General features: G+C 70.5%; 41 protein-coding genes. 21 read left to right on the top strand and 20 right to left on the bottom strand.

Features of this window, described 5'->3' with window-relative positions:
* A partial coding sequence (locus tag ABT367_RS19370) for a PQQ-binding-like beta-propeller repeat protein (RefSeq protein ID WP_352254308.1) occupies window positions 1–1,281 on the top strand: 1,281 nt, incomplete at its 5' end.
* A gap of 5 nt (window positions 1,282–1,286) precedes the next feature.
* Here the strand turns inward: ABT367_RS19370 and ABT367_RS19365 are convergent.
* A complete protein-coding gene (locus tag ABT367_RS19365; protein ID WP_352254307.1) occupies window positions 1,287–1,952 on the bottom strand; it encodes a hypothetical protein in 666 nt (221 codons plus the stop codon).
* A gap of 162 nt (window positions 1,953–2,114) precedes the next feature.
* On the opposite strand from ABT367_RS19365, the gene ABT367_RS19360 reads away from it, so the two are divergent.
* A complete protein-coding gene (locus tag ABT367_RS19360) occupies window positions 2,115–2,687 on the top strand; it encodes a hypothetical protein (protein ID WP_352254306.1) in 573 nt (190 codons plus the stop codon).
* A gap of 18 nt (window positions 2,688–2,705) precedes the next feature.
* Here the strand turns inward: ABT367_RS19360 and ABT367_RS19355 are convergent, their stop codons facing one another.
* From ABT367_RS19355 to ABT367_RS19345, 3 genes are read right to left on the bottom strand one after another with little or no spacing between them, the layout of a single operon-like run.
* Entirely contained in the window at window positions 2,706–3,476 is a 771-nt protein-coding gene (locus ABT367_RS19355) for an enoyl-CoA hydratase/isomerase family protein (protein WP_352254305.1), read from the bottom strand.
* On the bottom strand, window positions 3,476–3,919 hold the full coding sequence (locus ABT367_RS19350; protein WP_352254304.1) for a Zn-ribbon domain-containing OB-fold protein: 444 nt from the start codon (window positions 3,917–3,919) through the stop codon (window positions 3,476–3,478). Before ABT367_RS19350 ends, ABT367_RS19355 begins: the two co-directional genes overlap by 1 nt.
* A gap of 6 nt (window positions 3,920–3,925) precedes the next feature.
* Window positions 3,926–5,080, bottom strand: a complete 1,155-nt coding sequence (locus ABT367_RS19345) for a lipid-transfer protein (RefSeq protein WP_352254310.1) — start codon at window positions 5,078–5,080, stop codon at window positions 3,926–3,928.
* A 119-nt stretch (window positions 5,081–5,199) separates the two neighbouring features.
* On the opposite strand from ABT367_RS19345, the gene ABT367_RS19340 reads away from it, so the two are divergent.
* Entirely contained in the window at window positions 5,200–6,801 is a 1,602-nt protein-coding gene (locus ABT367_RS19340) for a FadD3 family acyl-CoA ligase (RefSeq protein ID WP_352254303.1), read from the top strand.
* An 82-nt stretch (window positions 6,802–6,883) separates the two neighbouring features.
* Here ABT367_RS19340 and ABT367_RS19335 read toward each other — a convergent pair whose 3' ends face one another.
* From ABT367_RS19335 to ABT367_RS19325, 3 genes are all read right to left on the bottom strand, one after another.
* On the bottom strand, window positions 6,884–7,273 hold the full coding sequence (locus ABT367_RS19335; protein WP_352254302.1) for a VOC family protein: 390 nt from the start codon (window positions 7,271–7,273) through the stop codon (window positions 6,884–6,886).
* Between the two features lie 571 nt (window positions 7,274–7,844).
* The gene (locus ABT367_RS19330; protein WP_352254301.1) at window positions 7,845–7,997 is read right to left on the bottom strand and encodes a hypothetical protein; all 153 of its coding nucleotides are present in this window, start codon (window positions 7,995–7,997) and stop codon (window positions 7,845–7,847) included.
* Window positions 7,998–8,326: 329 nt separating this feature from the next.
* Window positions 8,327–11,254: an AfsR/SARP family transcriptional regulator gene (locus ABT367_RS19325; RefSeq protein ID WP_352254300.1), complete on the bottom strand. Its 2,928-nt coding sequence runs from the start codon at window positions 11,252–11,254 to the stop codon at window positions 8,327–8,329.
* A gap of 291 nt (window positions 11,255–11,545) precedes the next feature.
* On the opposite strand from ABT367_RS19325, the gene ABT367_RS19320 reads away from it, so the two are divergent.
* The 8 genes from ABT367_RS19320 to ABT367_RS19285 all read left to right on the top strand — a co-directional run bounded on the left by ABT367_RS19320 (window position 11,546) and on the right by ABT367_RS19285 (window position 22,045).
* A complete protein-coding gene (locus tag ABT367_RS19320) occupies window positions 11,546–12,778 on the top strand; it encodes an amidohydrolase family protein (protein ID WP_352254299.1) in 1,233 nt (410 codons plus the stop codon).
* A 179-nt stretch (window positions 12,779–12,957) separates the two neighbouring features.
* Entirely contained in the window at window positions 12,958–13,371 is a 414-nt protein-coding gene (locus tag ABT367_RS19315) for a PaaI family thioesterase (RefSeq protein WP_352254298.1), read from the top strand.
* A 153-nt stretch (window positions 13,372–13,524) separates the two neighbouring features.
* Window positions 13,525–14,466 carry an LLM class F420-dependent oxidoreductase gene (locus tag ABT367_RS19310; protein WP_352254297.1) on the top strand — a complete coding sequence of 314 codons (942 nt, stop codon included), beginning with the start codon at window positions 13,525–13,527 and terminating at the stop codon, window positions 14,464–14,466.
* Window positions 14,467–14,672: 206 nt separating this feature from the next.
* The gene (locus ABT367_RS19305; RefSeq protein ID WP_352254296.1) at window positions 14,673–15,455 is read left to right on the top strand and encodes an SDR family NAD(P)-dependent oxidoreductase; all 783 of its coding nucleotides are present in this window, start codon (window positions 14,673–14,675) and stop codon (window positions 15,453–15,455) included.
* Between the two features lie 298 nt (window positions 15,456–15,753).
* Entirely contained in the window at window positions 15,754–16,875 is a 1,122-nt protein-coding gene (locus tag ABT367_RS19300; protein ID WP_199550917.1) for an LLM class flavin-dependent oxidoreductase, read from the top strand.
* Between the two features lie 252 nt (window positions 16,876–17,127).
* Window positions 17,128–18,867, top strand: a complete 1,740-nt coding sequence (locus ABT367_RS19295) for an N-acyl-D-amino-acid deacylase family protein (RefSeq protein ID WP_352254295.1) — start codon at window positions 17,128–17,130, stop codon at window positions 18,865–18,867.
* On the top strand, window positions 18,864–20,321 hold the full coding sequence (locus ABT367_RS19290; protein ID WP_352254294.1) for an aldehyde dehydrogenase family protein: 1,458 nt from the start codon (window positions 18,864–18,866) through the stop codon (window positions 20,319–20,321). Before ABT367_RS19295 ends, ABT367_RS19290 begins: the two co-directional genes overlap by 4 nt.
* Window positions 20,322–20,494: 173 nt before the next feature.
* Window positions 20,495–22,045, top strand: coding sequence for an APC family permease (locus ABT367_RS19285; RefSeq protein ID WP_352254293.1), 1,551 nt, complete (start codon window positions 20,495–20,497; stop codon window positions 22,043–22,045).
* A 50-nt stretch (window positions 22,046–22,095) separates the two neighbouring features.
* Here ABT367_RS19285 and ABT367_RS19280 read toward each other — a convergent pair whose 3' ends face one another.
* Window positions 22,096–23,046 carry a helix-turn-helix domain-containing protein gene (locus ABT367_RS19280; RefSeq protein ID WP_434975494.1) on the bottom strand — a complete coding sequence of 317 codons (951 nt, stop codon included), beginning with the start codon at window positions 23,044–23,046 and terminating at the stop codon, window positions 22,096–22,098.
* A 106-nt stretch (window positions 23,047–23,152) separates the two neighbouring features.
* Here ABT367_RS19280 and ABT367_RS19275 point away from each other — a divergent pair, with 106 nt between their 5' ends.
* Complete coding sequence (locus ABT367_RS19275) at window positions 23,153–24,397, top strand: MFS transporter (protein ID WP_352254291.1); 1,245 nt, start codon at window positions 23,153–23,155, stop codon at window positions 24,395–24,397.
* Between the two features lie 57 nt (window positions 24,398–24,454).
* A complete protein-coding gene (locus ABT367_RS19270; RefSeq protein WP_352254290.1) occupies window positions 24,455–25,612 on the top strand; it encodes a hypothetical protein in 1,158 nt (385 codons plus the stop codon).
* Between the two features lie 49 nt (window positions 25,613–25,661).
* Here ABT367_RS19270 and ABT367_RS19265 read toward each other — a convergent pair whose 3' ends face one another.
* Together ABT367_RS19265 and ABT367_RS19260 are read right to left on the bottom strand one after the other, a co-directional pair.
* Window positions 25,662–27,215 (bottom strand): CehA/McbA family metallohydrolase, encoded by a 1,554-nt coding sequence (locus ABT367_RS19265; protein WP_434975493.1) that lies wholly within the window; start codon window positions 27,213–27,215, stop codon window positions 25,662–25,664.
* A gap of 187 nt (window positions 27,216–27,402) precedes the next feature.
* Window positions 27,403–27,861, bottom strand: a complete 459-nt coding sequence (locus ABT367_RS19260) for a peptidase inhibitor family I36 protein (RefSeq protein ID WP_352254289.1) — start codon at window positions 27,859–27,861, stop codon at window positions 27,403–27,405.
* A 174-nt stretch (window positions 27,862–28,035) separates the two neighbouring features.
* Between ABT367_RS19260 and ABT367_RS19255 the strand changes: the two genes are divergently transcribed.
* Both ABT367_RS19255 and ABT367_RS19250 read left to right on the top strand, forming a co-directional pair.
* Window positions 28,036–28,893 carry an LLM class F420-dependent oxidoreductase gene (locus tag ABT367_RS19255; protein ID WP_352254288.1) on the top strand — a complete coding sequence of 286 codons (858 nt, stop codon included), beginning with the start codon at window positions 28,036–28,038 and terminating at the stop codon, window positions 28,891–28,893.
* Between the two features lie 84 nt (window positions 28,894–28,977).
* Window positions 28,978–31,572 (top strand): bifunctional FO biosynthesis protein CofGH, encoded by a 2,595-nt coding sequence (locus tag ABT367_RS19250; protein WP_352254287.1) that lies wholly within the window; start codon window positions 28,978–28,980, stop codon window positions 31,570–31,572.
* A 169-nt stretch (window positions 31,573–31,741) separates the two neighbouring features.
* Here ABT367_RS19250 and ABT367_RS19245 read toward each other — a convergent pair whose 3' ends face one another.
* Both ABT367_RS19245 and ABT367_RS19240 read right to left on the bottom strand, forming a co-directional pair.
* Window positions 31,742–33,130, bottom strand: a complete 1,389-nt coding sequence (locus tag ABT367_RS19245; protein ID WP_352254286.1) for a serine hydrolase domain-containing protein — start codon at window positions 33,128–33,130, stop codon at window positions 31,742–31,744.
* A gap of 94 nt (window positions 33,131–33,224) precedes the next feature.
* Complete coding sequence (locus ABT367_RS19240; protein ID WP_352254285.1) at window positions 33,225–33,785, bottom strand: nuclear transport factor 2 family protein; 561 nt, start codon at window positions 33,783–33,785, stop codon at window positions 33,225–33,227.
* A gap of 91 nt (window positions 33,786–33,876) precedes the next feature.
* Between ABT367_RS19240 and ABT367_RS19235 the strand changes: the two genes are divergently transcribed.
* Together ABT367_RS19235 and ABT367_RS19230 are read left to right on the top strand one after the other, a co-directional pair.
* Window positions 33,877–34,764, top strand: a complete 888-nt coding sequence (locus ABT367_RS19235; protein WP_352254284.1) for a LysR family transcriptional regulator — start codon at window positions 33,877–33,879, stop codon at window positions 34,762–34,764.
* Between the two features lie 280 nt (window positions 34,765–35,044).
* Window positions 35,045–37,012 (top strand): LamG domain-containing protein, encoded by a 1,968-nt coding sequence (locus ABT367_RS19230; RefSeq protein WP_352254283.1) that lies wholly within the window; start codon window positions 35,045–35,047, stop codon window positions 37,010–37,012.
* Window positions 37,013–37,067: 55 nt separating this feature from the next.
* Here the strand turns inward: ABT367_RS19230 and ABT367_RS19225 are convergent, their stop codons facing one another.
* On the bottom strand, window positions 37,068–38,120 hold the full coding sequence (locus ABT367_RS19225) for a tyrosine-protein phosphatase (protein ID WP_352254282.1): 1,053 nt from the start codon (window positions 38,118–38,120) through the stop codon (window positions 37,068–37,070).
* A 149-nt stretch (window positions 38,121–38,269) separates the two neighbouring features.
* On the opposite strand from ABT367_RS19225, the gene ABT367_RS19220 reads away from it, so the two are divergent.
* Window positions 38,270–39,382: an ADP-ribosylglycohydrolase family protein gene (locus ABT367_RS19220; protein WP_352254281.1), complete on the top strand. Its 1,113-nt coding sequence runs from the start codon at window positions 38,270–38,272 to the stop codon at window positions 39,380–39,382.
* A gap of 22 nt (window positions 39,383–39,404) precedes the next feature.
* Here ABT367_RS19220 and ABT367_RS19215 read toward each other — a convergent pair whose 3' ends face one another.
* The 3 genes from ABT367_RS19215 to ABT367_RS19205 all read right to left on the bottom strand — a co-directional run bounded on the left by ABT367_RS19215 (window position 39,405) and on the right by ABT367_RS19205 (window position 42,742).
* Window positions 39,405–39,977 carry a hypothetical protein gene (locus ABT367_RS19215; protein ID WP_352254280.1) on the bottom strand — a complete coding sequence of 191 codons (573 nt, stop codon included), beginning with the start codon at window positions 39,975–39,977 and terminating at the stop codon, window positions 39,405–39,407.
* Between the two features lie 132 nt (window positions 39,978–40,109).
* Entirely contained in the window at window positions 40,110–41,732 is a 1,623-nt protein-coding gene (locus tag ABT367_RS19210) for a sodium:solute symporter family protein (protein WP_352254279.1), read from the bottom strand.
* A gap of 227 nt (window positions 41,733–41,959) precedes the next feature.
* Window positions 41,960–42,742, bottom strand: coding sequence for an SDR family oxidoreductase (locus tag ABT367_RS19205; RefSeq protein WP_352254278.1), 783 nt, complete (start codon window positions 42,740–42,742; stop codon window positions 41,960–41,962).
* A gap of 83 nt (window positions 42,743–42,825) precedes the next feature.
* Here ABT367_RS19205 and ABT367_RS19200 point away from each other — a divergent pair, with 83 nt between their 5' ends.
* Window positions 42,826–43,668, top strand: a complete 843-nt coding sequence (locus tag ABT367_RS19200; protein ID WP_352254277.1) for a hypothetical protein — start codon at window positions 42,826–42,828, stop codon at window positions 43,666–43,668.
* A gap of 121 nt (window positions 43,669–43,789) precedes the next feature.
* Here the strand turns inward: ABT367_RS19200 and ABT367_RS19195 are convergent, their stop codons facing one another.
* From ABT367_RS19195 to ABT367_RS19185, 3 genes are all read right to left on the bottom strand, one after another.
* Complete coding sequence (locus ABT367_RS19195) at window positions 43,790–43,999, bottom strand: DUF397 domain-containing protein (RefSeq protein ID WP_165334870.1); 210 nt, start codon at window positions 43,997–43,999, stop codon at window positions 43,790–43,792.
* Window positions 44,000–44,274: 275 nt separating this feature from the next.
* Window positions 44,275–45,132 carry a helix-turn-helix domain-containing protein gene (locus ABT367_RS19190; protein ID WP_352254276.1) on the bottom strand — a complete coding sequence of 286 codons (858 nt, stop codon included), beginning with the start codon at window positions 45,130–45,132 and terminating at the stop codon, window positions 44,275–44,277.
* A 307-nt stretch (window positions 45,133–45,439) separates the two neighbouring features.
* The gene (locus ABT367_RS19185; RefSeq protein WP_352254275.1) at window positions 45,440–46,198 is read right to left on the bottom strand and encodes a GOLPH3/VPS74 family protein; all 759 of its coding nucleotides are present in this window, start codon (window positions 46,196–46,198) and stop codon (window positions 45,440–45,442) included.
* A 261-nt stretch (window positions 46,199–46,459) separates the two neighbouring features.
* On the opposite strand from ABT367_RS19185, the gene ABT367_RS19180 reads away from it, so the two are divergent.
* Window positions 46,460–49,102 (top strand): D-alanyl-D-alanine carboxypeptidase, encoded by a 2,643-nt coding sequence (locus tag ABT367_RS19180; protein ID WP_352254274.1) that lies wholly within the window; start codon window positions 46,460–46,462, stop codon window positions 49,100–49,102.
* A gap of 109 nt (window positions 49,103–49,211) precedes the next feature.
* On the opposite strand, the gene ABT367_RS19175 is transcribed toward ABT367_RS19180, so the two are convergent.
* On the bottom strand, window positions 49,212–50,150 hold the full coding sequence (locus tag ABT367_RS19175) for a MerR family transcriptional regulator (RefSeq protein ID WP_352254273.1): 939 nt from the start codon (window positions 50,148–50,150) through the stop codon (window positions 49,212–49,214).
* Between the two features lie 100 nt (window positions 50,151–50,250).
* Here ABT367_RS19175 and ABT367_RS19170 point away from each other — a divergent pair.
* On the top strand, window positions 50,251–50,538 hold a 288-nt coding region (locus ABT367_RS19170), incomplete at its 3' end, for a protein phosphatase (protein ID WP_352254272.1).

The raw sequence follows: 50,538 nt of genomic DNA, 5'->3' as shown, positions 1-50,538 counted from the left end.
CCGATCGGGCCCGGCCCCCGGGTCGCCGACGCACGGCGCGAGGCGGACAAGCGGGTGGGCGCACCGGAGGCGGCGCTCGCCGCGTCGTGGTCGCGTTCGGCGGGTGTCAACGGCGCGGAGCCCGTGCCCGTGGTGCCGGTGCCGTCCGCGGAACCGGCGGCCTGGCGGCCGTGGCGGTTCCGGATGTCCAACGACGTCTGGGGCACGCCGCATGTCGTCGGCGACCGGGTGTACGTCACGTCGTTCGAGGTGCACGCGCTCGATGTGGCCACCGGGCGGCGGCAGTTCAAGACCCGTGACGTGGCCTGGTCGATGGCGATCACCGACGGCCGGATCCACGCCTCCGACGGGCCCACCCTCTTCACGCTCGACGCGGCCGACGGCACCGATCTGTGGCGCTTCGCGACGGACGCCTGGGTGTACTCGCTCAAGGCCGACCGCGGCACGGTCGTCGCCGGGCTGCGCGGCGGTGCCGTATGCGGCTACGAGGCGGCGAACGGCGAGAAGCTCTGGGAGATCACCGGGGCGCAGACCGACTTCGAGACGCCGGAGGCCGGGCCCGTCATCCACGAGGGCACGGTGTTCCTGTGGAAGGACGCCAGGCTGCGCGCCGTCGAGGCCCGTACGGGCGTCGAGCGATGGTCGTATCCCATCGGTGACGCCGCCTCCTGCGGGGGCGTGCCGGTCCGGCTGACCCCGGCGTCGGACGGTGCGGTGTACGTGGCCGCAGGGACCCGCGTGCTCGCCATCGACATCACGTCGGGGCAGGTCCGCTGGCACTTCGAGGCACCCGCGGTGTTCCTGTCGCCGCCCGCGTACGCACCCGGCGCCGCGGTCACCGGCGGCGGGGTCTACCTCGCGGACTATCTGGGCACGGTGTACGCCCTGGACGCCAAGGACGGGCGGGACCGGTGGCGGATCGCCACGGAGTCGCGGTCGTCCATCGACCCGGTGCTCGTGGCCTCCGGGCATGTGCACGTGGGCGCCGGCAACGGGCTCTACACCCTCGACGCCGTCACCGGTACGCCCAAGTGGCGCTTCCAGGCGGGCGGCGAGGTCATCGGTTCACCGGTCGCGGCCGAGGGACGGCTGCACTTCGGCTCCGCCGACCACTGCCTGTACACCCTTGACGCGGTGGGCGGACAGCTCCGCTGGAAACTGGCGACGGGCGGCGAGATCACCGGGGCGCCGGTCGCCCAGGCGGGCGTCGTGTACGCGTGCAGCAAGGACCGCTGCGTGTACGCGCTGGACGCGGTGAAGGGGACGGGGACGGCGCGGTAACTGGATCAGCCGCCGGAGCCCGAGCCGGATGACGGCGGAGGCTTGTGCCAGGCCGGGGGAGGACCGTCCTGCTGCTCAGGGGGCGGCCCGTCCACAGGTGGCATCGGAGGCGGCGGGGACGCTGCCGGAGGCGGGGACGACGACGAGCGGTCGTCGAACGCGTCGAACGAGTCCGGGGCGTGGGGGTCCGGGCCGTCCAGGGTCGGCACCGTGGACGCCGGGGCCGCCGGCGCAGGAGCCGCCCTGCGGGGCCGGCCGGACATGATCAGCGCCGCGAGCAGGATCATCGCCCCGCCCACGAACGCGCTGCCCGCGCCGACATCGAGCCCGTTGCCGTCCGCGTCCACGGAGAGCGAACCCTCCGCCTGGCCCACGCGCACCATCCACAGGACCGCGAACCCCATCGCCACGATGCCCGCGAATGCGAGCAGCAGCCGCGAGCGCACGACCACGCCCACCAGCGTCACCATCGCGACGAACAGGAAGGGCAGGAACAGCGAGCCGAACAACTGCGCCTTGTCGTCCGTGACACCGTCCGCCGAGAACAGCTCGTCGATGCGGTAATCACGGCCGAGACGGCCGTCGTACCAGGCACGGAAGGGGCTCCAGACGACGGCCGCCGCTCCGGCGAGAGCGAGGACCGACCCGAGGACGTTGCGGACGCGGCTCATCGGTGACCTCCCATAAGGGCTCTCGTTCCCGACGCTACGCCGCACCCCCGCGTCTCACCACCGGGAACCGGCTCCGTTCGCTGCTGCTAAGGTGCCGCCGGTTCGATTCGTTGATCGGGGGAGGGGCCCGCAGTGCGGCTTCGTCGTGTCAGGTTCGCAGTCGTGCTGGTCGCCGTGGTGCTCGCGCTGACCGGCTTCCAGACGTCGTCCACATCCGGTGGGAAGAGCGGCAGCGGCAAGAGCAGGTCGGGGAGCGGCTCCGGAGGGGGCGGATGCTCCAGCAACAAGTCGAGCGGTTCCTCGACGGGCGGGTACCGCGACCACGACAACGACGACTATGACGACGACTCCGGGTACGAGGGCACCTCGTCCGGCGGCGCACAGGAGCCGACCGAGGAGCCGGAGCCCACGGTGGCCAGCGATGGGGCGTACGCGGTCGTGGTGAAGTGCCTCGGCGACGACTCCCGGTCCGCGAAGAAGAAGCGGCAGGGCGGCAAGCTCCGCAAGCCCGGCTACGACAAGGCCTCCGAGGTCGAGGTGCACGCGGTGAGCGGCGGCAGGTACCGGGTGGGCGTCGGGTTCGTGGACGTCATGGACGTGGGGCAGGACGCGAACGACACGACCCTGACGCTGAAGGCGGGCGAGACACGCAAGGTCCGGATCCCCATGAGCGACTCCTCGCAGGCACCGAAGGTGCAGGGCTGCGAGGTCTACGAGGTCACCCTGCTGGACTGACCGGCGCCGGCGGAAAGCTCAGCGCAGCCGGAACCCCGGCTGCCGCTTGCCGAAGAGCCCGGCCTGTTCGCCGGACGGCAGGTTGCCGAGGCCGATCAGCTGGGGGGCCTGGGCCGCCGCCTGCGCCCGGGCCGGAGCCGACGCCGCCCACACCGCACGCACCGTGCCCTCGACGGCCTCGGGCGGATACGAGGCGATGACCTCGGCCGAGGACACCGCGGCCGCCAACGCCTCGCCCGGCGCGGTGAGTTCGGAGACGAGCCCGACCTCGTACGCGCGCCGCGCCGAGACCCGCTCGGCCGTCCCCATCAGGGACATCCGCGCGACCTCCCCGAACGGCATGCGCTGCGCCATGTAGATGGCCTCGTACGCGCTCACCATCCCGTACGTCGTATGCGGATCGAAGAACGTCGCCCGTTCGTCCGCGACGATGAACTCGCTCTCGCCGAGGAGGTAGAAGGCCCCGCCGCAGGCCATCCCGTTCACCGCCGCGATCACCGGCTTCCACAGGTCGCAGGCCTTCGGCCCGATCGCGACCAGGGGATCGTCGATCGTGTACGGGGACGGCGGCTGCGGCACGTCCACGCCCCGGTCGATCCCGGTGCAGAAGGCCTTCTCACCCGCGCCGGTGATCACGACGGCCCGTACCGACGGATCGAATCTGAACTGCCGCCAGGCGGCGGTCAGTTCGGCGGCCGTCTCCAGATCGATCGCATTGTGCTTCTCGGGCCGGTCCAGGGTCAGGACCGCGACCCCGGTCTCCTTGTCGCACTCCACACGTAGGGACATCAGCGCTCCAGGACCCACTGCGGCATCGTGAACTCGCCGATCCGCGCGAACACCACCTGCACCCGCGCCCCGATCCTCAGCCGGGACGGATCCACGGAGTTCCAGGCGGCGCCCGCCTCCGTGACGAGGTTGCCGACGAGGCGGATGCGTGGGGCGTCGGCGAGTTCGACGACGATCGCGTTGTACGGGGCCATCTCCGCGTACGCCGGAAGGAGCGGCGGATGCGGGAAGACGTAGGACCAGATCCGGCCCTTGCCGCTCATCCGCCGCCACTCGCTGTCGAAGGACTGGCAGTGCGGGCAGCAGGGGCGCGGCGGGAAGCGGAGTTCGCCGCACTCCGGGTTCGCGCAGGCCTGGACGCGGAGTTCGTGCTGGGCGGTGTACTCCCAGAAGGGCGCGCCGTCGTCGTCGACGACCGGGGCCAGGAGGTCGGGAGAGGTCATCGGGGATCAGCTCCTCAGGAGTACGGCCGACGTGGGGACGCCCTCGCCCGCGGTCACCAGGCAGGTGGCCGCGTCGGGGACCTGGGCGGTGGAGGTGCCGCGCAGCTGCTTGACGCCCTCGGTGATCAGGTTGAAGCCGTGCACGTACGCCTCGGAGAGGCCGCCGCCGCTGGTGTTGATGGGCAGCCGGCCGCCGATCTCCAGGGCGCCGCCCTCGGTGAACGCGCCACCCTCGCCGCGTCCGCAGAAGCCGTAGCCCTCCAGGGAGAGCGGGATGAGCGGTGTGAACGCGTCGTAGATCTGCGCCACATCGATGTCCTCGGGCCCGAAGTCGGCCTGCTTCCACAGCTGTCGGGCGGCGGTCCACGCCGGACCGGACAGTGGGTCGTCGTTCCAGTAGTTGACCATGCCGTGGTGCTGTGCGGGCAGGCCCTGCGCGACCGAGTGCAGATAGACGGGCTTCTGACGGCAGTCGCGGGCGCGCTCGGCGGAGACGATGACGGCCGCCAACGCACCGTCCGTCTCCAGGCAGTTGTCGAAGAGGCAGAGCGGATCGCTGATCATGCGGGCCGTCATGTACGACTCGCGGGTCATCGGGCGCTCGTACATCTGCGCCGCCGGGTTCTGGTTGGCGCGGTTGCGGCAGGCGAGGGCGACGTTGAAGAGGTGGTCGCGGGTCGTGCCGTACTCGTGCATATGGCGCCGCGTCAGCATGCCGATCTCGTCGGCCGGCCGCAGCAGGCCGTACGGACGGGTCCACTGTCCTGGTGTGGGGAGTTGGACCTGGGTGTTGGTCCATGGGCGGCGCCCCGAACCGCGCTTGCGGGAGCGCCAGGCGACACCGACGCCGGCCTGCCCCGTCGCGACCGCCGAGGCGAGATGGGCGAGCGTGGCGCAGGAACCGCCGCCGCCGTAGCCGACCTTGGAGAAGAAGGTGACATCGCCCGCGCCGATCGCCTTCGCTATCTCGACCTCGTCGGTCTCCTCCATCGTGTACGAGGCGAAACCGTCGACCTCGGCGGGGGAGATGCCCGCGTCGTCGAGCGCCGCGAGGATGGCGCGGCAGGCCAACGCCTTCTCGGATTCCGGTAGTTGTTTCGCGAAGGGGGTCTGGCCGATCCCGACTATCGCTGTAGCGTCCTTCAATGCGCCCGCGGCCATGGCCACCTCCGAGATCACGCGCCTGCATCCCTGCTGACAGCGGAGGAGGCTACAGCTAATCTGACGGATAGTCAGCTACTGCGGTGGGAGGGCTTGCGATGCGCGGGGAAGAGCGAGTGATGCGCGGCGACCTTGAGTGGGGCAGCATTCCGGGCCTGGTACGTGCGGCGGCCCGGCGTTACAGTGCGCAGGAGGCGGTGGTCGAGGGCCGCACCCGGATCACGTACGCGGAACTCGGCAAGCGCGTCGAACGCGCGGCGGCGGCGTGCATCGCGAGCGGGGTCGAACCCGGGGACCGGGTGGCGGTGTGGGCGCCCAACACCCTCGACTGGATCGTCTCCTCGCTCGGAGCGGTGTCGGCGGGCGCGGTACTCGTCCCGCTCAACACCCGCTTCAAGGGCAGCGAAGCCGCGTATGTCCTCGGCCGCTCCCGCGCCAAACTGCTGTTCATCACGGGGACGTTCCTCGGAACCTCGTACGTGGCCTCGCTGCGGCGGGCGACCGCCGAGGGCGAGGGCTCCGGGCCGCTGCCGGCGCTCCCGCACCTGGAGCAGGTGGTGGTCCTGTCCGACGACGCCCCGGAGAACTTCCGTACGTGGAAAGACTTCCTGGCGGGCGGGGACGTGGTGCCGGCCGCGGAGGTCGAGGCGCGGGGAGCCGGCATCGACCCGGCCTCACCCTCGGACCTCGTCTTCACCTCGGGCACGACGGGCCGCCCCAAGGGCGCCGTCATCACCCACGCGCAGTCCCTGCGCTGCTACGACATCTGGAGCGAACTCGCGGGCCTGCGCGAAGGCGACCGCTATCTGATCGTCAACCCCTTCTTCCACACCTTCGGCTACAAGGCGGGCATCCTGGCCTGTCTGATGCGCGGCGCGACCATGGTGCCGCAGCCGGTCTTCAACGTGGACACGGTGCTCGCCAACATCGCCAGCGAACGCATCTCGGTGCTGCCGGGACCGCCCACCCTCCACCAGTCGCTCCTCGACCACCCCGCCCGCGCCAAGCACGATCTGTCGGCGCTGCGGCTCGTCGTCACGGGCGCTGCGGTGGTCCCGCTGCAACTGGTCGAGCGGCTGCGCACCGAGCTCGGGATCGCCACCGTCCTTACGGCATACGGCCTTTCGGAGGCCAGCGGGATCGTCACGATGTGCCGGCGCGGGGACGCGGCCCAGGTGATCGCGGAGACCTCGGGGCGGGCGATACCCGGCACGGAGGTCCGTGTCGTCTCCCCGGGGGGCGAGGCGCTCGCGGCGGGGAAGTCCGGTGAGGTGATGGTGCGCGGGCACAACGTGATGCAGGGGTACTTCGAGGACCCCCAGGAGACGAAGAAGACCATCACGCCGGACGGCTGGCTGCGCACCGGGGACGTCGGGGTGCTCGACGAGGAGGGCAACCTCCGGATCACCGACCGCATCAAGGACATGTTCATCGTCGGCGGCTTCAACGCGTATCCGGCGGAGATCGAGCAACTGCTCGGACTGCACCCGGACATCGCGGACGTCGCGGTGATCGGCGTGCCGGACGCGCGGCTCGGCGAGGTCGGCAAGGCGTACGCGGTACGGCGCGCGGGTTCGACCCTCACCTCGGACGATCTGATCGCCTGGTCCCGGCGCGAGATGGCCAACTACAAGGTGCCGCGGCAGGTCGAGTTCGTGAGTGAGCTGCCGCGGAACGCGAGCGGGAAGGTGCTGAAGACGGAGCTGCGGGGGCGGGGCTAGGGGCTCGGCGCCCGGCCGTGCGCCCAGTTCGGCGCCCGGCCCGGCGCCCGCCTCTGCGCCCAGTTCGGTGTCGAGCCCGATGCTAGCTCCGTGCCTGGAACGTGTCGATCTCGGCCTGGCTGGGCTCGACGCAGAACTCGTTGCCCTCGGGGTCGAGGAGCGTCTGCCAGCCCCTGCCGTTCGGGCGGCGCATATCGTTCTCGAGCGTCGCGCCGAGGGCGAGCAGCCGGTCGACCTCTTCGTCGCGGGTACGGTCCTGCGGCTGTACGTCGAGGTGGACACGGTTCTTGAGCGTCTTGCCCTCGGGCACGGTCACGAACAGGATCGTGTCCCCCGCGTGCTCGACGATCGCCTCGGGATCCCCGGGCTGATCCTCGTCGCTCATCTTCCCGCCGAGCACTTCGGCCCAGAACTGGGCCTGGGCGTAGGGGTTGTGGCTGTCGATGGTGATGTGCCGGATGTGTGAGGTCATCCGGGCATCCTGACTCGCGTGGACGTGTGGGGCAACGGAGTTGTTCCGGGGGCGTGGGTGGGCGCCGGTTGGTGGCGGGCCGGGTCCGGTGGGGGTGCGGGTGGGCGCTGGTTGGTGTGGGCCGGGTCCGGTGGGGGTGCGGGTGGGCGCCTGCGGCGGGTGGAGTTCCCCTACCCGCCCCTTCCCGAAACCGGGGGCTTCGCCCCCGGGCCCCCACCTGACGGAGGGTGTGTGCTCTTGAGGGCTCCGCCCTCAACGCTTCGGGCGAGGCTCGCCCCTGCGCCCCAGCGGGGGCGCGGCCCCTGCACCCTCGGTGCTTGGCCTCCGCCTTCATCCCGGTGCTTGGCCTCCACCTGTATCCCGTGCATGGCCTCCACCCGTAGCCCAGTGTTCGGCCCGGTCCGCCGCGGACCGCCCCCGGCGAGGCCCTGCCCCGCGTGGCCCCCACCCCGCGTGGCCCCCACCCCGTAAGGCCTCACCCCGCGAGACCCCCGCACGACATGCGTCGGCCGCGGCAGCGGGCTCCCCCTCCGCGCTGCCGCGGCCGATCCCCCGTCATGGAAGGAAGTCGTTACACCTCTTCCGAGCCCGCGTGGCTGTCCTCCGTGGTGGCGGGCTCGCTGCCCGCGTGGCTGTCGGTCGGCTTGACCGGCTCGCTGCCCGCGTGGCTGTCCTGCGTCGTGATCTCTTCGTCCGGAGCAGGCTTCTTGTCGGCGTCGCTCATCGTGTTCCCCTGTTTTGTTTGGGATCTGTGGTGGAGACGCCCGCTCGGCGACTCCCCCGAGGACCGCCGAGCGGGCGTGCTGGACCGTTCACCCTAGAGGGTGAACATCCCCGCGAGCCGTCTGCCCCCCGACGCGACGGGCCGCTGAGGAACACAGTGGCGTGCCGTCATAAACGATTGATGAACGGCCGCCTCGCAGAGCTCACTTACACCGCTCGCGCAGCTGCCTCACCTGCCCGGCACGCCCTCGCTCAGGAGCTCGCCGGCACGCCCTCGTTCAGGACCTGCCCGGCACGCCCTCGCTCAGGACCTCGTCGGCACGTCCTCGCTCACGCCGCGAGCGGAGTCAGCAGTGCCCGTACGTCGGCCGCTTCCGACGCGCCCGCCTGCTCGTGCAGCGCCAGCGCCTCCCGCCAGCAGGCGCGCGCCCGATCGGACTGGCCGAGCGAGTCGAGCGCCTTGCCCAGCGTCGTGAGGACATTGGCGCGGGCCCAGTCGCCGCCGATGCAGCCGAGTGCGAGGGCCTGTTCCGCGTGCTGGGCCGCGCGCGCGGGGCTGCGCCTGGCCAAGTGGGCCTGCGCGATCCGCAGATGCGCCGACCCCTCCCACAGGCGCTGCCGCATCTCGCCGAACACATCCAGTGCGTCGGTGAGTTGGGTCAGCGCCTCATCCGCGCGTCCGCCGTGCGTCAGCGCGATGCCGAGCGCCAGCCTGGCGTTGGCGAGCCGCAGGGTGAGCCCCAGCTCGTCGTAGATCTCGATGCCCTGCTCGGCGAGGCGGACGGCCTCGGACGTGCGGCCCATGGCCACCAGGATCCGGGACAGATTGCACAGCGCGCTCGCCGCACCCGGACCGTTGTCGTCGGCGCGGAAGGCGTCGATGGCCCGCTGCAGATACCGCTCCCCGTCCGCGTACTCCTGACGGTAGAGCGCCAGGATGCCGCGCTCGTTGGGGGCGTTGGCAGCCGTCCACGCGTCACCCGAGACGACTCCGAGTTCGGTGGCCCGCTCCGCCTCCTCGGCGGCCTGGGCGAACCGGCCGAGCCTGCTGTGCACCTGGCTCAGCGTCGTGCGCGCGCGTCCCTCGGCGACCGGTGAGCCGGCGGCCGTCTCGCACGCGGCCTGCGCGGCCGACTCGTACCGGCGTGAGGACGCCCCCGACTCGGCGAGGTCCTTGGCCACGAGCAGCAGGTCCACGGCTCGGTCCAGGTACGTGCCGTGCAGGTTCTGCTGCACGCACGCGAGGATGCAGTCGGCCTCCGCGTGCAACCAGTCAAGGGCAAGGGCCTTGTCGTCGAAGCGCAGCCCCGCATAGTGGGTGACCGCCAGATGCGCGGTGGTGCGATCTCCCGGCCGCTCGATCGCGTACACCTGCGCCGCCGTCGCCAGATAGAAGTCGAGGAGCCGCGACAGCGCGGCCCCCCGCTCGCTGGGCGGCTGCTCGTCGCGCTCGGCGCAGGAACGCGCGTAGAGGCGTACGAGGTCGTGGTAGCGGTAGCGGCCGGGCGCCGCGGATTCGAGGAGCGAGGCGTCCACGAGGGACTCGAGGAGGTCCTCGGCCTTCTCCTCGGGCAGGTCGAGGACGGCGGCGGCCGCCGCGAGGGAGATATCGGGGCCGTCCGCGAGGCCGAGGAGGCGGAAGGCGCGGGCCTGCGAGGGCTCCAACTGCCCGTAGCCGAGCTCGAAGGTGGCCTTGACCGCGAGGTCGCCCGCCTGGAGCTCGTCCAGGCGCCGGCGCTCGTCGGCGAGCTTCGCCGCGAGGACGGAGACCGTCCAGGTCCGGCGGGCGGCGAGCCGGGAGGCGGCGATACGGATGGCGAGCGGCAGGAAACCGCAGGCGGCCACCACGTCGAGCGCCGCCTCGCGCTCCGACGCCACTCGCTCATCGCCGACGATCCGGGTGAAGAGCTGAAGGGCCTCCTCGGGCGACATCACATCCAGGTCGACGAGGTGTGCACCCGCCAGATCCACCATGCGGTGGCGTGAGGTGACCAGGGCCGCGCAGCCCGCGGTGCCCGGCAGCAGCGGCCTGACCTGCGCGGCGTCGCGCGCGTTGTCGAGCAGGACGAGTACGCGCCGGCCGTCGAGCACCGAACGGAACAGCGCCGAACGCTCCTGAAGCGTCTCGGGAATCGCCGCGTCCGCGGTGCCGAGCGCCCGCAGGAACGCACCGAGCACCGCCTGCGGCTCGGCGACGCGGGGGCCGGATCCTTGCAGGTCGACGTACAACTGCCCGTCCGGGAAGTGCACACGAGCGGCATGCGCGACATGGACGGCGAGTGTGGTCTTGCCGACGCCGCCGATCCCGGCGACGGCGGAGACCGCCATCACCTGGCCCTCGGCGGAGGCGAGCACATCGCTGAGCTCGGACACGAAGGCGCCGCGCCCGGTGAAGTCGGAGACGGTGGCGGGCAGTTGGGCGGGATGGATCGGCGCGGCGGCGGGCTGGGCCAGCGGAGCCGCCGGCTCCGCGAGACCCGGGTCCGCGCGCAGGATGCGCTGGTGCAGATCCGCCAGGCCCTGGCGGGGGTCGACTCCCAGCTCTTCCGCGAGGAGACGGCGTGTGTCGTCGTACACCGCGAGGGCCTCCGCCTGGCGCCCGCTGCGGTACAGCGCGAGCATCAGGAGCTCGCGCAGCCGCTCCCGCAGCGGGTGCGCGGCCGTGAGCGCGGTCAGTTCGGAGACGGCCTCCGCGTGGCAGCCCTGCTCGAGATCCATGTCGAGACGGGTCTCGAGGATCTGCAGGCGCCACTCCACGATCCGGGTGCGCTGGGTGTCCGCGTACGGTCCCGGAACATGCGCGAGCGGTTCGCCGTCCCACAGGCCGAGCAGCTTGTTGATGAGCGCCCGCGCCTGGCAGAGATCCCCCACCGCGCGCGCCTTCTCGGCCTCCGTCCACAACTCCTCGGCCACGGCGAGGTCCAGCGCGTCGGCGGAGATCCGGATCGCATAGCCGCCGGCCTCGCTGACCAGCGAGTCCGGGTCGAGGATCTTGCGCAGTCTGGAGGCATACGTACGCAGCGCGGCCAGGGCCTGCGACGGCGGCTCCTCACCCCAGATGCCGTCGATCAGCTCGGCGGCCGTGGCCGTCCGCCCCTGCCGCAGCAGCAGCGCGGCGAGCAGCGCCCGCTGCTGCGGGGACCCGGTCGGCAGCGGGTCCCCGCCGCGCCAGGCCCGCACCGGTCCGAGCAGGCTGAACTGCAGCGGCGCCATTGTTTCCGGCCGCCGCTGGGCCGGCACGCGCGGTATACCGTCCATCGTGGTCGCCCCCCTGGCCCCCGTTATGCCCTGATTTGGGTAACTCCCGTCGGGTGTACGGGAATCACCGGGCCCAGTTTGCCTTGGCGGGGTGTGGGGGCGCAGCCCCCACGAGCACGAATCGGCTACAGCTCACAAACATCCACCCTTACTGCATATCTGCACGGGGGCCCGGGGGCGGAGCCCCCGATTCCTGACGCCAAGAGGAGGGGGACCGCCGAAGCCCCCCAGGAAAACCCCACCCCGCCCAGACAGCTGACGATCCGTCAGATAGAGGCTACCGTGGTGGACATGGAGACCTTCCCGAAGATCATCTCGGTGGACGACCACACGGTTGAGCCCCCCAACGTCTGGCGGGACCGGCTCCCGTCCAAGTACCAGGACATCGGCCCCCGGATCGTACGAGCGCCCCTGAAGGAAATGACCTTCCTCGGCGGCAAGTTCGCACCGGTGATGGGCGCACCCGGAGACGACGGGCCGATAGGCGACTGGTGGGTCTACGAGGACCTGCACCGCCCCCTCACGCGCCTCGACACGGCCGTCGGCTACTCCCGCGACGAGATCAAGCTCGAGGTCATCACGTACGAGCAGATGCGGCCGGGCTCGTTCTCCGTGCCCGAGCGCCTCGCGGACATGGACATCAACCACGTCCAGTCCGCCGTCTGCTTCCCGACCTTCCCGCGCTTTTGCGGACAGACCTTCACCGAGGCCAAGGACCACGAACTCGGCCTGCTCGGCGTGCGCGCGTACAACGACTGGATGGTCGAGGAGTGGTGCGGCCCCGACGCCGAGGGCCGCCTCATCCCGCTGACCCTGATCCCCCTGTGGGACGCGCGCCTCGCGGCCGAAGAGGTCCGCCGCAACGCCGCACGCGGGGTCCGGGCGGTCGCCTTCTCCGAGATACCCCCGCACCTCGGTCTGCCCTCGATCCACACGGACGAATGGGACCCGTTCCTCCAGGCGTGCGACGAGACGGGCACCGTCATCGCGATGCACATCGGCTCCTCCTCGAAGATGCCGTCGACCTCCGCGGACGCCCCGCCGGCCGTCGGCTCCACCATCACCTTCGCCAACTGCTGCTTCTCGATGGTCGACTGGCTGATGAGCGGCAAGTTCGAGCGCTTCCCCAACCTCAAGATCATGTACGCGGAGGGCCAGATCGGCTGGATCCCGTACATCCTGGAACGCGCCGACGTGGTCTGGGAGGAGAACCGCGCCTGGGGCGGCGTCGCCGACAAGGTGCACCGGCCGCCGTCGGAACTCTTCGCCGAGCATGTCTACGGCTGCTTCTTCGACGACGCGTTCGGCCTGAAGAACCTGGACGCGATCGGCGTGGACAACGTCCTGTACGAGACGGACTACCCGCACTCGGACTCGACCTGGCCCAAGTCCAAGGAGGTCGGCGAGGACCAGATGGGCCACCTGGCCCCTGACGTGGTCGACGCACTGGTGCGCGGCAACGCGATCAAGCTGCTCGGTCTTACGGAGGACGGGCTCTGGGGGCCGTCGGCGCCCAAGGCGTGAGTCGGGCCGCAAGGCGTGAGTGGGCGTCCAAGGCGTGGGTCGGCGCTCAAGGCGTGAGTGGGCGTTCAAGGCGTGGGTCGGCGCTCAAGGCGTGAGTGGGCGTCCAAGGCGTGAGTCGGCGCTCAAGGCGTAGGTCGACGCGGAGGTTCTCCCCGGTGGGTGCTGGGGAGAACCTCCGCATGACTCTCACTCCCGCCGAGGCCGAGAAGGTCCTCGCCGCCAACTTCGCTCCCTGGGTGCTCGATCTGGGCCTCACCGTCGTCGAGACCGGGGAGCTGCACGCGGTCTTGCGGCTGCCGTGGTCCGCGCGGCTCGCACGCGAAGGGGGCGGGCTGTCGGGGCAGGCGCTGATGGCCGCGGCCGACACTGCCACCGTGATCGCCGTGGCGGCGGCGCGCGACGGGTTCGTGCCGATGACCACAGTGCAACAGTCCACCAGCTTCCAGCGGGCCGTCCTCGACACCGATGTGCGCGTGGCGGCCCGGATCACCAAGCTCGGCCGCAGGATGGCCTTCGCCGACATCGCCATGACGGCGGTCGGCGCGACGGAGCCGGCAGCGCGGGCGAGCACGGTGTACGCGTTGCTGGGGTGAGCACGGTGTACGTGTTGCCGGGGTGAGCACGGTCTACGTGTTGTCGGGGGTGGCGCGCTCCGCTCCTGCCACGGCCCTTGTCTGATACACCGTCAGGTACCACGATGTCCCCGTACCTGGACGTGACGGTTCGTCAGATAAGGGGAGCCCGGCATGACGTACGAGCAGGGGCGGCTGGTGTACGGGATGCAGCTGCCCATCCAGTCGCAGAGCACCATCTTCGCCGAGGCCTGGGAGCCGGACGCGCGCGTCGAGGATCTCGTCGAGATCGCCCGCACCGCCGACCGCTCCGGATTCGCCTACATCGCCAACTGCGACCACGTCGCCATCCCGCGCCGCCTCGCCGGCGCGATGGGCACCACCTGGTACGACCCGGTCGCGACCCTCTCCTTCCTGGCCGGCGTGACCGAGCGCGTGCAGCTGCTCACCCATGTCGGCGTCGTCGGTCTGCGCCACCCGCTCGTCACGGCCAAGGCGTACGCGACCCTCGACCATCTCTCCGGCGGTCGCCTGGTCCTCGGGGTGGGCGCGGGCCACGTGGAGGAGGAATTCGACGCGATCGGCGTGGACTTCGCCGGCCGCGGCCGCGTACTGGACGAGACCGTCGACGCCCTGAAGGCCGCGCTCGGCCAGGAGGAGTTCCCCGAACACCACGGTGAGCGCTACCAGTTCAGCGGACTCGGACAGCGCCCGCGCCCGGCGCAGGAGCGGGTGCCGATCTGGGTGGGCGGATCCTCGCCGGCGGCGGTGCGCAGGGCCGCGACCAAGGGCGACGGCTGGCTGCCGCAGGGCGATCCGCGCACCGAACTCCCGGCTCAGATCGCCAAGTTGAAGCAGCTGCGGGAGGCGGCCGGGGTGGAGGAGCCGATCGTCATCGGCGCGATCGCCGAGCCGATGTACATCGGCGAGCCCGACTGGGACACCGGCAAGTGGACGCTCACCGGCAAGGCGGAGGCGCTCGCCGAGTCGCTCCGCGAGTTCAAGTCAATGGGCGTCCAGCAGATCCAGGTCCGCTTCCGCAACCGCAGCCGCACCGAACTGACCGATCAGATGGCGGCATTCGGAGCCGAAATCGCCCCTTTGCTCAACACCTGACCCACCCCGCCCCCCACCCACCCCGGACAGTCCCCGCCCACCCGGGGGCCGAAGCCCTTCTCAGGCTATCGCCCACCTCTGACAACCCGCCCCCATCCCCGCATTCCCCCCAATAGGGGGACCGTTTGTCTCGCCGGAATCGGGGTGAATCGGGCAGCTCGCTGAACAATTGGTCCCCCTATCCAACCCACCAAGGAGACCCCACCATGGGCAAGCTCGACGGACGTGTCGTACTCATCACCGGGGCCGCGCGCGGCCAGGGCGAGCAGGAGGCGCGGCTGTTCGCGGCCGAGGGCGCGCAGGTCGTGCTCGCCGACGTGCTCGACGAGCAGGGCGAGGCGGTCGCCAAGGAGATCGGTGACGGTGCGATATATGTGCACCTCGACGTGAGTCAGGAGGACCAGTGGCAGGCTGCCGTCGCGGCCGCCAAGGGAGCCTTCGGGAAGATCGACGGACTGATCAACAACGCCGGGATCCTGCGCTTCAACGCCATCGTCGACACTCCGCTCGAGGAGTTCATGACGGTCGTCCAGGTCAACCAGGTGGGCGCCTTCCTCGGGATCAAGACCGTCGCGCCGGTGATCGGGGAGGCGGGGGGCGGGACGATCGTGAACACCGCGTCCTACACCGGCCTGACCGGGATGGGCGCGGTCGGTACGTATGCCGCGACGAAGCACGCCATCGTCGGGCTCACCCGGGTTGCCGCCCTGGAGCTCGCCGGCATGAAGATCCGCGTCAACGCGGTCTGCCCGGGTTCGATCGACACCCCCATGGCCAACCCGTCCCAGCTCGACCCCGACGTCGACGCCGAGGAGATGAGCGCCGCCCTCGACGAGCTGTACGGGAAGCTCGTGCCCATGGGGCGGATCGGTAAGGCCAAGGAGGTGGCGGATCTCGCGCTGTTCCTGAGCGGGCCCGACTCCACGTACATCACCGGTCAGCCGTTCGTGATCGACGGGGGCTGGCTCGCGGGTGTGAGTGTGATCTGAGAGAGCGACCCGGCAGTGCGACCCGGCAGTGCGAACCGACAGTGCGGCCCGGCAGTACGACCCGACACTGCGGTCCGGCAGTACGACCCGACACTGCGCCCCCGCAGTACGAGCGTTCCTGACGGGCCGTCAGTATTGACGGCCCACTCAGGTGGTGGAACAGTTCGAAGCGTTCGATCTGACGGTGCGTCAGAAAGCGGGCCGCGTCGGAGAGCGCGACACGTCGGAAACGTGACACGTCAGAAAACGATGAGGGCCGACCGACACAGGACCGACCGACGAAGGACGGTGAACCTCCGTGGAATTCGGGATCTTCGTACAGGGCTACGTGCCCGACACCCGACGAGCCGTCGACCCGCAGGCCGAGCACCACGCCCTGATGGACGAGACCGAGTACGTCATCCAGGCGGACAAGTCCGGCTTCAAGTACGCCTGGGCCTCGGAGCACCACTTCCTCGAGCAGTACTCGCACCTCTCCGCCAACGAGGTCTTCCTCGGGTATCTCGCCCACGCCACCGAGCGCATCCATCTCGGCTCCGGCATCTTCAACCCGCTCGCGGCGGTCAACCACCCGGTGAAGGTCGCCGAGAAGGTGGCCATGCTGGATCACCTTTCCCGCGGGCGCTTCGAGTTCGGCACGGGGCGCGGGGCCGGCAGTCACGAGATCCTCGGCTTCCTGCCCGGCATCGACGACATGAACGCCACCAAGGAGATGTGGGAGGAGACCATCGCGGAGTTCCCCAAGATGTTCCTCCAGGAGGAGTACGAGGGGTTCCAGGGCAAGCACTGGTCGCTGCCGCCGCGCAAGGTCTTCCCCAAGCCGTACGGGAAGTCGCATCCGGCCATGTGGTACGCGGCCGGTTCGCCCACCTCGTACGCGATGGCGGCGAAGAAGGGGCTCGGGGTCCTGGGCTTCAGCGTGCAGCGCGTGCAGGACATGGAGTGGGTCCTCGAGCAGTACAAGGGCGCCATCACCGAGGCCGAGCCGGTCGGTGACTTCGTCAACGACAACGTGATGGTGACGACGACCGCGATCTGTGCCGAGACGCATGAGAAGGCGGTGCAGATCGCCATCAACGGCGGTCTGAACCGGCTGCAGTCGCTCGTCTTCTACTACCACGACACCTTCCCCAAGCCCGAAGGGCTGCCCGTCTGGCCGGAGATGCTGCCCGAGTTCAACGAGGAGATCGTCGAACTCCTCATCCAGGAGGAGCTGTTGGTCTGCGGTGATCCGGATGAAGTGCTCCGGCAGTGCAAGCGCTGGGAGCAGGCCGGTGCCGATCAGCTCAGCTTCGGCATTCCGGTCGGCGTGCCCAAGGAGGACGTGCTCACCACGCTCAAGCTCGTCGGCGAGCACGTCATCCCGAAGATCGACACCGATCCGGTGCACCGCACCACGAGGTTCCGGCAGGCGGCCTGAGGTCCGCCAGTAGTTCCGGCAGGCGGCCTGACACCTGCCGCAAGGCGAAGCTCCGGCAGGCGGCCTGAGACCTGCCGGCCGAGCGGGGTGGTGTGTCTTCCCGGACCGCACCGTCCCGTACGAACCCGGCCGGGTTCCCGCACGGTGGCGGCCACACCGGGCGGGCCCGGCCGGGACACAGTCACGATCCCGGCCACGCGCCAGACCCCACGTACGTATGGCAAGAACGCACCGCACCCGAAGGGAACCGTCATGCTCGACCACCTGATCAAGGGCGCGACCGTAGTCGACGGCACCGGCGCCCCCGCACGCGCGCTCGACGTGGGGATCCGGGACGGCCGGATCGCCGTGATCGCCGAGCCCGGGACGATCACCGAAGAGGCGCGGACCAGCGAGGACGCCACCGGCAAGATCCTCTCGCCCGGCTTCGTCGACCCGCACACCCACTACGACGCGCAGCTCTTCTGGGACCCGTACGCGACCCCGTCCCTCAACCACGGCGTCACCACGGTCGCCGGCGGCAACTGCGGCTTCACGCTCGCGCCGCTCAACCCCGCGCGCCCCGACGACGCGGACTACACCCGCCGGATGATGTCCAAGGTCGAGGGCATGTCCCTGGTCGCGCTCGAAGAGGGCGCCCCCTGGAACTGGTCCGGTTTCGGTGACTACTTGAACGCGCTCGACGGCCGCATAGCGGTCAACGCCGGTTTCATGGTGGGGCATTGCGCGATACGCCGGTACGTGATGGGCGAGGACGCGGTCGGCGGACAGCCCACCGAGGAGCAGATGCAGCAGATGCTCGACCTGCTGCACACCGCGATGGACGAGGGCGCCTGGGGCCTGTCCACCACGCAGTCCTCCACGCACTCCGACGGCAACGGGAAGCCGGTCGCCTCGCGGCACGCGAAGCGCGAGGAGCTGATCGCGCTGTCGCGGGCCGTCGGTGAGCACGAGGGCACCCAGCTCGAGGCGATCGTGGCGGGCTGTCTCGACCAGTTCAGCGATGAAGAGATCGATCTGTTCGTGGACATGACGGCGGCCGCGGGCCGGCCGCTCAACTGGAACGTCCTGACCATCGACGCCTCCGTCCCCGAGCGCGTCCCGCGCCAGCTGGTGCCCTCCGAGCGCGCCCGCAAGGCCGGCGGCCGGATCGTGGCGCTCACCATGCCGATCCTCGCGCCCATGAACATGTCGCTCGGCACCTTCTGCGCCCTCAACCTCATCCCCGGCTGGGGCGAGATCCTGGGCCTGCCGATCCCCGAGCGCATCGAGAAGCTGCGCGATCCGGACGTACGGGCCGAGATGCTGAAGCGGGCCGACTCCAAGGAGGCGGGCGTCTTCCGGCGGCTCGCCAACTTCGGGCGGTACGTCATCGGCGACACGTACTCCAAGGAGAACGAGGGCCTCACCGGCCGCATCGTCAACGACATCGCCGCCGAACGCGGCCAGGACGCCTTCCAGTGCCTGGTCGAGATCTGCGCCAACGACGAGATGCGTACGGTCCTCTGGCCGATGCCCACCGACAACGACCCGGACTCCTGGGAGCTGCGCAAGCAGGCCTGGGAGCACGAGGACATCATGCTCGGCGGCTCGGACGCCGGCGCACATCTGGACCGTATGTGCGGAGCCCCGTACACCACCCGTTTCATCGGTGACTGTCTGCGCGGCCGCAAGCTGACCAGCCTGGAGAAGGCGGTCAAGATGCTCACCGACGACCCGGCGCAGCTCTTCGGTCTGATCGACCGCGGCCGGATCCAGGAGGGCTACTTCGCGGATCTGGTCCTGTTCGACCCCGAGAAGATCGCCGCAGGGAAGGCCACTTTGGTCCACGACCTGCCCGGCGACAGCCCCCGCCTCGACTCCAAGGCCATCGGCATCAACGCCGTCTGGGTCAACGGTGTCGAGGCCATCCGTGAGGACGTGGTGACCGGGGCCGTTCCCGGCAAGGTGCTGCGTTCCGGCCAGGACACGAGGACGGTGTCGACCAAGTGAGCGATGCGCAGCGCCTGTTCATAGGCGGCGAGTGGGTGGAGCCCGAGGGCGGCCACTACGAAGTGATCAACCCGGCGACCGAGGAGGTCGTCGGGCTCGCCCCCGAGGCGTCACGGTCGCAGGTGTACGAGGCGGCCGCGAAGGCGCGTGAGGCCTTCGAGACGTGGTCGCGTACGTCGCCCGAGGAGCGGGCCGCCGTGCTGCAGAAGGCCGCGGACCACATCCAGGCGCATGCGGGGGAGTACGCCGAACTCGCCCGCGCCGAGACCGGTGCCACCACCGGGACCGCGCGCGGGATGCAGGTCGCCGTCGGTACGGCGCGCTTCAAGCGGTACGCGAAGGGAGCCCTCGAGCCGACCGAGCACGCGCTGCCGCCGCAGATCAACGAGGCGGGTCCGATGGGCAAGGCGGGCGCGTTCGGCGCGCTCGAAGTGCGCCAGCCCGTCGGCGTGGTCACCTGCATCACCTCGTACAACAATCCCTGGGCGAACCCGGCGGGCAAGGTGGCGCCGGCGCTCGCGATGGGCAACACGGTCGTCGTGAAGCCCGCTCCGCAGGATCCGCTGTCGGTCTACAAGATGGCCGAGGCGCTGGAGGCGGCGGGCGCTCCCGCGGGTGTCGTGAACGTCGTCTCGGGCACGGCGGTGGAGGTCGGGCAGGCGGCCGTGGACTCCCCGGACGTGGACATGGTCAGCTTCACCGGGTCCACGGGGGTCGGTCAGGCGATCGGCGAGGTCTGCGGCCGCACCATGAAGCGCCAGCTCATGGAGCTCGGCGGCAAGGGCGCCGCGATCGTGTTCGAGGACGCGGACCTGGACGCGGCGATGATGGGCATCGGCACCACGTACGCCTTCTACAGCGGGCAGATCTGCACGGCTCCGACCCGTGTGCTGGCCCATCGCTCGATCTACGAGCAGCTGCTCGAGAAGCTCACGCAGTACATCGGCTTCATGAAGGTCGGCGACCCGGCGGTGCAGGGCACGGTCGTGGGACCGGTGATCTCCGCCGCGCACCGCGACCGCGTGGAGTCCTTCATCGAGCTGGGCAGGAAGGAAGGCGCACGGGTCGTGGCGGGCGGTGAGCGGCCGGCCATGGACCGCGGCTTCTACGTGGCCCCGACGCTCTTCGCGGACTGCACCAACGACATGCGGATCGTGCGCGAGGAGATCTTCGGCCCTGTCGTCGTGGTCGTCCCCTTCGACGACGAGGAGGAGGCCGTCCGGCTCGCGAACGACAGCGACTACGGGCTTCTTTCGTACGTGTGGTCCGGCGACGTGGCCCGCGCCTTCCGCGTCGGCCGCCGGCTCAGGTCCGGTGGCGTCGGCATCAACACCATCGGCCGCAACATGGAGGCGCCGTTCGGCGGCTTCAAGCAGTCCGGTGTGGGCCGGGACTGCGGGTCGTACGCGCTGGCGGCGTACAGCGAGCTGCAGTCGGTGGTGTGGACGACCTAGCCGTACGACGGCTCGAGGAACAGACGGCACAGGAAAATTCTGAACCCGAACAAAACGGGCAGCCCTGCGGTTTCCGCACCCCGGAAACCCCCGGAATTCAGCCTTCCGCAAGCTTGTGACCTGCACTCCACGGGCCCGGGGGCATGGAAACCGCAGGGCTTAACGTCCTGGTCATGACCCAGGTGGATGCCCGGCCCCAGGCCGGAGACACGGCCGCCCCCTCGCAGGGCGGCGTACGAGGCAAGGGCCTCGGCGGTAACTCGGTCGGCCTGGTCGGCGGAGCCGTCATCGGCGTCTCGACCGTCGCGCCCGTCTACTGCCTGACGGCCACCCTCGGCCCGACCGTCGGCGAGGTCGGTGTGCAGATGCCCGCGATCTTCCTCGCCGGGTTCCTGCCGATGCTGCTCGTCGCGTTCGCCTACCGCGAGCTGAACCGCGCGGTCCCTGACTGCGGCACCTCGTTCACCTGGTCCGTGAAGGCCTTCGGGCCGCGCGTCGGCTGGATGTGCGGCTGGGGTCTGCTGATCGCCACGGTGGTGGTCCTGTCCAACCTGGCGGGCGTGGCCACCTCGTTCTTCTGGCTGCTCGCGGGCGAGGCGACGTCCAGCGCGGACGTGGCCGCCCTGGACGACAACAAGGCCGTCCACATCCTCACCACGCTGGTCTTCATCGCCCTGGCCACGGCCATCAGCTACCGCGGCATGACCGCCACGAAGTGGCTCCAGTACACCCTCGTCGGACTGCAGCTCGCCGTGATCGTGCTGTTCGCCGCGATGGCCGTCGCCAAGTCCGGTGAGATCGCGGGCTCCCTGGACTTCTCCTGGTCCTGGATGAACCCCTTCGCGGTCGACTCCTTCGCCGCCTTCACCGCGGGTCTGTCCCTGTCGATCTTCATCTACTGGGGCTGGGACGCCTGTCTGTCCATCAACGAGGAGTCCACCGGCAGCGCCCGCACCCCGGGCCGCGCCGCGATGCTCGCCATGGTCGTGATCGTCGCCTCGTATCTGCTCGTCGCCATCGCGACCCAGATGTACGCGGGCGTCGGCGACAAGGGCACGGGTCTCGGCAACCCGGACACCGCGGACAATGTCTTCGCCACCCTCGCCGAGCCGATCATGGGCTCGGGCCTGGGCATCCTGCTCTTCGTCGCGGTCCTCGCGTCGGCGGCCGCGAGCCTGCAGACCACGTTCATCCCGGTGGCCCGCACGGTCCTCGCGATGTCCACGTACGAGGCCCTGCCCGCCACGTTCGCGAAGGTCCACCCGCGCTTCCAGACCCCCGGCCGGGCCACGATCGCGGCCGGCGTGGCCACCGGTGTCTTCTACAGCGTGATGACGGTGCTCAGCGAGAACGTCCTGGTCGACACCATCTACGCGCTCGGCCTCATGATCTGCTTCTACTACTCGATCACGGCCTTCGCCTGCGTCTGGTTCTTCCGCCGCGACCTGCGCCGCTCGGTGCGCGACCTCCTGGTCAAGGGCATCCTGCCGGGCCTCGGCGCCCTGATGCTGACCGCCGTCTTCGCCCAGACCCTCTACGACATGTGGGACCCGGCCTACGGCAGCGGCTCCTCGGTCCTCGGCGTCGGCTCGGTGTTCGTCATCGGCGTGGGCCTGCTGCTCCTGGGCCTGGTCATCATGCTGGTCACGTCGTGGCGCAGCCCGGCGTTCTTCCGCGGCGAGGTGCTGACGAAGGAGACGCCGGCGCTGGTCGTCGAGGACTGACCGGGGCTGATCAAGACGGGTCGGGGCTGATCAGGACGGGTCGGGGCTGATCAGGTCCCGGCCGCGGCGCCCTGATCCGCAGCGGCTCTGAAGGTGCGCCGGTAGGCCGCCGGAGTCGTGGCCAGGGACCGGTGGAAGTGCTGGCGGAGGCTGTCCGCGCTGCCGAGGCCGCTGCGGTCGGCGACCGTGTCCACGCCGAGATCGGTGGTCTCCAGGAGTTCGCGGGCCCGGGCCAGACGCTGCTGGTTGAGCCACTTCAGGGGCGTGACGCCCAGGTCGGCCGCGAAGTGGCGGCCGAACGTCCGGGTGCTCATGCCCGCCCGCGAGGCCAGTTCGCCGATGGTCAGGGGCTGGTGGAGCCGGGCGAGCGCCCAGTCGAGGACCGGGCCGAGCCCCTGGGCGGAGGCCTGGGAGGCGGGGCGCGGCGGCGCGTACTGGGTCTGGTCGCCCTCGCGGTGCGGCGCGACCACCATCCGGCGGCTGACCTCCGCCGCCGCTGCCGTGCCGTAGTCGCCGCGCACGATGTGCAGACACAGGTCGATGGCGGCGGCCGTGCCCGCGCTGGTGAGGACCGCGCCGTCGTCCACGTACAGGGAACGGTCGTCGACCTGGACCGCGGGATGGCGGCGGCGCAGCTCCTCGGCGTACATCCAGTGCGTCGCGGCCCGGCGCCCGTCCAGCAGACCGGCCGCGGCGAGCACGAACGCGCCCGAGCAGAGCGAGGCGATCCGCGCACCGCGCCCGTGCGCCGCGCGCAGGGCGTCGAGCAGGGCGGCCGGGGGCTCGTAGCCGTCCATCATGCAGGCCGGGACCACGATCAGATCCGCCTCGCGCAGCGCTTCGAGACCGTGCTCGGCCGCCAGGCTCAGGCCGCCCGGCGCGTGCTGGAGGCCGCCGGGCGCGGTGCTGCACAGCGTCAGCTCGTACCCCTCGCCGGCGAAGACGGCGCACGGCACCGCCAGCTCGAACAGGGAGGTCTCCTCGAGCAGGGTCACGACCACGCGCAATGCCATGACGTCGAATCTACGCAACGCGATGGCGTAAATCTAGAGGAGCCTGACGTTTTCGCCAATGGTGCGGGGGAGCCATGGACCCGACCGTGGAGGCATGGCTTGGACATCACGCACCTCACTCGACGGACCGGGGCAGCGCCTCGCGGTCGCGGGGATCTCCGCGATCGGGGTGACCTTCGGTTTCGCCCGGTACGGATACGGGCTCTTCCTGCCCGAACTGCGCGCCGAGTTCGGACTCTCCGTCTCCCTGCTCGGCCTGATCGGCAGCGCCACGTACGTCGGCTATCTGGTCGCGCTCCTGACGGTCGGCGCCCTCGTCGGCCGGTTCGGACCGCGCCCGCTCGTCGTCGTCGGCGGGCTCTGCGCCACCGTGGGCATGGGCTGTGTGGCCCTCGCCCAGGGACCCGCACTCCTGATCACCGGCCTGGTCCTGGCGGGCACGAGCTCGGGCTGGGCCTGGGCGCCCTACTCGGACGCGGTCGACCGGATGGTGCCCGCCGGGCGGCGTGAGCACGTCATGGGCGCCATCTCCAGCGGCACCGCCTTCGCGGTCGTGCTCGCGGGCCCGCTGGCGCTGCTCGCCCACGGCACGGGCTGGCGGTTCGCCTGGCTGGCCTTCGCGCTCGCCGCCCTGGCCTCGACGGTCTACAACGCCCGGGTGCTGCCCGGGGGTTCGGCCGCACGGAAGCCTGGGCGCGGTGCCGGTCGTGTCACGTACCGGCGCAGCGCCCTGCCGCTGCTGCTCACCGCCGTCGTGTACGGCGTGGTCGGCGCCGTGTACTGGTCGTTCGCCGTCGAGTTGATCTCCGGCTCCGCGGACACCGGCTCGGCCACCGCGCCGCTGTTCTGGTCCCTGATGGGCGCGGTCGGTATGGCGGGCGCGCTGACGGGGCACGCCATCGCCCGCTTCGGTCTGCGCCGGGTGCACGCCGGGCTGTTCCTCGGGATCGCCGCCGCGGTCGCGCTGCTCGGCCTCGCGCCCGGCGCGCTGCCCGCGGTCGCGCTGTCGGCCCTGCTGTACGGCCCCTGCTTCATGGCCGGATCCGGACTGCTCGCCGTGTGGAGCTACCGCGTCTTCCCGGAGCGGCCCGCCGCCGGCTTCACCGTCACCGTGTTCTTCCTCGGACTCGGCACGATCGCCGGACCCGCGCTGCTCGGCGCCTTCGCCGAACTCCACGGTCTGCGCGCCGCGTTCCTGCTCACGGCGGCCGTCGCCCTGCTCGCCCCGGTGTGCGCACCCCGTACCCGAGTCGTACGCGACCGTCGGCCAAACGTGCGCAGCGCTGCCCAGCCGCCCGTGTGTCCCCGACGGTCGCCGTCGCACCCTGGACGATCGTGACCTCCTACCCCCGAGGCCGGGCCCCGATCACCCAGCCCGGTGCGACAGGAGGCGTCCATGTCCACGACCCTGGTGAAGGCCGCGCCCGCGCCGCTCGACCGGCACAGGCCCGCCTGGTCCTCCGCCGCCCACGCCGTCGGCTGGTACGCGGCGGCCCGGCTGACCGGACTGCTCGTGGCCGTCGTGGCGGCGGCCGCCACCGGCCGCAGTCCGCGGACCGTGCTCGGTGCCTCCTGGGACTCCCTGCACTACCTGTCGATCGCGGCGCACGGATACCGCACCTGGTACGTGACCGGGAGCGGGCTCACGTACAGCGATCTCGCCTTCTTTCCGCTCTATCCCGCGCTGATCCGGGCGGGCTCGGCGGTCCTTCCGCTCTCGCCCGTGGACACCGCGCTGCTGATCTCCGCGGTCGCGGGGTGCATGGCCGCATGGGGGATCCACGCGGTGGTCCGTATGGCCGCCGGGCCGCGGACGGCGACCGGGGTGGTGGTCCTGTGGGCGCTGCTGCCGCACGCGGTCGTCCTGAACACGGCCTACACCGAGGCGCTGTTCGTCGCGCTGTGCGCGTGGGCGCTGCACGCCCTGCTGCGGGAGCGGTATCTGCTCGCCGGCGGCCTCGCCGTCGCCGCGGGACTGACCCGGCCCAGCGGGCTCGCGGTGATCGCGGCGGTCATCACGGCGGCCGTGCTCGCCCGCCGCGACCGCCGCGCCTGGGCGGGCGCGCTGATCGCTCCGCTCGGCTGGCTCGCGCACGTGGCCTGGGCGGGGGTCCGCACCGGGCGGCCGCTCGGCTATCTGGACATCCAGTCGAAGTGGGGATCGCACTTCGACTTCGGCCACGGCACGCTGCGCTTCGCCGCCCATCTGCTGCTGACCCGTGAACAGCCGCTGTTCTACGGGGCGATGCTCATGGTGGCGGCGGCGGTCGTGGCGTTCTTCCTGCTCGTACGAGGAGCGCGCAGGCAGCCGGGAAGCGTGCCGCTTGTGCTGCTCGTGTACACGGCGGTCCTGCTGGCCCTGGCCGTCGGACAGACCGGCAACTGGGGCTGCAAGGCCCGCATGCTGCTGCCCGCCTTCCCCCTGCTGCTGCCCGCGGCGGCCGTGCTGTGCCGCGCCCGGCGGACGGCCGCGTACGCCACGGTGACGGTGCTCGCCGTCGTGTCCGTGACGTACGGGGCCTATCTCGTGGTGTTCGCCGGGAAACCGCTCTGAGGGTCCGGGGCTCGGGAAGGTTCCCGGCGACCACCGGGGAGTCCCGCTCCTAGCGCCCGAGGAAGATCGGGTTGGTGAACGCGGCCAGTGGGCCCGGCAGTTGCGGCACCTGGGGTGCGCGGCGCACTTCGGCCCGTACATACGAGGCGTACGAAGCCGTGGTCCGCCACTCCGCCGTCAGCGTGCCCGACTCGGGAACCGTCGCGCTCGTGAACAGCGTGCCCTGGTCCGTCACGAAGCGCAGGGTGCAGCCCGGAACGCCCTTCGCCTCCAGGCGGACGGTGACCGGGTCGTCGCGGTCCACGGCCAGTCGCTCGCCGATGCCGGCGTGCTTGCCGCGGCCGCCCGCGGCGGAGAAGTCCAGGGACACCGCGGCCGATTCGGCGATATAGCTGCGGCCCGCCTTGATGCCCGCCAGGATCGCCTCGCGGGTCAGATCGTCGGCGAGCACGACCGTCTGGGGTGTGCCGATGCGGTCGTTGGGGGTGTGGGCGTCGCTGCTGCCCATCGCCGGGGTCCAGGTGCCGCGGTTCGCCTGCAGGGTGTTGTCCCAGGACTGCAGGGACACCTCGTCGTCGGGGGTGAACGGGCCGTTCCACACCTCCACGGCGTCCGCCTCGCCGAAGCCGAACTTCCAGTTGCAGCCGATGCACGTGGCATGCGGATGGGCCGGCACGACCAGGCCGCCCGCACGCCGGACCTCACGCGCGTAGTGGCCGAAGCGGTTGTCGCGGGCGCGGTAGCGCCAGTCCACGAACGTGCCCGGATCCATGCCGAGCGCAACGATGTGGCCGTTGCGGGTGGTGATCTCCTCACCGGTGAGGATCAGGAGGTCGTCGCCGGCCTCCGGGGCCCAATGGGCATGCGCCGCATGGGTGTTGTGCTCCGATGAGTTGATGAAGTCGAGGCCCGCCGCGCGGGCGGCCGCGGCGATCTCGGCAAGCGTGCGCTTCCCGTCCGAGTACCAGGAGTGCATATGGCAGTCGCCCCGGTACCAGGCACGGCCCCGCCCCTTCGCGCGCTCCGGCGGATAGGTGGGCTTCGGAGTCGGCGCCTGCTCCCCGTACTTGAGCGTGATCGTCACCTCGTACGGGAGTCCCTGCGGCGCGACCGTGTACGGACCCAGCGCGATGTTCCACGTGCCGGGGCGGATGCGTCCGGGGATGTAGCCGGGTGTCGCCTCGTCGGAACGGATGAAGAACTCGGTGCGCGCACCGCCCGACCAGCCGCGGAAACCGCGGCCGCCGAGCTCGGTGCCGCGCTCGTCGAAGATGCCGATGTCGAGTGCGTTGCCCGCCGTGCCGGCGGGGACAGGCAGCTTCTCGTAGGTGTACGCGACGTGGATCTCGCGCACCCCGCCCGGCACCTGGACGGGCAGATAGACGAAGTCGGGGGACCCGGTGGGCAGCGTGCCGCGCACCACCTCGGTCTCCTCGCCGGGCCTGTCGGGGTCGCGCTCCTCGGCGCTCGCGAAGGTCACGGTGCCCAACGTAAGCGCGGTCGCGGTGCCCGTCACCAGCAACGCGCGTCTGCCCATGAGGTGTTCATTGCCGCGACCGGACGCGTGCTCCGTGCAGTGCCCGCTGTCGTGTTCCGTGCACATGCCGTCGGCTCCTTCGGCTCGGAGGATCTCGGAGGGTGTCGGATGTGATGCGTGGTCCTGGAGCAACCCTCGTATTGAGCCGTGAACCGCGGGGCAAGGGAAGGGGGCCGGATGATTGCGGGCCGGCGCCCCCTGGCACACGGGCGGGCCGGCCGCCCTCGGACGGCCGGCCCCACCCTGTGCCCGGTCAGGCGCGGAAGCGCTGGCCGATCTCCCTGGTCTCCTCGCCGGAGCCGCACTCACCGCCCCACGTGGCGGTGCTGATCCTGGCCTTGTAGGGGAAGCTCGCGTAGGAGCCGGCGTCCGCCGCGGATCCGGTGCTGTAGTGCAGACAGCCCTTGACCGTCGCGTACCAGCCGTCGCCGTACGAGATGATCCCCTTGTAGCGGATGTGGTCGGCGCCGGTCTGCGCCCGGCCGTTGTTGAACAGCGACTTGACCTTGTAGCCGGTGGCGGTCCAACTTCCTTCCGTCTTGCGGACGATGGATCCGCTCAGCCCGGTCCCGTCGTACGCGCAGACATACCCGGACGGGCAGCCCTTGACGGTGCTGTTACCGGCCTGGGCCGTGCCCGGAACCGCCACGAGCGCCGCGGCCGCGGCGGTGGTGGCCGCGGCGGCCGTCCAGGCGCGCAGGTGCTTGGCCATGATGTCCCCCGTTTTCCCCTGAAGTCGGGTCATGCCCGCCAACAGGTCGCTTGCGTTGTTCGACCGGTTTCACGCTAGGGGGAGCCCGGGGCGGAACGGTACTCGTAACTCCTAGGCCCCCGAAGGGAACCGGATCTCTATGGACTTGCCAGGGCTCACCGGTTAGGAAGCCCCATGCGTATCTCAGCGACCTTGTACCTGACGGACGAGACCATCAGCCCCGTACGTCTCGCGCGGGAGCTGGAGGAACGGGGCTTCTCGGGGCTGTATCTGCCCGAGCACACGCATATCCCCGTCTCGCGGGAATCGCCCTATCCCGGCGGCGAGATGCCACCCGAGTGTGCCCGGATGCTGAACCCTTTCGTGGCGCTCGCGCAGGCCGCCGCCGTCACGTCCCGTATCGGGCTCGGCACGAACATCACGCTCGTCGCCCAGCACGATCCGGTCGACCTCGCCAAACAGACCGCCACCCTGGACCATCTGAGCGCGGGCCGTCTCACGCTCGGCATCGGTTATGGCTGGAACCGTGAGGAGGCCGCGGACCACGGGGTCCACTGGCCGACGCGACGCGCTCTCGTACGGGACCGGATGGCGCTGATGCGGGCGCTGTGGAGCGAGGAACCGACCGCGTACGAGGGTGAGTTCGGGCGCGTACAGGCGAGCGAGGTGCATCCGAAACCGGTGCGCGCACCCCGTCCGCGCAAGGACGGGCCGCCGCTGACCGGGCCGCGGACGCTGATCGGGGGTGCGCCGGGTCCCCGTCTCTTCGGCGAGATCGCGGACTTCGCGGACGGGTGGATGCCGGTCGGGGGCAGCGGTCTCGGCGCCCGGCTGGGGGAACTGCGGGGTGTCTGGGCGGAGGCGGGGCGGACGCCCGAGGAGCTGTATGTGGCGGTCACCGCGGTCGTGCCCGAGGCCGGAAAGCTGGAGCACTATGCCGCGTTGGGGGTGGACGAGGTGATCCTGCAGCTGCCGGCGCGCGGGGAGGCCGAGGTCCTGAAGGCGCTCGACGGCTTCGGGCGGTACCTGTGAAGAGGCGGGGTTCCCGCGGAGAGGAAGCGGACTGTGATCAACGGCTCTCGACCCGTTGTCGGCGTACGCTCGTATGCTCGAACCATGACTGATCAGCAGCCGGCAGACGAGTCCGCAGGCCCCACGGCGAATGCGATGCGCCGCGCGCTCAGGCGTGCGCGCGACGGTGTGGCGCTCGACGTCACCGAGGCGGCCGTGCTGTTGCAGGCGCGCGGCGAGGATCTGGCCGATCTCACGGCCTCCGCCGCGCGGGTGCGGGACGCGGGGCTCGAGGCCGCGGGACGGCCCGGGGTCATCACGTACTCGAAGAGCGTGTTCATCCCGCTCACCCGCCTGTGCCGGGACAAATGCCACTACTGCACCTTCGTGACCGTGCCCGGCAAGCTGCGCCGGGACGGCCACGGGATGTTCATGTCCCCGGACGAAGTCCTGGACGTCGCCCGGCGCGGGGCCGAACTGGGCTGCAAGGAAGCCCTGATCACCCTCGGCGACAAGCCGGAGGACCGCTGGCCCGAGGCGCGCGAATGGCTCGACGCGCACGGCTATGACGACACCATCGCGTACGTACGGGCCATCTCGATCCGGATCCTGGAGGAGACGGGTCTGCTGCCGCACCTCAACCCCGGGGTCATGACCTGGACCGACTTCCAGCGGCTCAAGCCGGTCGCGCCCTCCATGGGCATGATGCTGGAGACGACCGCGACCCGGCTGTGGTCCGAGCCGGGGATGCCGCACTACGGGTCGCCCGACAAGGAACCGGCCGTACGGCTGCGGGTGTTGGAGGACGCGGGCAGGTCCTCGGTGCCGTTCACCAGCGGGCTGCTCATCGGGATCGGGGAGACGTACGAGGAGCGCGCGGAGTCGCTGTTCGCGCTGCGGCGCGTGGCGAGGGCGTACCACGGCATCCAGGAGCTGATCATCCAGAACTTCCGCGCCAAGCCGGACACGGCGATGCGCGGGATGCCGGACGCGGAGCTGGACGAGCTGGTCGCGACCGTCGCCGTCGCACGCCACATCATGGGCCCCTCGGGCAATCTGCAGGCGCCGCCGAATCTGATCGCGGGGGAGTACGAGCGGCTGATCGGCGCGGGCATCGACGACTGGGGCGGGGTCTCGCCGGTCACGATCGACCATGTGAACCCGGAGAAGCCCTGGCCGCAGCTGGACGAGCTGACGGCGCGCTCGGCCGAGGCGGGCTTCGAGCTGCGTGAACGCCTGTGTGTGTACCCGGAGTTCGTGACCCGGGGCGAGCCGTGGCTGGACCCGAGGGTGCTTCCGCACGTACGGGCGCTGAGCGACCCGGCGACCGGGCTCGCGGTGCCGGACGCGCCGGTCGTGGGCCTGCCCTGGCAGGAGCCCGACGAGGGGTTCACCTCGGCGGGGCGCACCGATCTGCACACCACGATCGACACCGAGGGCCGCACCGGCGACCGGCGCGAGGACTTCGACGAGGTGTACGGCGACTGGGAGGCGCTCAGGGAGGCGGCGGCGCCCGGGATGGTGCCGTCCCGTATCGACGGGGATGTGCGGGCGGCGCTCGCGGTCGCCGCCGACGACCCGACGCGCCTGACGGACTCCGAGGCGCTGGTGCTGCTGCACGCGGACGGCCCCGCGCTCGACGCGCTCACCCGGATCGCGGACGACGTCCGCAAGTCGGTGGTCGGCGAGGACGTCACGTACATCGTCACGCGCAACATCAACTTCACCAATGTCTGCTACACCGGCTGCCGCTTCTGCGCCTTCGCCCAGCGCCGCACGGACGCCGACGCGTACACGCTCTCCCTGGACCAGGTCGCCGACCGCGCGGCCCAGGCCTGGGACGTGGGCGCGGTCGAGGTCTGCATGCAGGGCGGGATCCACCCGGACCTGCCGGGCACGGCCTACTTCGACATCGCGCGCGCCGTGAAGAAGCGCGTGCCGGGGATGCACGTCCACGCCTTCTCGCCGATGGAGGTCGTCAACGGCGCGACCCGCACCGGGCTTTCGATACGGGAGTGGCTGACCGCGGCCCGCGAAGCCGGTCTCGACTCCATCCCGGGCACGGCAGCCGAGATCCTCGACGACGAGGTCCGCTGGGTCCTCACCAAGGGCAAGCTGCCCGCGGCCACCTGGATCGAGGTCATCAAGACCGCCCATGAGCTGGGCATCCGCTCCTCGTCCACGATGATGTACGGGCATGTGGACCAGCCCCGTCACTGGCTGGGGCACCTGCGCACACTCGCCTCCATCCAGCAGGAGACCGGCGGTTTCACGGAGTTCGTCACCCTGCCGTTCATCCACACCAACGCGCCGGTGTACCTGGCGGGCATCGCACGCCCGGGCCCGACGGACCGCGACAACCGCGCCGTGACGGCGATGGCCCGGCTGCTCCTGCACCCGCACATCCCCAACATCCAGACCAGCTGGGTCAAGCTCGGCACCGAGGGCGCGGCGGAGATGCTGCGCTCGGGGGCCAACGACCTGGGCGGCACGCTGATGGAGGAGACCATCTCGCGCATGGCCGGCTCCTCCTACGGCTCGTACCGCTCGGTCAAGGACCTGATCGCCATCGCCTCCGAGGCGGGCCGCCCGGCCCGTCCCCGTACGACGCTGTACGGGGAGGTGCCGGAGGAGCGGGTGAGGGCGGCGGAGGCTTCGGATGGGCATCTGCCGGAGTTGTTGCCGGTGTTGGAGGGGTGAGGGCTTGTCGGAGGGGTGAGGGGTGTTGAGGGCTGAGGGCTGTGGGCTGAGGGTTTGAGGGCTGTGGGCTGAGGGCTGACGAAGCGGGGCGCCGGTCTGCCGGGATGCCGGCGCCCCTCGGCCTCCTCCGCCCTGAGGTCCGCCCTGAGGTCCGCTCCCAGGTCCGCTCTCATGTCCGCGCGTAGATCCGCCCCGCCAGATCCACCCCCGTCACCCTGCCGTCCGCGTCCCGCGAGAAGTAGCCGAGCTGGCCCGCGAGCGCGCCGTCGGTGACGCGGTACTCGTCCTCGCGGCCGGCGAGCAGACCGATCTCGGCCGCCGCCAGGTCCGGTGGCATCTCGTCCCCGGAAGCGGCGCGGATCTCCGGCTTGATCTCGACGGCCAGGGTGAGCCGGGTGCCGTCCGCGACGATGTCGACGTTCATCACGTCGTTCGCGTACCGGCCCGCCAACTGCCGTGCCGGCGCATCCTCGTACGGCAGCACCTGGCGCGGCGGTTCGGCGAGCCCCAGCACGTGCTCGAGCGCCCATGACGAGACCTGCTGCCCGAAGGTGTAGCCGTCGGGGCCGCCGTTCGCGAGGGCCGCCACCGCGAAGTTCCGCTCCGGGACGAGCAGATGCTCGGCGAACTGGCCGTTGCCCGAACCGCCGTGCCCCGCCGTGAGCACACCGCCGACGGTGCGCAGATACCAGCCGATCCCGATCCCGTCACCCATCGAACTGGCCCGTACCGCGATGGTCTGCTCCCGCATCCGCCCGAGTTCCTCGCGTGTCAACAGGCCCTTGCCATCGCTGAGATGGAAGCGCGACCAGCGCAGCACATCGCTCACCGTGGACACGAGCCCGCCGCCGGGATTGTTGGCCCGGTCGCCCTCGCGGAAGGCCTTCCAAGGGGTGGCCGGATGCTGGACACCGTCCTCGTCCCGGTTGTGGCCGACGGCGGACTTGCGGATCAGCACCTCGTCGAGCCCGTACACGGTGTCGCGCAGAGCGAGCGGCTCGAAGACCAGCGCCCGCATGGCCTGCTCGAAGCCCTGCCCGGTCGCGCGCTCGACGATCAGCCCGAGGAGGTTGTATCCGGCCTGGCTGTACGAGGCCCGCTCGCCGGGCTTGCCGATCAGCGGCAGCTCGGCCATCTTCGCCACGTATCCGGGCAGGAAGAGCAGATCGTCGCTCTCGCCGGTGTTGATGATCCCCCAGTCGAGCCCGGCCGTGTGGTTCAGGAGCTGCAGCACGGTGATCCCCGCGGCCTGCTCCTCGTCGACGAGCCGCAGCTCGGGCACGTAACGCCGTACGGGGGCGGTGAGTTCGACCTTTCCCTGTGCGACCAGGCGCATCATGGCGGTCGCGGTGAACGGCTTCGAGGTCGAGGCGAGCGCGAAGAGCGTCCTCTCGTCGACGGGCCGCGGGTGCTCGATGCTCGTCACCCCGTACGAGGCATGCACCTCCTGCCCGTCGACGAGGAGTCCGACCGCGGCTCCGGGGATCTTGAACTCCTCCGCGCGGGTGGCGACGTACTCGATCAGTTCCTGCTGCAACTTGGCTATGTCGTATGGCACGTGAACACTTCCCCGCGGTCGCAGTCGCTGTCACTGTCCGGTCCTGAGAGAGAACCAGCGTGGCATGACCGGGCCGGCCGGTCACGGGGCGGCCTCAGCCGAAGACGGCCGTCGGCTCGCCCGTGTACCAGGTGTTGTGGATGGTGAGCCGCCGGATCACCCAGCGTCCGCCGTCCTCCCGTACGAGCTCCACGTCGTACGGGTTCTTCAGAAGCGCATACGTGGAGTGGTCCGCGGTCAGCAGGTGCTGGGCCTCGACCAGGGCGGTGAGCCGGGCCGTGTCGCCGTCGATCGTGATCCTCGGGTTGGTGATCTGGTGGGTGGTGTCCACGCGGCCGGTGAACATCCCGAGGATGGTGGTCACGATGGTGTCCCGCCCGGCCATCACCGGCGGCGCGGCGCCCCACTTCGCGGCGGCCGGGCGGAAGTCGAGTTCGGCGTCCGCGGCGAAGGCCGAGGCGAACAGGTCCTTGTCCTTGAGGTCCTGCCCGAGCCCGAACCGGTAGAGCGCGTCGAGGATCTCGGCGCGGTCCCGCAGCTCGGTGACGACGGCGGCGGCGTCGTGCGCCGGGGCGGTGAGGGCGGCGGCGGTGGTGACGAACATGGCGAGGTGCTCCTTCGCAGGCGAGGCGGTGGCTCCGGTGTTCTCAGCCACCACTGATCCTGCTGAGGGCCGCCCGGCCCATCAATGAGCGTCTGTGCAACGATCGTTAAGCGAGGCTCAACGATGCCGAAAGGGGGCGGTCATGCTGGAACGGCACGAACTGGAGGCCTTCCTCACGCTCGCCGAGGAACTGCACTTCGGCCGCACGGCCGAGCGGCTGCACGTCTCCACGGCCCGCGTCAGCCAGACGATCGCCAAACTGGAACGCCGTATCGGAGTCCGCCTCTTCGACCGCACCAGCCGCCGTGTCCGACTCACTCCGGTGGGTGCGGAGTTGGCGGCCTCCGTGCGACCCGCCTGGGAACAGATCACCGCTTCCGTCGAACGGGCCGTCGCGGCGGGCCGCGGCCTGACCGGCGTCCTCACCGTCGCCTTCGTGGGTCCCGCGGCGGGTCAACTCGTGGTGGGCATCGCCCAGGCCTTCCGCGCACAGCACCCGGACTGCGAGATCCGCATCCGCGAGGCCCAGCTCACGGACGTCGCGCCGTGGCTGGCCGCGGGCGAGGCCGACCTGGCGCTCACCCGCCATCCGATGGACGAGGAGGGCCTGGTCGCGGGCCCGGCCCTGGTGACGGAGGCCCGCATGCTCGCGGTCCCGGCGGACCACCCGTTCACCCGCCGCGATTCCGTCCCGGCCGAGGACCTCTCCCGCGTCACCCTCCTCCAGCACCCCACGTCCCTGCCGCCCTCCTTGCGCGCCGACCTGTCCCCGCCCCGCACCCCCGCGGGCACCCCCATCGAACTCGGCCCCACAGCCGCCACCTTGAACGAACTCCTCACCCTGGTGGGCGCGGGAACGGGCACAGCCCTCGTCGGCGCCCACACCCGCCGCTACTTCACCCGCCCCGACGTCGCCTACGTCCCGGTGGAAGGCGCGGAACCGGTGAGGTGGGGGCTGGTGTGGCCCACGGGCACGGAATCGTCCCGGGTCAGGGCGTTCGCGGGGGTGGCGGGGCGGGTGGTGGCGTGAGGGTGGGCGCCCTGGATCTACCGGCGCCCGCCGGGTGGTGGCCATGGCGTGCTGCTGGTGAAGGAAATGTGAACTGGCGTGTCAGTGACTGCTGTTAATCTCCACGCACTCGCCTGAGGAGCGGGTCCGCACAAGGGGAGGGGTGTTGGTGAAGGGGACAAGTCTGTCCAGATCCAGCTTGGTTGTGGGGTGCCTGGCTCTGGCCACGGTGCTGGGGGCGCCGGGTGCGGCGGTTGCGGCGGAGAATCAGCCGCCGGCACAGCCGGCCATCGCTGATCTGGTGACCGGGACGAAGGCCTGTGCCGCAGGGGACGCACGCGTCTATGTCGGTGAACCGCCGCGGCTCACCGCGAAGGTCTATGACGAGGACGAATCGGCCCGTGTGGCAGCTGAGTTCGAAGCCTGGTGGCTGGATGCCGAGGGGGTGGAACAGCGCCGGAGCATGACCACCTACGCCACCACGCCCGGGAGCGGGCTCAGTTGGCAGATGCCCGAGGATGTGCCCGCGCAGGCCGTGGTGTCCTGGCATGTCCGGGCGAATGACGGACAGGCGGTCTCGCCGTGGAGTGATGAAGGCTCCGGTGCTGCCTGCGAGTTCGTGTACGACGACAAGAGCCCCGAGAAGCCGGTGGTGCGCTCGGAGCAGTACCCCGACAACGACGTGTGGACGGACGGCGTGGGCGTCTATGGGACGTTCACCGCGGACTCGCCGTCCGATGATGTCGTCTCGTATATCTATGAGTTCTCCGACGGCTCGTACAAGAATGTGCCGGCCGATCAACTGGGCGGCCCTGCCTCGTTGAAGTACCTGCCGTTGTCCGCCGGGCCGAAGACCCTGAGCGTCAGGTCGGTGGACAGGGCCGGCCGGGGCAGCCTTCCGAACACGTACCGCTTCCTGGTGAGCGAGGGCCGGACGCCGACAGCCCGGTGGAATCTCGCGGACGAGCCGGGTGCGCGCCGCGCGACGGCCCTCAGCGGCCCCGAAGCCCGCGTCGGCAGCGGAGTCACCTTCGGCGCACCCGCGCCCCGGGGCACGGACCTCGAGTCCACCGCGACCCTCGACGGCAGCGGCCACGGCTTCATCACCCCGGACGCTCAGGTCGTCGACTCCGCCAAGACCTTCGCCGTGAGCGCCTGGGTGCGGCCCGGGCGTACCGACCGCGCCATGACTGTGGCCTCCCAGGACGCCGGGGAGGGCAGGGCGTTCACGCTGGGACTGCGGACGACGACCGAAGCGCCCGTCTGGTCCTTCGACTTCGGTGGCGCCCGGCTCACCGGCGGTGCACCGGAGACCGGTGAGTGGGCGCATGTACTCGGCCTGTACGACGCCGGGACCGGTCTTGCCCAGCTGTATGTGAACGGCAGGCCGGTGGGCGACGGGCAGCAGGCCGAAGCCGCCGCCACGGCCGGGAACTTCCAGATCGGCCGAGCCCGCGGCAAGGAGGGCTACCGCGACCGTTGGCAGGGCGAGATCGCGCATGTACGGGTGCACGACAGGGTCGTCGTCGCCACGGAGGTCGCCGAGTTCGCCTACCGCTCCTTTGCCGAGCGAGGCCACTGGCAGCTGGAGTCCGCGTCGGACGGGCGCAGCCCTGAACTGCATGGAGGTGAGGCGCTGAAGCTTGGTGAGGGCGGCTCGATCGTGCACATCGAGGCCTGCCCACCGGACGATCCCTTCTGCCTGCCGTCCGGGGAGCCGCTCGAAGATCAGGGGTATCTCGAACTGGACGGGACATCGGGCTACGCGGCCACGGAGCTCCCGGCCGTTGACACCGACGACAGTTTCACCATCAGCGCCGTGGTGCGTCTGGCCGACACGGCGCCGGAGCGTCCCATGACGGTGCTGTCACAGGGCGGTGAGAACGGAAACGGCTTCAGGGTGCGGTACGACCCGGCCGTCCAGCAGTGGCAGCTCGTCCTGACGCGCGCAGGAGTGGAAGAGACGGTGGCCATCCAGTACGCGGCAGCGGATGGCGGCAGGGGACAGGGACGAGAGGTGACGGTCGTCTACGACGATGCCGCCGACCAGATCACGCTCTACCTCGATGGGGACCGAGACGCGGGCGCCCGGGCACAGCTTCCGAAGCTCTGGACGAGCGCCGGAGGCCTTCAGATCGGCCGGGCGAAGGCGGCTGATGGCTGGGGCGAGCATCTGCACGGAGCCGTTGACGAGGTGCGGGCGTTCGCCGGTGCCGTCGACGAGCGCTGGATCGGATCGCTGCGCTGGGGGACCGAGTTCAACCAATAGTTCCTCCGCGTGGGGGGACTGCCCGTGTTAGAGGGCGGTCCCCCCATGTGAGGGATCAGCCCACCAGCAACTCCCGCTTCAGATCCCGCAGTTCCGCCGGGCTCAAGCCCAACCCCTTCTTCTCATACGCCCGGAACGACCCGAACTCCGCCGAGACCTCGTCGAACCCGGCGTTCAGATACTCGGCCCGCACATCGAGCAACGGCTTGTAGACCTTGGCCTGTTCCGGCGTCATGTGGTCCAGCGCCGCCGCGTTCGCTTCCGCGCGGTAGTCGTTCGAGGCGAGGTAGTCGGACATGACCGTGTCGCGGGGTACGCCCAGGGCCGTCAGGAGGGCCGCGCCCGCCCAGCCTGTGCGGTCCTTGCCGGCCGTGCAGTGGAAGAGGGCGCCGTCTCCCTCGACAAGACCGTCGAAGACCGTGCGGTAGGCGGTCTTCGCGGTGTCGCCGCTGACCATGTACTTCTCGCCGTCCACCATCATCGCGACCGCCTCGGTCTCCGTCTTCGGCATGGAGACGAACGCGTCCGAACCGGCCAGGACGTCCGCGACGACATATCGTGTGCCGGCCGGTACGCGGTCCGGGGCCGCCGTGCGCTCGGATTCCATGCGCAGGTCGTAGTCCACGCGTATGCCCAGGCGCCGCAGCTTCGCGAGATCCGCGTCTGTGAGCTTCTCCAGCGAGTCCGAGCGATAGATCTCACCCATCTTGACCCAGCGGCCGTCCCCGGTGCGATAGCCGCCCGCGTCACGGAAGTTGACCGTTCCGTCCAAGGAGATCAGCCGGTCGGCCAGGCGCAGGGAGCGGCCCCGGTCCGCGTCGAGGGTGAACCACTGGCGGTCGGCCGCGGGCAGGCCGCGCACCGTGACCTTGCCCGAGGAGCCGCCGCGCGCGACGGTGCGCCCGTTCGCCTCGACGGCGACCTGCCGTACACCCGGAGCCTTCCACTCGATGACGTACGAGCCGTCCTCGGCGGCCGTGACGGTGGCCTGTGTGAAGGGGATCGAGGCGCGGCGGGGGCTGTGGTCGTGGGCGGTGGCGGCGGGGGCCGCCGTCAGGCCGGTGAGGGTCAGGACGACGGCGGCGGAGAGCACGGAGGAGATCTTCATGCCGCGGATGCTGCGGGCCCCGCGGAAACGGCTGGTGAACGCCGGTCGGAAGGGGGTTGAAGGGTGAGAATCCCCATCGGTCCGGGGCCTGATCGGAAACCGGCCGTTCGATTACAGTGCTGCGGACGGTGAGGGAGGGGAGAGCAGCGGTGAGTGCCGTGACTGCCGTGTGGGGGCGCGTCGAGCAGCAGGACTTCCGCAGCCGGGTGCGCGGCACGCTGCTCGGGGCCGCGCTCGGCGACGCCCTCGGAGCTCCCGTCTCCGCGCTCGCCCTCGACCAGGTGCGCACGGCGCACGGAGTGGACGGTCTGGCGGATCTGGCCTCCGCGTACGGGCGAAGGGGCGCTGTCACGGCGGCGACGCAGCTGACGCTGTTCACCGTGGACGGGCTGATACGGGCGCATGTACGCCGGGACACCGGCGCCTGGCATCCGCCGACCGATCTGCACCGTGCGTACCGTCGCTGGGCGGTCACCCAGCACGAATGGGGACCCGACGAGCGGCGCAAGGACGACGGCTGGCTCGCGCGCGAGGAGTGGCTGTACGCGCGCCGGGATCCGGACCGATCGCTGCTCCTGGGCTTCGGTGACGAACGGCTCGGCACGCTCCAGGAGCCCAAGAACCCTACGGAGCGCGGTCCTTCGGCGGCGACCCGCTCCGCGCCGTTCGGGCTGCTCGTCGGGTGGGAGCCCCAACTGGTCCTGCAGCTGGCCGTCGAGTGCGCGGCCCAGACGCACGGCCACCCCACCGCGTATCTGAGCGCCGGGGCCTTCGCCGTCCTGGTCCACGCGCTCGCCCGGGGGGACTCCTTGGACGCCGCCGTCCAGCGCACCCTCGCGCTGCTCGCCGCCCGGCCCGGGCACCAGCCGGTCACGGACGCGCTGCAACAGGCGCTGGGTGCGGTACGGCAGGGGATGCCCAGCCCCGGCCGGGTGGACGCCCTCGCGGCGGGCCGTACGGCGGAGGCCTCGCTCGGCGCGGCCGTCTACTGCTCCCTGGTCTGCGAGGACATCCGCCACGGCCTGCGTCTGGCCGTCAACCACGGCGGCGACTCGTCCGCGGTGGCCGCCCTGACCGGCGCCCTGCTCGGCGCGATGCACGGCGAGACGGCGCTGCCCCCGTCCTGGCTTACCGAACTCGAGGGCCGCGCCACGCTGTTGGAGCTCTCCGACGACTTCGCGATGGAGATGACCCAGTCCGCGGCACTGCACGGACCGGGCACCTCCTCACCGGGCTGGCTGGCGCGTTACCCGCGCGGCTGAAGAGGTTCAACAGCAGCGGGGGTCACATCCGCCCGACCAGCTCCGTGCACGGCGTCAGGTGGTAGGACCTGATGAACTCGACCGGGTCACCCCAGTTCGGCATCAGCTTGTCGAGAGCGGCCCAGTCCTCGTCCTCGACGGCCCCCAGCGCCACCGCCTTGTACTCCCAGAAACGCTGCACTCCCTCCGAGGTGGCGCAGCCGTCCTTGAGGTCGCCCTTCCGGTCGAGGATGCCGTTGCGCACGGCCTCCCCGAAGGCCACGGGGTCGGCGCAGATCACGGCGCGGTTCGACTCGTTGAGGTCGCCTCCGTTCTGCGGCCAGAGCCTGTTGCGGGTCTCCCTGTATGCGGAGATCCCGCCCTTCCAGTCGTACGGCTGCATCGACTGCCAGGAGTCGAGGGCCTTGAGCCGTTCCGTGCCGACCGGCTTGCTCGCGAGCTCCTCCTCGGGCGGGCAGAGCAGCTGCTCGAAGCGCCGGATCAGGTCCGCGTCGTCGCCGGGAGCGGCCTGCGCCTGCCCGGGCAGCGCCGTCAGGGCGAGCGCGGCCGAGCAGCCGGCGAGGAGGGTGCGCAGGACGGGGGAGCGTCTGGACATGCGGGGGCCACCTTGTTGTGCGGGGGAGTGGGTTGCGGCTCCATGACTGCCATCCGACGGCCCGCGATGCAACGCAACGCGCCGCCCGCGGGAGATCCCCACGAGCGGCGCGCCGCGGACAAGGCGACAGGACTAGCTCGGCGTCCCCGACCGGTCGGAAGAGGAGGAGGAAGGAGAGGATGAGGAGGCCGAAGAGCCCGCCGAGGCTGGCGACACCGTGGACTGGCCCGGGATCAGGACCGGGTCGGCGAGGAACTTCCGCTCCAGCTCCTCGCGTTCCGCGTCGCTCGGGTCGTCGTCCAGGGAGTCCACGATCGCCGCACGCTCCGGGCTGCCCTCCGGCTTGATCAGGCCGATCACCACGTACAGGACGAGCGAGGTGACCAGCGGGCTGGAGACGGTGACCGTCTGGCTCGCGTCCTCGACTCCCCAGTACAGCCAGGCCCATACGGCCAGACCGCCCGCCCACGACACCAGCGCCGCCGTCGGCCCGGTGCGCTTGAACCAGGGCAGCAGACCGAGCATCAGCGGGATCGAGATCGGGCCCATCGTGGCCGCGACGATGGAGACCACGACCGTCAGGATGAAGCCCTTCGGATCCGCGGTCAGCGCGATCGACATGGAGACCGTGACGAAGGCGACCGTGGTGATCCGGGCGAAGAGCAGCTGCTGGGCCTGCGTGAAGTAGCGGACCTTCTTCACGATCACCGGCGCGAGGTCACGGGTGATGACCGCGGTGATGACGTTGGAGTCGGACGCGACCATCGCCATCGTGTGGGAGAAGAAGCCGGCGAGGACGAGACCGATGATGCCGGTCGGAAGCAGCTCCTTGGCGAGCGCGATGTACGCGCCTTCGCCGCCTTCGAGACCGGGCACGATCAGCGGCGCGGCGATCATCGGTACGAAGAGGATGAACGGCCAGACGATCCACAGCGCACTCGACAGGAGCGCCGACCTCTTGGCCCGCGAACCGCTGGGCGCGGCCATGTAGCGCTGGGCCAGGTTCCACATGCCGCCGTTGTATTCGAAGGTCTTGACGACCAGGAACGCGATGACCAGACCGGTGGTGACGGAGCCGTTGACCGGGTCGGAGTGGCCCTCGGGCAGATCGCCCCAGAAGGTGAACAGCGAGGTGAAGCCGCCGAGGTGGGCGAGGACCGCGAAGAGCATCGCGAAGCCGGCGACCGCCTGGATGATGAACTGGCCGAAGTCGGTGAGGACATCGGCCCACAGACCGCCGAAGGCCATGTAGAACATCGTGCAGACACCGGTGATCGCGATGCCCCAGCCGAGCGGGATGTCCGCGAAGCCCTGGAGCAGTACGGCGATCGCGACCCACTTGGCGGCGATGTCGACGACCTTGAGCAGCGCTCCGGAGTACGCGAGCACCTGCTGCGTGGGCAGGTTGTAGCGGACCGCGAGATACGCGAGCGGGGAGTTGACGCCGTGCTTGGCGCGCAGCCGGTTCCAGCGGGGAGCGAAGAGGAACGAGCCGATGCCGACGCCGAGTCCGATGGTCAGCGGCCACCAGAAGTAGACGGTGACACCGTCGTTGTACGCGACGGCCGCGAAGGTCACGAACATGATCGCGCTGTAGCCGGACATGTGGTGCGAGATCCCGGACAGCCACCACGGGATGCGGCCACGGGCGGTGAAGAAGTCGGCGATGTTCTCGACGCGCTTCTTCGACCAGAGTCCGATGCCCACCATCACGAAGAAGTAGGCACCGAGTACGACCCAGTCGAGGCTGTTCATATGTCCCCCTCCAGGGGTCCGTCGGGTCAGTCGGTAGCCGCAGCCCGCTCATGGTGGGTTCGCGCGAGGTGCCCCGACAACTGGATGGAAGGTCAAGGGACAGTAAAATCGTTCCAGTTGAGGATCTGCGTTCACGTACATGACCTTCCTGGGGAGGTCTCAGAACGCACGTAGGCGGTACGGGAGTCGACTCCCGTACCGCCTACGACCTGCGAGGATGAGGACCGCTAGCGCATGATCTCCCCTGCGTTCACCAGGAGTTGCTGGCCGGTGATCGCGCGAGCCCGGTCCGAGGCGAAGAACACGCATGCGTCCGCGACATCCCCGTCCGTCGCGAGATCGGGCAGCGCCATCCGCGATGTGAGCCGCTTCTTGACCTCGTCCTCGGGCGCACCCTCCGTATCGGCGGTGAACTGCACCCACGCCTCGACGGGCGGCCCCCACATCCAGCCGGGGAGCACCGTGTTGACCCGGATCCGGTCAGGGCCGATCTCCCGGGCGAGCGAGTACATCGTCGAGGTCAGTGCGCCCTTGGAGGCCGCGTACGCCGCCTGCTTGACCTGGGTGGGCGAGGCGATGGCCGACTGTGTGCCGACGATGACCACCGAGCCGCCGCGCTCCTTGAGCGCCGGCAGGCAGGCGCGTGTCATCCGCAGCGTGCCGAGCAGATTGGTGTTGATGACGCCCGTCCATGTCTCGAAGTCCGCGTCCTGGAGGCCGCCGAAGTAGCTGTCCCAGGCGGCCACATGGATCACGGCGTCCAGCCGTCCGAACTTCTCCACCGCGAGCGCGGCGAGGGCCTCGCACTGCCGCTCGTCGGTGATGTCCGTCGCCTTGTACGCGGTGCGCTTGCCGTCGGGGTCGATCTCGGCCGCCGACTTCGCGAGGTTGGCCTCGGTGCGCGCCCCGAGCACGGCGTTGCCCCCGTCGCGCACCACGGCGGCGGCCACCTGTTGTCCGAGCCCGGCGCCGACCCCGGAGACGATCACGGTCTTGCCCTGGAGCAGCACGGCTACCTCCGACGCGACTCTGGTCTATTCCCTGACGGGGCGTCAGAGTAGGGCCGTCCAGCGGAGGAAGGAAGGGGAACGTCATGGGTGAAGAGACCCGCAGCGAGACCTATGCGGAGCTGGCCTCGGTCGGCCCGTACGGAGTGCGCCCCGGGCATGCGCTGATCACGATGGTGGAGCCGCATCCGGGCCATGAGTTCGCGTACAACCGCTGGTACGAGGACGACCACTACTACGCCGGCGCGATGGCGATGCCCTGGATGTACGCGGGCAAGCGCTGGGTGGCGACCCGCGATCTGCAACTCCTGCGCTACCCCGAGAAGTCGGCCGTCGCCCAGCCCGTCACGGCCGGCTGCTACATCTCCACGTACTGGGTCACCGAAGGCCGCTACGACGACCACATGAAGTGGACCGTCGGCATCAACAAGCGCCTCAACCGCGACGGCCGCGTCTACCAGGACCGTACGCATGTCTTCACGGCGTTCCAGGACCACGAGGCGACCGTCTACCGCGACGGCGCCGCGGGACCGCGCGACTACCACGCGCTCGACCACCCGTACCAGGGGCTGGTCGTCGAGGTGATCGATGCCGAAGGGCCCGAGCAGCGGGCCGAGTTGCTCGAGTGGCTGCGCTCGAAGCATCTGCCCAGGAAGCTCATGGACTCGCCCGCCTCGATGGTGGTCATCTTCCGGCCGACGCCTCTGCCCGGCGACAGGATGACGTACGTGAAGCAGGTCGAGGGGGTCGACACCCGGCTGACCCTGCTGTGGTTCCTCGGTACGGATCCCCGTGAGCGCTGGGAGGGGCACTTCGCGCGGCGTGACGAGGAGGTGGCCGAATCGGGGCTCGGACGGGTGGAGTTGGTGGCCCCGTTCATCCCGACGGTGCCGGGGACGGACACGTACGTGGATCAGTTGCGGGACTGAGGCGGTCCGCATGGGGCAGCTGTGGGAGAGGGAAAAGCCGAGCCCCCTCGGCTAGGACGGCGGGCCAGTCGAGAGGGCTCTTCGGTGGTACGTGTGCAGTTGTTGTTCCTCGCACCTGTGCTCAACCGAGGTCGAAGGCCCCTCGGCTGACCTGGCCGACGAACGCCGTCCAGGTGTCGGGCCCGAACGCGATGGCGGGTCCCTCGGTGACCTTGGAGTCACGCACCGCGACTTCGCGCAGGGCGGGGGACCTGACCTCGACGCACGCGCCGTTTCCGGTGGAATACGAAGACTTGGTCCACGCATTCGTGGCGCCTTGCTGGATTGCCATTTTCGCTCCGCTTTGCTGTTGATGAGTGCTGTGTCACCGTCCCAGGCCCCTGGGGCCGGTGACGGTCGTTGCCGGGACCAAGTCCTCGACGTGATCGACGCTACTCGCCAACATCGGTATATGACGCGGCCATTCACTCGACCGGATGGCATATTCCATTCGACTCTTCACGGCCGACGTGGCGAGGGTGTACCTTGCCGTCGCCTTCCCGTGGTGGCCGATTTCATGCGCTCCGGGACCCTTGTGCGCCAAGGGACGTACGGTGTCCGGCGTGCCTAGCGGGCGTACTCCTTGGCGATCTCTGTGATGAATTGCCGGGTCTGTTCCACGTTCAGCGCCTGTGCCCGGAGATGTTCGTACATCACGCTGTATTTGTGGACGTCATTCGCCTTCTCCAGGTAAAGATCACTGGTGACGCCCTCGATGTAGACCACGCTGGAATCGGCCGTGTCCGGGAATTCCAGAATGGCGTACTGCCCGTTCACACCCGGATGTGCGCCCATGTCGAAAGGGATCACCTGCACGGTGACATGCGGCAGATGGGACATTTCCACGAGATGTTCCAGCTGCTCGATCATGACCTGCTTGTTGCCCACGAGCCGCCTCAGGGCCGCCTCGTCGAGCACGGTCCACAGCCGCAGCGGGTTCTCCGTGGCGTGGATCCGCTCCTGGCGGCGCACGCGCACCTGGACGCGCTTGTCGATGTCGCCCTGCGGGGTCTCCGGCAGCGCCCCGGTGATCAGCGCCTCCGCGTATCCGCGGGTCTGCAGCAGACCGGGCACCACCTGGGGGTCGTACACCCTGAGCGAGGCCGCGTCCGTCTCGAGCCCGATGTACACGGAGTACGGGATGTCGCCGAACGCATGCCACCAGCCCTGCTGGCGGCTGTCCTTGGCCATCTGCATCAGCGAGTCGACGATCCGGTGGTCCTCCACCTCGTAGACCCCGCACAGGTCGCGGACGTCGCGCTGGGAGATGGAACGGCGGCCGTTCTCCAGCCGCGAGATCTTCGACTGCGAGACGAGCAGGCGCTCGGCGACCTCCTCGGCCGTCATGCCCTTGAGCTCGCGCAGCCGGCGCAGCTCCTGGCCCAAGCGGCGTCGCCTGACTGTGGGATTGACGTTGGACGCCACGGAATGTGCCACCTCTCCGGCAAGCGGTCTGTTCGAACGGATACCCGCTCCGATCGTGCGTATATCCGCTCCGTATCTGCTTGTTCAGCAGATTGCCACCAACAGGGCGTCCCGCGCTGGGAAATGGACCATCTCAAAGCCCCCGGACCCCGCCGCAACCAGGCCAAACACGACCGCGCGGGGTGGTGGCCGACGGATCTCGGCCACCACCCCGCGCGATCGACTGCGGCTCCCGAACCGGGTCTTGGGGACTACGGTGCGGCGGTGGTGCGGGTGGTGCTGACGGTGACGCGTGGTGCGGAGGAAACTAGTGCGCCACGACGCGCGCCATGGAACCGCGGCGCGGCTGTGACGGCAGGCGTCCTCCGTCGGTGGTGGACCTGATCTGCGGCTGCTGTTGTTGCTGTGGCCGGCCCGGTGCCGGAGAGCGGCGAGGTTGCGCCGCCACCCCGTTCTGGACGTCCATCACGGCGTGTGCCACGAGGCCGCCCATCGGGTCGTGCCTGATCAGGTCGCGGAGCCGGGAGCGCGATGAACGCCCCTCGTTCCCCGGATACAGGTGCTTGCCGAGTCCGACCGCGTGGGCCAGTGCGGCAAGCGCCGCGGTCCGCGGGTCCGGCGGTACGCCGGTGCGGATCGCCGAATCCAGTCGGGCCCTGATCTCCCGGCTGATCGCCGTCTCGGTCGCTTGGTAGCGCGTCGTCGGCAGCACCCCGCACATCTGTCCCGCCACGGCATGCACCATGCCGCACCGTTCGAGATGCGAGAGATACGTCTGGCGCAGCCCCAGTCGGGGCCCGCCGATCCAGTGGACCGCACGGACCGGAGCGCCACGCCTTCGCAGCAACTCCAGTGCGCAATCCAGTGTCGGATCTCCGGTCGGCCGTGGGGACACCACGGCGATACGATCCCCGTCTGGGGCTATCCGTCCGGCCAGCGCCAGCTCTACTAGCTGTGCTCCGGCGAGACCTAGGTCGAGCGACTGCGGCTGCGCTGTGGTACCCGTGGCCGGGTCCAGAGCGAGCAGCAGAAGCTCCTCCGGAATAGTTCTGCGGCTCCTGCCCATCCATGCCTCCCCGCGTGGATGAATGACAGGGTGACCCCTCTCACATTCATCTGTCGAGAGTGCGTGGGGGCTTTGTACGGGAACCAGTAGGTATGTCGTTCTCGTCTAGCCAGGGGGCCAACCCCGCAGACAGGACACTGGTACATGGTTCGGACACCGGGGTCCGGACGGCGGGGGGCCCTGACGGGCATGCGAAGCGTTGAGTCGTACGGACCCATCAGGCTGTACGGGTCGTTCAGGTCGGAGCTAAGGGAGACATCGGTGGCGGGCGAGACCCCGGACAGGGCGCAGCAGCGGAATTCTTCGGACGTGAACGGTTCGGCCGCGTCGGGGGAACGTGCGGTGGATCCGCGCCTTGCCGTGTCCCGGGAGAGCGAACCGCGGACCGAGTCCGGGGAGCGCGAGCCGCGGACCGAGTCCCGGGAGGGCGAACCGCGGACCGACCAGGCGACCGCGGTGTTCTCCACGGCGGGGCTGCGGCTGGGGGATGCCGGGGCGGAGCCGGAGCGGGAGCCTGAGGCCGAGGTTCGCGCCGAGGGTGAGCCGGAGCGTGCGCCCGAGCCTGAGGGCGGTACGGCCGCGGCCGAGGGCGGCCAGGAGTCGTCCGGCGACGCCGAGGGCGGTCAGGACGTGCCGGGTGACGCCGAGGGCGGCGAGTCCGGCGACGCGACCGGCGACGAGGCCGGCGGTGGCGCGGAGGACGCGCGGCTGCGGGCTGCTGTGGCGGCTTGGGTGGCCGGGGAGTCCGCGGAGCCCACGGAATCCGCGGAATCCGCGGAGTCCGCGGGAGAGGGCGACGCGGCGGAGGCCTCCGAAGGCGCCGAGGCCGAGGGTGAGGGCGGCGACGTAGCCGGGGCTGAGCAGGACGAGGCCGAGCCGGAAGCCGATGCCCGGACCGAGCCCGAGCCGGAAGCCGCCGTCGACACCGATGCCGAGCCCGAAGCTGTGCTCGAGCCTGTGTCCGAGCCCGCAGCCGCCCCCGAGCCCGTGGCCGATGCGGACCCCGGCACCGACGCCGAGCCGGAAGCCGCCACCGCGGACGGCAAGCGCGACGCCGACGTCGAGGACTCGGGTGCGGAGGCCGAGCCGCCCCTCGACCAGGCCACCGCCGTGTTCAAGACCCTGCCGCCGCCGGTCGACCAGCCGACGGCGATGTTCCGGACCGTACGGCCGGACGCCGAGCCGGACGCCAAGAGCGACGCATCCGCCGACGCCAAGTCCGCCCCGGCGGACGCGCAGCCCGCGTCGGAGCCGGCGGACGCGAAGTCCGAGCCCGCCGACGCCAAGACGGACGCGGAACCCGACGCCAAGACGGACGCCAAGCCCGAGGCCGGGACGGACGCCGGGCCCGGCAAGGGTGTCCGGCCCGAATCCCCCGCCGAGCGCACCAGCAAGTTCATCGCGCTGAAGCCGCTCGACGAGCCCGCCCGCGCGCCCGAGCAGCCCGCCGCGCCCAAGGCCGATCCGACCCGGGCGCCGGAGCCCGAGCCCGCAGCCGCGCCCGAGCAGCCCGCCGTCGCGAGCGCGCCCTCCGCCGTGAACGCCGGTCCCGAGCGGACCGCGCAGCAGCCGCTGCCGCCCAAGGCGCCGCTCGACCTGCTCGCCGAGCTGACCAACCGTCCGCCGCCGCCGGAGACCCCGATGCGCACGGTCGGCCGGCGGATCAAGATCTGGACCCCGCTGGTCCTTCTGCTCGCGGTGGTCTTTGCGGTCGCACAGGCCGTACGCCCGCTGCCCACCCCCAAGTTGAGCCTCACCGCGCAGGAGACGGTCTCGTTCGAGGGGGACAAGCCGCAGATCCCGTGGCCGGACCAGGGTCAGGCCGCTCTCGATGTCGAGGGCATCGGCTCCTTCGGTACGTCCGGCGAGCAGAAGCCGGTGCCGATCGCGTCGATCGCCAAGGTCATGACGGCGTACGTGATCCTGAAGGAGCACCCGATCAAGGGTGACGGCAAGGGCGTGACCATCCCCGTCGACAAGAAGGCCGAGGAGCACTGGGTCTCCGGGCAGGCCGAGAAGGAGTCCGTGGTCGACGTCAAGGAGGGCGAGAAGCTCTCCGAGTACGAGGCCATCCAGTCCCTGATGTTGCCGTCCGCGAACAACGTCGCAAAGTTGCTCGCTCGCTGGGACTCGAACGGCGACGAGAAGGCGTTCGTGCAGAAGATGAACGACGCCGCCAAGGACCTCGGCATGAAGAACACCACGTTCACCGACGCCTCAGGTCTCGACAAGACGACCGTGTCGACCGCCGAGGACCTGGTGAAGCTGGGCCGGGCCGCGATGGAGATCCCGGTGTTCAAGGAGATCGTCGGACAGCCCTCGTACAAGCCGGCCAACGGCCGGGGAGACACGAGCAACGGCCGTGACGGTACGACTTGGTACAACTTCAACAGCCTGGTCCCGACCGTCGCCGTCGGCATCAAGACGGGCACCACCACGGCGGCCGGCGGCAATCTGCTCTTCTCCTCGAGGAAGACGGTCGACGGCAAGGAGCAGATCGTGATCGGCGCGGCGCTCGCGCAGTTCGCCAAGCACACGGGGGCGAACATCGATGAGGTGAACGCCAACAGCCGCAAGCTGATGGAGGCTGCCGAGGCCGCGCTGATCTCGAAGACGGTCGTCAAGAAGGGCGATGTCGTCGGACAGGTGGACGACGGCTTCGGCGGGACGACCCCGGTCGTGGCGACCAAGGACGTCAAGGCCGTCGGCTGGCCCGGACTCACGGTCAAGCTCGCCTTCGCCGAGGACAAGGGCAAGAAGATCCCGAACACGGCGAAGGCCGGCACCCAGGTCGGCGTCCTCACGGTCGGCGACGGCAAGGGTGCGGCGGTCACCGTCCCGGTCGCCCTCCAGTCGGATCTGGAGGAGCCCGGCTTCGGCGCGAAGCTGACGCGGATTCTCTGACGCACCCCGAGAAGGGGGACCATTCGTGCTGTGCGACCCGGCAATTCGGGCGCGCCGCAGGACGAATGGTCCCCCTTCTCGCTTACCGGACGGGATACGCGCTTCTCGCTTACCGGACGGGATACGCGATGTCGCACGCCTCGTCGTCCGGGCCCAGGCCGTCCCAGTCCGCGAAGTAGACCTCGCGGCACGGCCCGTCGACCGTCAGGCCCTGCTGCGCGATCCAGTGCTCCACCGCCTCGTACGCGGCGATGATCTGCGGGTACACCACCTGCGCCTTGGTGATCCGCGTGTACGCGAGGCGCCGGGCCGGCTCGACGCGCGCCGTCACCGCCGGACTCTGCCGCCCGGCCCAGGACTGCGCGGCCGCCGCGTCCGCGACCGGGACGCAGCTCTCCACCGGACCGTCGCTCTCCTGGGTGACCTCGGCGTGATACGCGACGAACGGCGCGGCCGTGGTGCCGCCGCACTCCCGCGCTGCCTTCTCCAGGCGCCCCAGCGACTCCCCGATGAACGCGGGCAGTTCGGCTGCGAGGACATGCCGGCTCTCGCCGAGCACCGTCTGTTCCGGCACCTCCACCGTGCGGATCTCGAACTTCTCGTACATCTCGGAACTCCTCCCTGAAAGCCGTCCACGGAGGAAGTGCACCAGCGTCCGCTGGGCGGCGAAGCGCTCCTCGACGTCCGTCCAGTACGCCTGGACGGCGTCCGCCGCACGGGCCTCGTCGAGCGCGAGGATCTCCTTGACCGTCGCGAGCGGCATGTCGAGCTGCCGCAGCAGCGCCACGAGCCGTGCCCGCTCCACCTGCGCGGGCCGGTAGTAGCGGTACCCGCTGAGGTCGTCGACCCGGGCGGGGGCGAGCAGGCCCAACCGGTCGTAAAGGCGCAGGGCCTTCGCCGACAGGCGCGAGCGGGACGCGAACGCACCGATCGTCAGCCATTCCTCGTCACCGCCACCGTCGCGGCCACCGTCACCGTCACGGCCACCGTCGCGGCCGCCACCACCGTCGCGGTCCGCCGGGCCCGCCGGATCCATCAGGTCCGTCATGGCACCATCCTCCGTGACCGGGAGTGCTTTCTCCCGGTGACCACGACCCTGGGCTTTGCCCCAGGGACAAGGTCAAGCGGCAGCCCTTAGCGTTGGCGTCATGGAAGCTTGGGAGCCGGGTACGCCCGGAGTGCTGGCCCTGCCCTCGGGGCGACTGATCCGCGGCCGGGGGCTGCGTCATCCGATGCCTGACGGGCTCGAGCCCACGTACGGGCTCTATCTGCTGGGCAAGCAGCCGCCCCAAGTCGCCTGGGAGCACGGCTGGTTGAAGTGGCCGGACTTCTGGCTGCCCGCCGCGGACGCGGCCGCGAAGCTCCGTACGGCATGGGAGCGCGCCGCCGGCGAACGCGTCGAGCTCGCCTGCGGCGGTGGCCGGGGGCGGACCGGG

The sequence above is a fragment of the Streptomyces mesophilus genome, from assembly GCF_040300965.1.
Lineage (GTDB): Bacteria > Actinomycetota > Actinomycetes > Streptomycetales > Streptomycetaceae > Streptomyces > Streptomyces mesophilus_A.
Note: the sequence above shows the minus strand (reverse complement) of the source record. Positions and strands in the feature narration are given on the sequence as shown.

Bases quoted from the DNA above. Each gene is read 5' to 3' on its own strand.
- ABT367_RS19365 (WP_352254307.1), bottom strand. From the start codon at position 1,952: ATGAGCCGCGTCCGCAACGTCCTCGGGTCGGTCCTCGCTCTCGCCGGA.
- ABT367_RS19355 (WP_352254305.1), bottom strand. From the start codon at position 3,476: ATGTCCCTACGTGTGGAGTGCGACAAGGAGACCGGGGTCGCGGTCCTG.
- ABT367_RS19350 (WP_352254304.1), bottom strand. From the start codon at position 3,919: ATGACCTCTCCCGACCTCCTGGCCCCGGTCGTCGACGACGACGGCGCG.
- ABT367_RS19345 (WP_352254310.1), bottom strand. From the start codon at position 5,080: ATGGCCGCGGGCGCATTGAAGGACGCTACAGCGATAGTCGGGATCGGC.
- ABT367_RS19340 (WP_352254303.1), top strand. From the start codon at position 5,200: ATGCGCGGCGACCTTGAGTGGGGCAGCATTCCGGGCCTGGTACGTGCG.
- ABT367_RS19335 (WP_352254302.1), bottom strand. From the start codon at position 7,273: ATGACCTCACACATCCGGCACATCACCATCGACAGCCACAACCCCTAC.
- ABT367_RS19330 (WP_352254301.1), bottom strand. From the start codon at position 7,997: ATGAGCGACGCCGACAAGAAGCCTGCTCCGGACGAAGAGATCACGACG.
- ABT367_RS19325 (WP_352254300.1), bottom strand. From the start codon at position 11,254: ATGGACGGTATACCGCGCGTGCCGGCCCAGCGGCGGCCGGAAACAATG.
- ABT367_RS19320 (WP_352254299.1), top strand. From the start codon at position 11,546: ATGGAGACCTTCCCGAAGATCATCTCGGTGGACGACCACACGGTTGAG.
- ABT367_RS19315 (WP_352254298.1), top strand. From the start codon at position 12,958: ATGACTCTCACTCCCGCCGAGGCCGAGAAGGTCCTCGCCGCCAACTTC.
- ABT367_RS19310 (WP_352254297.1), top strand. From the start codon at position 13,525: ATGACGTACGAGCAGGGGCGGCTGGTGTACGGGATGCAGCTGCCCATC.
- ABT367_RS19305 (WP_352254296.1), top strand. From the start codon at position 14,673: ATGGGCAAGCTCGACGGACGTGTCGTACTCATCACCGGGGCCGCGCGC.
- ABT367_RS19295 (WP_352254295.1), top strand. From the start codon at position 17,128: ATGCTCGACCACCTGATCAAGGGCGCGACCGTAGTCGACGGCACCGGC.
- ABT367_RS19285 (WP_352254293.1), top strand. From the start codon at position 20,495: ATGACCCAGGTGGATGCCCGGCCCCAGGCCGGAGACACGGCCGCCCCC.
- ABT367_RS19275 (WP_352254291.1), top strand. From the start codon at position 23,153: ATGGCTTGGACATCACGCACCTCACTCGACGGACCGGGGCAGCGCCTC.
- ABT367_RS19270 (WP_352254290.1), top strand. From the start codon at position 24,455: ATGTCCACGACCCTGGTGAAGGCCGCGCCCGCGCCGCTCGACCGGCAC.
- ABT367_RS19265 (WP_434975493.1), bottom strand. From the start codon at position 27,215: ATGTGCACGGAACACGACAGCGGGCACTGCACGGAGCACGCGTCCGGT.
- ABT367_RS19260 (WP_352254289.1), bottom strand. From the start codon at position 27,861: ATGGCCAAGCACCTGCGCGCCTGGACGGCCGCCGCGGCCACCACCGCC.
- ABT367_RS19255 (WP_352254288.1), top strand. From the start codon at position 28,036: ATGCGTATCTCAGCGACCTTGTACCTGACGGACGAGACCATCAGCCCC.
- ABT367_RS19250 (WP_352254287.1), top strand. From the start codon at position 28,978: ATGACTGATCAGCAGCCGGCAGACGAGTCCGCAGGCCCCACGGCGAAT.
- ABT367_RS19235 (WP_352254284.1), top strand. From the start codon at position 33,877: ATGCTGGAACGGCACGAACTGGAGGCCTTCCTCACGCTCGCCGAGGAA.
- ABT367_RS19225 (WP_352254282.1), bottom strand. From the start codon at position 38,120: ATGAAGATCTCCTCCGTGCTCTCCGCCGCCGTCGTCCTGACCCTCACC.
- ABT367_RS19215 (WP_352254280.1), bottom strand. From the start codon at position 39,977: ATGTCCAGACGCTCCCCCGTCCTGCGCACCCTCCTCGCCGGCTGCTCG.
- ABT367_RS19210 (WP_352254279.1), bottom strand. From the start codon at position 41,732: ATGAACAGCCTCGACTGGGTCGTACTCGGTGCCTACTTCTTCGTGATG.
- ABT367_RS19200 (WP_352254277.1), top strand. From the start codon at position 42,826: ATGGGTGAAGAGACCCGCAGCGAGACCTATGCGGAGCTGGCCTCGGTC.
- ABT367_RS19195 (WP_165334870.1), bottom strand. From the start codon at position 43,999: ATGGCAATCCAGCAAGGCGCCACGAATGCGTGGACCAAGTCTTCGTAT.
- ABT367_RS19185 (WP_352254275.1), bottom strand. From the start codon at position 46,198: ATGGGCAGGAGCCGCAGAACTATTCCGGAGGAGCTTCTGCTGCTCGCT.
- ABT367_RS19175 (WP_352254273.1), bottom strand. From the start codon at position 50,150: ATGACGGACCTGATGGATCCGGCGGGCCCGGCGGACCGCGACGGTGGT.